The sequence below is a fragment of the Paenibacillus sp. NRS-1781 genome, assembly GCF_050467745.1.
Taxonomy (GTDB): domain Bacteria; phylum Bacillota; class Bacilli; order Paenibacillales; family Paenibacillaceae; genus Paenibacillus; species Paenibacillus terrae_A.
Genome location: NZ_JBITPI010000065.1, coordinates 1 through 54988, shown reverse-complemented (window position 1 = coordinate 54988; position 54988 = coordinate 1). Strand labels below are relative to the sequence as shown.

The following is a 54988-nucleotide window of genomic DNA, read 5'->3' as shown; positions in this document are numbered from 1 at the left end:
GGTAGCCTCCTACTCGATTACCTTTTAAACCAAAATTTGTTTAAACAAAGTATATGTCTAATTATAACGGAGGTCAATAACTTAAACGCGACTCAGGACATATAAAATTACGAATTTCGTACGATTTCAAATAATCCGTGTGCAAAAAGACCGCCCCCGAAAGGACAGTCCTTGCTCGACATTTGATGCCATAGGCTCATAAAGAATGGAAATGAGTCCTCTTTTCCCTCATTGGATATGTTGTCATGTATTTGTTCAAAAAAATTCAGGATTGCCCGAAATCCAGGGCAAATTTGGCGTATCCCTCTGCGGTTAATCCTTCATAAAGCAACTCTGAATGGGCTTTGGCGGCATCCGTTGCTTGCGGTGAGGTCAGGAATGTCACGTGCGGGCGGCCCGGCCATGGTGAGAGGGACCAGTGACCGTCTGCTTTGGGCGTCAACGTCTTCATATGCCGCATATATTCGGTCAGCACATGCCGATTTTCATCCGGTGAAGCGAGTACGATTCGTTCCCCACCCGGATTGACCAATGTAGAAGAAAACGCACGATAATTGTTCGTGACAACCAAATAGCTTCGCTGCATATCTATCGGCGCTCCATCCAAGGACATATGAATGATTCTGTGCGCATCCGGTTCCTTCAATATTCCAGCTGCATCATATCTGGCGGGCTGCGTCACATCAATCTGATAGCTGATCCCGTCAATGATATCGAAGTTAAAGCTCGGAAAATCCGAATCAATCAGCGCTTGCTCCTGTTCTGCATAAGGATCAATTTGTCGGAATTGTCCGGCAGACCATTCGAGCCATTCCTGAATTTCTCCCCCGGTCAGTCGGACGACATGCAGCGTGTTTGGAAAATTGTACAGATCGGCGATATGCTTGATCGCCAAAGTCCCCGCCGGAATATCGGTATAATACGAGGGACCATATCTGCCGCCTGTTTTAAAGGGAGCCGCTGCCGACAAAACGGGCAGACCTTCGTACTCACTCCCCTGCATCTGCTGCTTTACATACCAAATTTGCGCGTCGTTCACGAGTTGAACGGAAGCATCGTCCATCACCTGGGCAAAAAAGCTGTTTACTGCCACCATCGTCCGCCCAACAGGTGCGCGAATATAGTCCAGCGTTCCGGCATGCTCTTCCGCAACCACCTGCTGAATGGCAGTATCCGGCTGCACCAGTGCTTGCTTGCGTACGGGATCATACACCGGACGTACCTCCGCAGAAGAGGCAGCCACTTGCCACGCTCCGTCCATAAGGGTCAGGTCCAGATCTATGACACCCAGATGATCTCCCCAAAAGCCCGGCTCTACCGCCGGAATATCATGGATGGTGCCTCGCTCCGCGTCCACACCCGTTTGACCAACAAACGAGGGGCCGGGGAATACTTTATGCGCATGACCAAACAAAATAGCGTCGATCCCTTCTACATTGCTCAGATGCAGCACCGCATTTTCCATATATGGCGTTTCAGGAATATCTTCGAAGCCCGCGTGAGGCATGGCAATAATCAAATCGGCTCCCTCTGCCTTCATTTGCGGAATAAACTGTCTTGCGGTGTCTAGCATATCCTTGACGATGATTTTTCCTTCCAGCCACGCCTTGTCCCATTGCATAATTTGCGGAGGCACAAACCCGATAATCCCCACCTTCAACAAGTGCTTGTCGCCTGCCTCATCCTCCACTGTCTTGTCCAGTATCAGATAAGGTGTAAAGTAATTTCGTTCTTTTTCCACGACTGTATAAATGTTGGCATTGATATAAGGAAACTTGGCTCCTTGAAGGCAAGTCTGTAAATATTCCAATCCATAGTTAAATTCGTGATTTCCAATATTGCCCGCCTCGTACCCTAACAGGTTCATCGCTTTATAGGCAGGATGCACGGCGTTCGGGTTCTGTTGGAGAAGCTGTACAGCATAATCCCCCATCGGATTACCTTGAATAACATCCCCGTTATCCAGCAGCAGGTGGTTAGGTACCTCGGCCCGAGCTGCCTGGATTAGACTGGCTGTTTGCGCAAGACCGTACTGCAACGTTTCCCGATCCGTATAATAATCGTAATTCCACAAGCTGACATGCAGATCGGTCGTAACCATAATGCGAAATTTCACTCTCACAGGACATAGCGTCTGCTGTCGTACCTCTTTATTGATATCTGAAATATCCAATCCTGTTCTCTCCCTCAGCTTCGGTCTTAGAGCTTGAACAAGTCTAACAGGGCACTGTTAAGAGAATGTTAAATGAACAGAAATGAGAGAGCAAAAGATATATTTTACATACTTTTTACCAAAGTCAGGAATGGTTTTTACCCTAAGAGCCGGACTAGCTGTTAAGATTCTGTTTGTCACAGAATTTACAGACTTTTTCAATTTTATCTTCGTTATTACTATTTTAGGGGGAAATTATTTTGTTTAAAAAAGCACTGACCTTGTGCATGACCTTCACACTGGCGGCAGGTCTGGCCGCTTGCAGCTCCAATGCAAGCAATAACAACAGCGCATCCACTCCAGGCACAGATGGCACGAAAAGCGAAAGCACAGCCTATGTTCCTACAGAGTTAAAAGTACAGTTCGTTCCTTCACAAAATGCAGATACGCTCGAAGCCAAAGCCAAGCCGCTCGAAAAGCTGCTGGGCGACAAGCTAGGAATTCCGGTAAAAGTAACCGTGTCTCCTGACTACAACACGATTGTGGAAGCCATGTCCTCCAAACAGGTAGATGTAGGTTTCCTTCCACCGAATGCCTATGTTCTGGCACACGATAACCGTAAAGCGGCTGACTTGCTCCTGCAAGCCCAACGCTACGGTATTGAAGACGGTACAGGCAAGGATACAACTGAAAAAGTAAACTTTTATAAATCCATGATCGTGGTCAAAAAAGATTCTCCGATTCAAAGCCTGGCTGACCTGAAGGGTAAAAAAGTCGGCTGGCAAAATGTAACCTCCTCCGCAGGCTATGTGTATCCCGCAGCAGAGCTGAAGAAAGCTGGCGTGGACCCGGACACGGATGTGCAGGGCGTAACGATCAAAGGCCATGATGCCGCTATTCTGGCGCTACTGAACGGTCAGGTTGATGCTGTAGCTGTTTTCCAGGATGCACGCAACACGGTTAAGAAGGAAATTCCGGATGTATTTGAAAAAACACGTGTCATTCATTACACAGCTAAAATTCCGAATGATACGGTCAGCGTACGTTCCGATATGGATCAAGCGTGGAGAGACAAAATCAGCCAAGCCTTTATAGATATCGCCAAAGACCCTGCGGGCGGCGAAATCATTAAAGAAATTTATACGCATGTAGGCTATGAAAAGGGCGACGATAAAAACTTCGATTCTGTACGTGAATATGCCGAAGCCGTCGGCCAAGCAGTTAAGTAATAGGAGCAAACGCGTAATTGTAATGAAGCAACAGCTACGAAACAGGCATTACGAATGACAGGGCAGCACCGTCCATGTATTCATGGCGGTGTTGTTTTCATTCCACCCCATCGGGGGGAGAAAGTTGGGAGCATATGATCGAATTCCGCAATGTATCGAAAACATACCCGAACGGCACCAAAGGGTTGAACAATATTAATCTGACGATTAAAGAGGGCGAAATGGTCGTCATTGTTGGCTTGTCCGGTGCGGGCAAGTCTACTCTGCTGCGTTCCATTAATCGACTGCATGACATTACCTCCGGCGACATTGTCGTGGACGGCAGGTCTGTCACGTCTGCCGGAAGCAGCGAGCTGCGCCGCATTCGCCGTGATATCGGCATGATTTTTCAGAGCTTCAATCTGGTCAAGCGCTCAACCGTGCTCCGCAACGTACTTTCCGGCCGTGTCGGATATCATTCGACGCTCAGAACCATTCTTGGCCTCTTTCCGAAGGAGGATGTCGAGCTGGCCCTAACGGCACTGGAACGCGTGAACATCCGCGAAAAGGCCTACAGCCGGGCCGATGAGCTGTCCGGCGGTCAACAGCAGCGCGTATCCATCGCCCGCGCTCTGGCGCAGGAGGCCAAGATTATTCTGGCGGACGAGCCTGTCGCATCGCTTGATCCGCTGACCACCCGCCAGGTCATGGACGACCTCCAGCGGATCAATCGTGACATGCAGATTACGACCATCGTCAATCTGCATTTCATTGATCTGGCGCGCGAATACGCGACGCGGATCATTGGATTGCGTGCCGGAGAGGTCGTCTTTGACGGCACGCCGGAGGAAGCTACGGATGACGCTTTTGCGGAAATCTACGGCCGGGCCATCAAGCATGATGAGCTGCTGGGAGTGGGATCATGAAGCCCGACTCCACTGCCCAGCCGCTCTCTTCGCCGTCACCACAAGCCGGACCGCCGCAGCCGCAGCAATCCAAGCCGCCCGCGGGGCCGCCCCTGCCGGGGCGTTACAAGCGTTACGCCACCTGGATGATCTTTATCGTGGTGCTGGTGGCCTGCTCCATTCATACGGATGCTACGCCTTACCAGTTGATCGTCGGCTTGCCGGAGATGGGCAAATTACTTGGCGAAATGTTCCCGCCTGACTGGAGCTACCTGCCCACCATCTGGAAGCCGATGCTGGAAACCATCCAGATTGCCATTGTGGGCACGACGCTGGGTGCGCTGCTGGCTATTCCCGTCGCCCTGCTGTGCGCCTACAATGTCATGCCGCGCAAGCTGATCTCGCTGCCGATGCGCACGATCCTGAACCTCGTGCGGACCGTTCCCGATCTGCTGTTTGCCTCCATCTTTGTGGCGGTGTTCGGCATCGGGCCGTTCGCAGGGATGCTCGCCCTGCTCTTCTTCTCCTTCGGCATCATTGCGAAGCTGACGTTCGAGGCTATTGAAGCCATTGATCCCGGCCCGCTGGAAGCCATGACTGCCGTTGGCGCGAGCCGCATTCAGGTGATTGCCTTCGGTGTCGTACCGCAGGCATTGCCCTATTTTGTGTCCTACTTGCTGTACACCTTTGAGGTCAATGTACGTGCGGCTTCTGTTCTGGGGCTGGTCGGCGCGGGCGGTATCGGCCTGCTGCTCGACCGTTCGCTTGGCCTGTTCCGGTATGACCGGGCAAGTATCATTATTCTACTGACCCTCGTCATCGTTCTGGCGATTGATTACGGCAGTAACCTGCTACGGAGGAAATTATTATGAATGATCCTACGCTTCGCAGACCTGTTGGCTCCCGCCTGCGCCTATGGGCGATAGCTATTCTGCTAATCATTATTTATATTTGGGCTTTCCGTGGGATGCAGTTCGAAGGATTACAGGGGACCGCCAAAAACGTTTCTGTCGCTATATTGGACGGATTCCTTCATCCTGACTGGTCATTCGTTTACATTCCTGAAGGAGAGGACTTGCTACGTGGGCTGCTGGATACGCTGGTTATCTCCGTTCTCGGAACCTTTGTATCCGCATTTGTCTGTCTCCCGTTTGCCTTCTGGGCATCCAGCAACATGACTCGGTTACGCCCCTTGTCGGGCAGCGGTAAATTTGTACTCAGCGTCATTCGGGTATTTCCTGAAATGATCGTCGCGATCCTGTTCATCAAGGCCGTTGGACCCGGCTCATTCGCGGGTGTGCTTGCCCTCGGTATTCACTCCATCGGCATGCTGGCGAAGCTTTTTTCAGAAACGATCGAAAGCGTCGATCACGGGCCGCAGGAAGCCTTGATCGCCTGTGGTGCCAACCGTTTGCAGGTGATTTTCTTCGCCGTACTGCCGCAGGTGATTCCACAGTTCCTTTCCTATTCGCTCTACCGTTTTGAAATTAACATTCGTTCCGCAACCACGCTCGGTCTGGTCGGTGCAGGCGGTATCGGTACTCCTCTGCTGTTTGCGCTCCAAATGCGCAACTGGAACCGCGTAGGTGTCATTTTGCTGGGCATTGTGATCCTGATCATATTAACGGATTTAATTTCCGGCTGGCTGCGCAAGCGGATTGTATAATCGACAAGATTGAAAATGCCAAAAAAGCCTCTCCTGTGTAAAAGGGACAACATTACGCTCCCGTTACGCAGAAGAGGCTTTTTAGATTCAGCAAATGGTCGCCACCTCGTCCATCACCCGTCGGATTTCCTCTGCCGTATTGTAAAAATGCGGAGCCAAGCGAATCACATCCTTCCGTGCCGAAACGATAATATTTTGGCTTCTCAAACGGCTCTCAACCGCCGATGCATCGGCAACCTCAACAGCGATAAAACCAGGTAAAGCGCCCTCCCCGGAAGGCAAGCGTATGCTTAACCCTTTGCGGCGTCCATACTCCATAGAAAATTCCAACAATTCGCTCATATACGCCTGAATATCCGTGACTCCGATTTCCAGCAGCAGCTTTAAGGCTGCATTGGCGGCAAAGATACTAATGAATGAAGGCAATCCCGTCTCGAAGCGTCGGGCTCCTGCCGCCGGGACCGGGCGTGCAATATCAAACCGGGAAGCGGATTCCTGTCCAAGCCAGCCGGTAAGTTTGGGCTTGAAGCGATCTATCCAATCGTTGCTCACATAAAGAAAAGCAACTCCCGGAATCCCCAGCATATATTTGCGGGCACCCGCCACCAGAATATCCACGCCCATCGCTTTTACATCCATAGGTATGATTCCCGCAGACTGATAGGCATCCACGAACAGCACCGCCTGATTTCGGTGAGTCACATCCGCCATGGATTTTAGATCTTGCTGGAATCCGTTGGAATAGTTCACATGGGACACCATAATGAGCGCTGTATTTTCGGTAATTTGTTCTTCATACTGCTCTAAAGTAACCTCACCATGAATGGAGGGGATACAACGAATGTGATCACGAAACCTGTCCTGTGCTTGCCAGATGTGCCCAACCGTCGGAAAGTCAGTATCTGCGTACACAATGCCTTCTTTTCCCGATACAAAAGGAAGTGCAGTTGCCACCCCGGCAATCGCCTCAGAGGCTGAGGATATAACTGCAATCTCGCCTGGCTCTGCCCCGATCAGTTTGGCAAAATGTCCTCTGGCTTCCTCCAGCCGTGCCATAGACAAGTCGCCGTTATGCCCGTGTTGCAGCAAACTTCGATGGTATTCCTCAATTGCGGCAGATACCGGCCTTGATATGGCTCCTTGGGAGCAGCTCCCTAGATGAATATGAGAGGACAGCACCGGAAACAGCTGACGGTAGGACTGAAACGGATGTTTCATAATTCCCTTCGCTCCTCTTGGGCACAGCTACGTGCCTTGATATGATCATTTTATTATCCATATAAGTCATCTTAGAACAAGGGCCTCCCTTCCCATCTTATCGCCAAACATCGACGATAGACGCGAAGAGAAACCCTGTGAAATCAAGTACGTTCCTGCGTTTCATTAATGAACCCGTTTGCGCCCAAACCAGCTTTTAAGCACCAAGGTAGCGAGAGCCAGTAACAACAGCAGTGAAGCCACCGCAAAGGATGCCGAGAACTGATATTCGTTATACAAAATTTCCACATGCAGCGGCAATGTATTCGTCTCTCCACGGATATGTCCCGAGACGACGGACACCGCCCCGAATTCACCCATGGCTCTCGCATTACACAAAATAATCCCATACAGTAGGCCCCACTTGATGTTCGGCAGCGTCACCTTCCAGAAAATACGCCAGCCGCGTGCGCCCAGCATGACAGCGGCTTCTTCTTCCTGCTGTCCCTGATCCTCCATCATTGGAATAAGTTCTCGCGCCACAAAAGGAAAGGTGATGAACAGCGTCGCCAAAATAATGCCCGGCAAGGCAAAAATAATTTTGATATCATGCTCGTCCAGCCACGGCCCAAGCCAGCCCTGTGCGCCGAATACCAGCACATACATCAATCCACCGACGACAGGAGAGATGGCAAAGGGCAAATCAATCAGGGTGACCAGCAAGCCCTTACCACGAAATTGAAACTTTGTAATCAGCCAAGCGGCCGCTACGCCAAATACCGTATTCAGAGGTACCGTTATGGCTGCCACCAGCAGCGTCAGCCGCAGCGCCGACATGGCATCGGGGTCGCGTAACGCTTCAACGTATACGCCCCAGCCCTGCTTGAGCGCTTCGGTAAGTACGACGATCAGCGGCAGTACCAGCACCCACAGCAAAGCCAGAAAAGCGGCACCGATCAGCGTCCACTTCACCCAAGGGGCTTCGGTTGTAGCCCTGTTGGGCGGTGCAGATGAAGGCACAGGTGCATGGGTAAGCTCCTGTCCGGTTATCGCTTGTGACATGATGTTTCTTCCTCCTTAAATAGCGGATGTACCGCTATCGTATGAATCAAACACATACTGTCCTGCGTGATAACGTTAGATGGTACGGCGCCGCGACCAGCGCTGAATGCTGTTAATCACCAGTAGCAGCAGGAATGAAATGACCAACAGCATCAAGGCTACCGCCGTAGCTCCTGCATAGTCATTTTGCTCCAGCTTGGACATAATGAGCAGCGGAGCGATCTCGGTCTTCATCGGCATATTGCCGGAAATGAAGACGACTGAGCCGTACTCCCCGATGCCACGGGCAAAGGCAAGCGCAAAGCCCGTCAGCAGCGGCGGCACGAGCTCCGGCACAATAACGCTGCGGAAGGTGCGCCATCTGCTGGCTCCCAGCGTAGCAGCGACCTCCTCCTCGTCCTTGTCCAGTTCCTCCAGCACCGGCTGGACCGTCCGCACGACGAACGGGATGCCGATAAACATCAGCGCGAGCGTAATGCCCGTCTGCGAATATGCCATCTTCCAGCCAAGCGGTTCGAACAACGAACCGATCCAGCCATTTTGCGCATAGAGAGCTGTCAAGGCAACACCCGCAACCGCCGTGGGCAAAGCAAAGGGCAGATCAATCACCGCATCAAAAATCCGTTTTCCCGGAAACTCATAACGCACCAGCACCCAGGCGATCAGCAAGCCGAGGAATAGATCGATCAGCGCCGCAGCCGCAGCGCACAAAAAGCTTACCTTGTAAGAAGCCAGTACCCTGACGTCAGTCGCCACATCCCAAAACTTCTCCCACGTCAGTCCGGTTGAGTTCAGAAGCAGCGCCGATAAAGGCACCAGCACCACCAGACTGAGGTACAGCACACTATATCCCATCGTTAACCCGAACCCGGGAAGTACGCGTTTTCGGGTGACTTGCACTTGACTCATGTTCTGTCCATCCCTCTCTGAAATCCATTAACTTCCAGGTACATAAATTTGGTCAAAGATGCCCTTGTCGCTAAAATGCTTTTGCTGCGTCTCCTTCCACGTTCCGAATACATCCTTCAAGGTCACCAGCTCCAGCTTGGGAAATTGATCCTTGAACTTCGCCTTTACACTATCCAGCGTTGGACGATAATAGTTCTCGGCAGCAATGGTTTGCCCCTCTTCGCTGTACAAATATTTCAAGTACGCATCTGCTACCTCGCGTGTACCTTTTTTATCCACAACCTTATCGACCACTGCTACCGGAGGCTCGGCCAAAATGCTGATCGACGGATACACGATATCGAATTTATCCGTACCCAGCTCCTTCACGGAAAGCAGCGCTTCATTCTCCCAAGCGATCAGCACGTCACCAATCTCGCGCTCCACAAAGGTCGTTGTCGCTCCACGCGCTCCGCTGTCCAGTACCGGCACATGCTTGTATAGCTCCTGTACAAACTGCTGGGCTTTAGCTTCATCGTTATTATTTTTCTTGAGCGCATAGGCCCATGCCGCAAGGTAGTTCCAGCGGGCCCCACCTGACGTCTTGGGGTTCGGCGTAATGACCTGCACATCACCCCGGATCAGATCGTCCCAGTCCTTAATTCCTTTCGGATTGCCCTTACGCACCAGCAACACGATGGTTGAAGTGTATGGAGAACTGTTATGCTCATATTTATTTTGCCATCCTTCTTTAATCAGCCCTTTTTCCTGTAACGCATCAATATCGTAGCCCAGAGCCAGGGTAACTACGTCCGCATCCAGCCCATCCTGCACAGAACGGCTTTGCTTGCCAGACCCTCCATGAGATTGCTTAATCGTAACCTTCTGCCCTTTCTCCTTCTCCCAGTGGGCGGCAAACGCCTTGTTATACGCCTCATACAGCTCACGGGTCGGGTCATAAGAAACATTGAGCAGCTCCACATCCTTGGAACCCGCAGCAGAGCTGCCATTCGCCTGTGTTTCTCCTTTGCTTGCTCCGCAAGCACTTAACGTCAACGTCAAAACCACTGATAGCCCAAGAATAAGTCCACTTTTCCATTTCCCTTTCATCAAAACCCTCCTAATTCTATGTAATTAATAAAAACAAATTCATTTACGCCTGTTATTGACAGACGTATTCAAAAAAAAGAGCGGAGAATTCCCTGATGCAGCCCTGATAGGTCAAACCTGTCGCTTGGACAAGTGTCTGCCTGCTGTTCCTAGAGGTTCTCCGCCATAATGGCGAAATCATACTTTAATTCTTTAATTCCTACCTGTTTAATGAGTTATGTAGATATAATACGAGAGTTTATGAGCGTTGTCAAACCTTTTTTTGGCATGGATGATCTGTGCTTCGCTAGCTTGAGGGGATAAGAGGGGATAAAAAGTCAGGAACATTCGAATGTTCCCGACTGCTTACAAACTATTTTCATACACGAGGAACTGCTTAATTGGCGACCGTTTCAAGATTGACCGAAAAAACTCCAAAAAGCTTCGGATTGTCTGTAGCTCTTCTCAACCACAACTCGCCCGAGCCAACCATGACCCCCTGATAATTGACAAACAAGTCGTCTGTCTTTTGATTCACCAATGCTTGACGAATGGCGTCCGTAAAAATCTGATCGTACTTGGCAATGAACTCTTTCTTATTCGGAATGGTTAGTGCCTTTTCGCTGTCGTTGACGCGCAGAGGGTAGAAAATGTAATTGGCCACCTTTTCCTTGTCATTGTCGGCAACAGCCTTCTGCAACGCTTTGAACGTGTTCAAAAATGCCTTAGGGTCCTGAATACCTGCTGCCTCAAAAGGATTGTGGGATGGATTGGCGGATTTTGGGGAGGAAGAAACATCCGATGAAGTAGCCGGGGCCGATGGACTTGGCTTTTCCGCGTCATTTCCGTTGTTTTCCGCACTATCGCTCTCTTTCGCGACTTTTTCATTTGGGGCTGAGCCACTACGATCCGCATTAGCTCTATGCTCTATCGCACTTGTATTGCTTCCGGTCTCGACAGTTTCAGCATTCTTATCCTGGCCGCAGCCAGCGAGAGCTACAAATGTAAGTGCAAGTAAAATGGCTGTGAGTGACAGCCTCCGTGACATTTTCTGATTACCGTATTCTTGGTTTTTGGGCACAACGGGTCATCCTTTCTGCTTCTGCTTTCTGCTCTGACCTATTCTGTTCATTAAGTCTTCAACCGTTCTATTGTAACATAAGTAGGCTAATGACCGCATGTCGTGCCCATATGGAAGGGGCTTACAGCGTAATATACGCGAAGGTTTTCACTGATCCTTTGGAGCCATCATCCGTATTTACATCCAAAATCAGCTCAGTTGTGGAATCCTTCGTTGCTTCATTTTGTTCCTCCGGCTTTACCAACAACAGATCATGCCGTTCTCCCGGCTGCAACGTTCGGCTGGAAAATCCATCTGTCTGACCTGACAAGCCTGACGTACCCGCGCTTTTAAGCTTATATCGTATAGGTTGCTTCCCTGTATTCTTGATGCTGATATACAGCTTCCGTCCCTCTTCAAATGTAAAGTTCGTATGAGCAGGCCCCTCAAATTGCATCTCCTGATCATGTACAATGCGTTTCGCTGCGCTTCCTTGCTCATTCTGCGTACTAAGCGGAACCGTCGAATGACTCTGATTTACTTCTGTAATCGTTGATGTCGGGACGCTCATACTGGCAAAAGTGGCATACCCCACAATTGCCCCTGCGACCCCCATCCAAGCCCACTTATCTACCATTTCATTTCCTCCTTCATAGAACTATGCTGAATCCTAAACGATATAAGCCATTTTCCATACCATTTAGTCGTCGCCGTGATTACACAGATGGAACGGCTTATCCTCCACAAGAAAACGATCCAGCCAGGTCATTTTGAATATAAAATCGGGGGCAGATCCAATCAATCCGTTCACAACATTTAAGGAGCGCAGATTTTTCAGATTTTGTATTTCAGGGGGCAGTGTACGAATTCCGCTATATTGAATATCAAGATACTCCAACTGCTGTAGCTCTCCTATCTCTGGCGGCAAATGCCGGAATGACAACTCATCCTTGGGAATCACCTTGTAATCCGGTGCTGGACGGTCATAGCTCCCACAAGCGATACTCAAGCTTTTGAGTCGTGTTAGCTTGGCAATGTTGGCTGGTAGCTCTTCCAGATCCGCTACTTGTATCGTCAGTGACTCCAACGAATCTAACTCAAATAAAGCGGGCGAAAGTGTCCAGATGTCCTGCTCGAAAATAGTGAGATGCTTCAATAAACGTAATTCCCTGATCCGTTCCGGTATCTCCGTCAAAGCAAACCCCATCAACTCCAACCGATCTGGCTGATGCCGGATGGCATCGTTCAGAAAAGCATCTATATTCTGATGCTCAGGCTTGTGAATGAACACACCGGGGATAAGCTCCTCCAATGCAGCGGCCTCTTCTCTACCCATGTTCAGTCTGCCTATTCGCTCGTGAGCAATGTTAATGATCCAATCCTCTCCTTCGGCATTCTGGAAACACAAATCCTCAGGTACTTTCGGATGCATCCAGGAAAACAGGCTGGACGCTGCTCGCTTTAACAGCTCTCCCGCCTCCGGCGTACATTGGTATCGATAGAACGTTCCTTGTGTATAAGCTATAGCATGTTTTCTTCTCATTTCCTCATAGGAATGCGTCGACAGCAAAAATGGATTCAATTGCTGTAACAGTTCCTTGAACATGATAGTCGTATCGAAATCAATATCCATGTCCTCAGTCTCCCATTCATGTACGCCTAGCATAAAAGTGTCCGCTCGTTCTATAGCATAATCAATCAGCCGTTCATAGGCCGTTCCCCGGACATCGCTGTATAATTCGAACATATCTCTCCCCCTCTATGATGCCCTTCTGCCTTACTATACAAAAAACCGGACTCATATCTATTATGAGTCCGGCTGTCATATTTTTCAAACTTGTATTTTACTCTGTCACCGTTCCGTAGATCAGTACGGGAGCTTCGGCGTGATCCGCAATACGGATGTTCGCGTAGATTTTCTCCAGCACTTGGGCTACATCTTCACGGTTCGCATGGATGGTAACCAATGAATCGCCCACTTTTACAGCATCGCCGACCTTTTTATTCAGCATCAGGCCGACAGCCAGATCGATCTCGGATTCCTTGGTTGCGCGTCCTGCTCCAAGCAGCATCGCAGCGGTACCGATTTCGTCAGCCACGATTTCAGCCACCAAACCATCCTGCTTCGCAGGCACTTCGATGAGATACTGTGCTTGTGGCAAGCGTTCCGGATGATCCACAACCGAAGCGTCACCGCCCTGGTTTGCAATAAACTCTTTGAATTTCTCCAGTGCTTTGCCGTTGTGAATGACTTCTTTGAGCTTCTCTTCGGCGTCTTCAAGGGAATTGGCTTTGCCAGCCAAAAATACCATCTGACTGCCCAAGGCCATACACAGCTCTTCCAGATCCTTTGGTCCTTGACCGCGCAGTGTATCAATCGCTTCTTTGACTTCCAGCGAGTTACCAATGGCAAGACCCAGCGGCTGACTCATATCGGAAATGACAGCCATCGTTTTGCGGCCGACATTGTTACCGATGCTTACCATCGCATGTGCCAGTTCTTTGGCATCATCGACGGTTTTCATGAACGCACCTGCACCTGTCTTCACATCGAGTACGATGGCATCAGAACCGGCAGCGATTTTTTTACTCATAATCGAGCTGGCAATCAGCGGAATCGAGTTTACTGTAGCGGTAACATCACGCAGCGCATACAGCTTCTTGTCCGCAGGTGTTAGGTTGCCACTTTGTCCGATGACCGCAATTTTACTGCGATTGACCAGATCCACGAATTCGTCTTTACTGATTTCTACGTGGAAGCCTGCAATAGCCTCCAGCTTGTCAATCGTTCCTCCGGTATGTCCGAGGCCGCGACCTGACATTTTCGCTACCGGAATATCCAAAGCCGCTACGAGCGGAGCCAGCACCAGCGTTGTCGTATCACCCACGCCGCCAGTGGAGTGCTTATCGACCTTCACGCCTTCAATTGCAGACAAGTCAATCGTATCCCCTGAATGAACCATCGCCATCGTCAGATCGGCGCGTTCGCGTTCAGTCATATCCTTGAAGAAAATGGACATCGCTAACGCACTCACCTGATAGTCAGGAATTTCCCCCTGCGTGTAGCCTTGGATAATAAAATTAATTTCCTCAGTTGTCAGTTCTTTTCCATCACGCTTTTTCTCGATCAAGTCTACCATTCTCATATGTCATTTCTCCTCACTGTGCGTATGATCGTTTACAGGGATATTGCTGTATCCAGGGCAACTTCCATCATTTCTTTAAAGGTCGTTTGCCGTTCTTCCGCTGTCGTTTCCTCACCTGTCAGCAAATGATCGCTTACCGTCAGAATCGTCAACGCGTTTACGCCAAATTTGGCTGCCAGCGTGTATAATGCCGAAGTCTCCATCTCCACACCCAGTACGCCGTATTCCATCAGCTTTTGTGTAATTGATTTGTCATCACGATAAAAGCTGTCCGAGCTGAACACGTTACCGACATGCATCTTCAAGCCCTTGGCAACACCGCGATCATAAGCGCCCTTTAATAAAGGGAAGCTGGCAATCGGCGAATAGTCGTAGCCGCCAAAAATATGGCGGTTCATGCCGGAATCCGTGCAGGAAGCCTGTGCCAAAATAACGTCACGAACATGCACATGCTCCTTCATCCCGCCGCATGTACCTACGCGGAACAAGTTTTTCACACCGTACTCGCTAATCAGCTCGTTGACATAAATACTGATGGACGGCAGTCCCATTCCGGTTCCCTGTACAGACAGGCGTTTGCCCTGATACGTTCCCGTAAATCCGAGCATTCCGCGCACCTCGTTGTAGCATGTTACATCTTCCAGATACGTTTCAGCAATAAACTTCGCCCGCAGCGGGTCTCCTGGCAGCAAAATCGTTTCTGCAATCTCTCCAGGCTTGGCTCCAATGTGTACACTCATGTTTTTATTCCTCCGTCCCATTTGTCCATGCTTATATCGTTATTTATATCGTTACTTATTTATCTTCCTTGTAATCTTGCTTGCGTCCTGACTATTGAAGTTCTGCCAAAAAGCTCGTTCCGTGTTCAGGCAGCTTCACACCAAAGTTATCCGCTACCGTCGCTCCGATATCCGCAAACGTTTTACGTATCGCAAGCTCCTTGCCTCCAGCTGCAAAACGAGGGGAATATACCAAGAGAGGCACATATTCACGTGTATGATCCGTTCCCCGATACGTCGGGTCATTCCCATGGTCTGCGGTGATGATCAACAGATCCTCATCCGTCATTTTAGCGAATACCTCTGGTAGACGGGCATCATAATCGTCCAAAGCCTGACCGTATCCCTGCGGATCACGGCGGTGACCGTATACAGCATCAAAGTCGACCAGATTCAAGAAGCTTAATCCGGTAAAATCTTCATCCAGCGTAGCCACCAGCTTATCCATACCGTCCATATTAGACACGGTGCGCACTGCTTTTGTCACACCCTCGCCGTCATAAATGTCGGAGATTTTACCCAATGCGATCACATCCAGACCTGCATCCTTCAGCTCGTTCATCGTGGTACGACCAAACGGCTTGAGCGCATAATCATGGCGATTGGAGGTGCGGGAGAAGTTACCGGCCTCTCCTACGAACGGACGCGCAATAATCCGGCCCAGCATGTATGGATCTTCCAGCGTGATTTTACGACAAAACTCGCAAATCTCATAAAGCTCCTTTAAAGGTAAAACTTCCTCATGCGCCGCAATTTGCAGCACCGAATCCGCCGATGTATAGATGATGAGCGCTCCTGTCTTCACATGCTCCTCGCCCAGCTCATCCATGATTTCCGTTCCGCTGGCAGGCTTGTTGCCAATGACTTTGCGGCCCGAATGCTCCTCAATGCGCTGAATCAGCTCATCTGGAAAACCATCGGGGAATACGCGGAAAGGAACCGCAATATTCAAGCCCATAATTTCCCAATGTCCGGTCATTGTATCCTTTCCGTTGGACGCTTCCTGCATTTTAGTGTAATACGCGAGCGGCTTCTCAGCGGCTTGCACCCCTTCAATAGGACGAATGTTGGACAGACCAAGCTTACCCATATTGGGCATGTTCAGACCGCCACGTTCGCGGGCAATATGACCCAGTGTATCTACATCGTAATCATCAAACTGGGCAGCATCCGGCGCTTCGCCGATCCCCACAGAGTCCATGACAACCAAGTGAATCCGTTTGAATTTAGACATGATGAAATTCCTTTCCTAACTCGCTGTTTTTTTTACAAAAACAACCCTGCAATAATTGCCGACAGCACGCTAACCAGCGTCGCGCCGTACAACAGCTTCAGACCAAAGCGGGCCACCACATTCCCCTGCTTCTCATGCAGACCCTTCACAGCCCCGGAAATAATACCGATGGACGAGAAGTTTGCAAAAGATACGAGGAATACCGATACGATCCCGACCGTGCGCTCCGACAAGCCCGTTTGCTTGGTCAGATCCAGCATCGCCACAAATTCATTAGACACGAGCTTGGTGGCCATAATACTGCCTGCTTGAACCGCTTCGCTCCATGGAATACCCATGACAAAAGCGATAGGCGCAAACACATAGCCAAGCAATGATTGGAAGCTTATTCCAAGCGCCCAAGAGAAAATTCCGTTAACCATGGCAATCAGCGCCACAAAACCGATCAGCATCGCAGCTACCGTAATAGCGACTTTGAAACCGTCCATAATATACTCCCCGAGCATTTCGAAGAAGGACTGCTTCTCTTCATCCTGAACCTCCAGCAAATCATCTTCCTTCTCAATCTTGTACGGATTAATGATCGAAGAGATAATAAAGCCGCCGAACAGGTTCAATACCAAAGCGGTAACCACATATTTGGGGTTCAACATTTGCATGTACGCCCCCACAATCGACATAGACACCGTAGACATCGCAGACGCACACAGCGTATACAGTCGATGCTTTGGCAGGAAACCAATTTGCTTTTTAACGGAAATAAACACCTCGGATTGACCCAGAATAGCGGAAGCTACAGCGTTGTAAGATTCCAGTTTACCCATTCCGTTTACTTTGCTCAAGACAAGCCCGATATATTTAATAATAAAAGGTAACACTTTTACATATTGCAAAATCCCAATCAGCGCGGATATGAACACGATCGGTAGCAGTACACCGATAAAGAACGGCGCAGCTCCTTCATTCGCAATCCCGCCGAATACAAAGTTAATTCCTTCCATAGCATATCCAATCAGACCATTAAACCCTTTTGCAAAACCTTTGACCAGAATTTCACCAATCTCTGTATACAGCAATACAAAAGCCAGCACCGCCTGTAAAACAACCATAACGACCAGCGGACGATACCTGATTTTATGTTTGTCACTGCTGGCAACGTAAGTAAGTGCAAATACAACGATCAGCCCCAACAGAGCGATTACATATTTCATTTTAATTTCCCCCTTATTACATTAAGCGCTTACATTACCTATAAAAAGAATGCGCCCCGAAAGAGGCATTCTTTTTTTTATTTCCCCAGATCAGCAGGACGAAAAGCACCCGGCAGTAGTTGGTCCACCGTCCACTCTTCCGTGTTGCCATGAAGGTTGGTCAGATACACTTTGGTATCTGGTTGAGCAAATTCGGAAATCACCTGACGACAGGCTCCGCATGGAGACACAGGTCCTGCCGTATCTGCTACAATCGCAATGGCATCAATTTTACGACAGCCTTCAGATACCATTTTAAAAATCGCTGTCCGTTCCGCACAATTGCATAAGCCGTAGGAGGCATTTTCTACATTACATCCGCGATAAACCGTGCCATCGCTTCCGAGAACCGCAGCACCGACCTGAAAATTTGAATACGGAATATATGCCTGTTTACGCGCCTCAAGCGCTTCCTGAATCAATTGATCCTTCATCGCGAATCCCTCCATGACTTTAAGATGATCTTAGTAGGAAGATGTAGACTGCTGGCCCTCGATGATTGTCACACCGGAACTTGCACCGATACGGCTTGCGCCCGCTTCTACTAATTTCTGTACGTCCTCCAGACTGCGTACGCCGCCGGAAGCCTTAACACCAATCTCAGGTCCTACGGTTTTGCGCATCAAAGCCACATCTTCCGCAGTTGCTCCGCCAGTAGAGAAGCCTGTCGACGTTTTCACGAAATTCGCTCCCGCTTTCACGGACAACTCAGAAGCCAGTACCTTTTCTTCATCTGTCAGCAAGCATGCTTCAATAATTACTTTTACCAGTGTACCTGCGGCTGCTTCCACGACTGCACGGATGTCCTGCTCAACGAGCTGTAAATCACGTGCCTTCAAAGCGCCTATATTAATAACCATATCAACCTCAGTTGCACCGTTGGCAATAGCATCCTTCGTTTCGAACGCTTTCGTTGCCGTCGTATTGGCTCCCAGCGGGAAACCGATAACGGTACAAATGTTCACGCCTGTTCCTGTCAGTTGCTCTGCGGAGTAAGCTACCCAGGCCGGGTTCACACATACGGAAGCAAACTGATATTTCTTCGCCTCAGCGGTCAATTTTGTAATTTCATCCTTCGTCGCGTCTGCACGCAACAACGTATGGTCGATCAATCCTGCAATGTTCATTCTCTAAACGCTCCTTCATTAGAGAGATCGTATTAGGACCAATGTCCTTTACTTCTCTGTGATAAGACCATCATAGCACGACATTGAACATATGTAAAACACATTTTGAAATTATGTTCAAGCCTGCACATGAGACGGTACCTACAGTCCACTTAGCTTATACAGTCTCACGCCGAACCAAATGTCTACTGTAAAAGTGCCTGTGCCGTAAACTGATCCGTCACTAAAATATTGGCATACTTACCAAGCAGCGATGCCCGGATGGCCTCCACTTTGCGCTGTCCTCCGGCAACGAGAATCGCCTTCTCCTTCTTGCGCAAATCAGGCAAATCAATGCCGACGGTACGACTGTTAATTTCCTGACTACATATATTGCCCTCATCATCAAAAAAACGTGAGCAAATATCGCCCTTGCCGATTTTTTGCAGCAGCTTCTGCTCCTCATGGTTAAAATAGCCCAATCTGAACAACAGCGCATCCTCTTTGACCGTCCCCACCGTAAACACGGCAATGTTCGCCTGCTTGCCAAGCTCAATGATACGCTGGATGTGCCGATCCTCCTCGACCATTTTCTTGACGGCGTGGCTGTCAAAAATCACAGGCAGCGGCAAATACCGTGCAATCGTGTGAAAGGCTTCCGCGAACAAATTCACCGTCTCCACGGCATACGTGTTGACATGCGAATGGCTTACGCCTCCTTTGAGCTGGACGACCTCGACGCCCTTCACCTGCTTTTGCTGGAGATGAAGCGCCACCGCATGCATCGTCGTTCCCCACGTCACTCCAATAATATCTGCATCTTGTACCGTTTCATGCAAATAATCGGCAGCTTTTTTGCTAATATGCTTCTTGATCTCCTGATATTCATTTAACGGCGAATAGCAGACCAGAACGGTATCCAGCCCGTATTTCTTCTTGACCTGCTCTCCGAGCTCATCCATATCCTCCATCGGATCCACAATACTGATTCTCACATAACCCTGTTCCTTGGCAGCTTGAAGCAACCGCGATACCGTGGGACGCGAAACCCCGAGTCTGACTGCAATTTCTTGCTGGCTATAGTCGTTCAGATAGTATAATCTGGCTGCTTCGATACTTAGACGCTGCTTTTCATGATCCATTCTACCTCAACCCGCTTATCTTAAAATGTAGTGCCACCGGATACGATACCTTGGCCATTTGGAAGATTTAACTGCTATTTTGTGATATTCTGTGAATAGAACCTGGCTACATAGCACCTTCAACTTTATCTTTCCATTTGTTAAAACGCAATAGTTACCCCATTTTACCGTCACTTCACAGCCTGTGGTAGTCTTATCTGAAATGTAAGGAGAATTGGCCTATGTCCGAATTTATTGTGTGCAAACTGGCGAGCAAAACGTTCGCTTTAAACTTTGTAGAAGTGGAAGAAGTCATGAATGCCCGGAAAGGAACACCGCTTCCTTTTTCCGAGCCATGGCATGAAGGAATGGTCACCATTCGCGGCGATGTATTTACGATCCTGAATTTGCGCAAAAAACTGCTGCTCCCCGCTTCAAGCGAGTCCTCTGAGGATAAAATGATTTTGCTCAGCCGGGCAAAAATTGCTCTGCTCGTCGATCAGGTGGAAGATACCGCTTCCGACCTGGACAACCAGTTGAAAAGCAACGAGGAAGAGTGGCAACGCGAGCTATTTCCTACCGTACTGGAGCATCAGGGTGCTCTCGTTCCGGTTATCGATATGGACGCTTTTCTCGCTTCGACCAAGACGAATTAAGCGTATTGATGTAAAATACCACCCAAAGCTTGAGCCGTCTCGCGCTCATCTTTTGGGTGGTATTTTGCGTTAAGGGGCGTGAAACCTGCCGCTATCCCTCTATACGGTCCCTTGTCCTTCTTTCATGTGGACCAGCGAGTTCAACTGTTCCAGCAGCGTATTCCCGCCGGTCAGTGAAATGGTACCAATCTTCTCGCAGATTTTTTCCAAAAACTCCAGCTCTTTGAGACGGTAGAGGGTGGCATTTTCGTCCATTAGCTTGGCGGTATTCAGCAGACTACGAGTGGACGCTGTTTCTTCGCGCCGTGTGATGAGATTGGCTTGAGCCTTTTTCTCTGCCAGCAGCACCGTGTTCAAAATATCCTTGATATCCCCTGGTAAAATAATATCCTTCACCCCTGCCGACGTAAAAGCAACCCCATATTCGCCGCTTTGCTCATTCAATCGGGTCAAGACATATTCCGCAATTTCCTGCTTCATTTTCAGCAAATCATCCAGCTTCATCGTTCCGACATACTCACGCAGCACCAGCTGGAGCATAATGTACATTTGCTCCTCGAATGCCCGAAATTCCAGCGCCCGCAGCGGGTCAACCATGCGGTACTGACAGACGAAGTTCAGGCGCAGTGTGATTTTGTCCTCTGTCATGATTTCCTGCCCCATCAGGTCCATCTGCTGCTGACGCAAATCTATCGTTCTGATCTCCGTGTTCACCGCCGACATCCAGAAATAATATTTACCCGGCTTCAGCTCGCCTTGCAGCACGTTATCATAATACAGGAAGCCCAGCTCATAGCTTGCCACCTGAAGCGCCTTCCAGTAGCCCTGTGTCTTGGCCAAAAAGGCTTGACCCAACGCCTTGTCAATCGCCGGCTGCCGGGTATCCGCATGAACAAAACGATGCTCCTTGAGCACGTTCCAAAAAGCATATTTACCAGCGGGCAGCAGCTCCACGAACCTATTATCCTCATAATGCAGCACATATTCATAATCCTCTACATCGACGACACTCAATTGCTCCAGCAGAACGGAATCCTTCAAAAACAAACGAATATCATGATCCTGTACAAAAAATGGTTCGGCAACATTTAAAATTTCAACCGTTTCCTGCTGAAATGTCTTCATTACGTAAGTTCCCGGCAGCAGCAGCTTGTGATAGCTTCCCTTTGTAAACAACAGTCCGCGCTCATCCGATTTAATCGTAATTTTCTTAAACATCGTATCACTCCTAGTATTTAAAATCCTCAGCTTAAAAGTGTGCTTTTTTCTACGTGTGGCGGCTCCGCAGTCCATTTGATCTTCCGATCGCTGTTGCCCGCCTTAAAATCAACATACTTTTAAAATGAGGATTCTTCATTTTTATTCGTTGTAGTAGGGGTAGTGACCCTTGCAGAGCATCCCTTCGGGGTGGCGGGCGGGGCCAAGCTTAAGGTGAAAGGAAGGTGCCGCCTGTTCCCGTGTTGCGAGGATGGAATTCATCAGTCCAATATCAACTGTGAATTCGCACTCCCGAAGCCTCGGGGCCTGTCGGCGCTTGCTCTCTCCGGTATCCGCTGACCGCATAGCCACCTCCCCGTCTCTGTCATGTGGACCAGACATGGGATACTCATTAGGGTCTTTGTAGTGGTTTTTTTCGATTTTTTTGAATACTCTACCATGAGTCGCTTGGAAGGCGATTGGGATTCGAACCCATTTGGTGGATACATCAGATTTACAGGATACCTCACCCGATCAGGCAGGCACTGCGGGACCATTTGAAATCCTCACCTCGGTAATATCTTTCTGTATCAGCCTTTATCATTATCACGCACACCCGCACTCACGAACATGGCGAAAGTATTACGACTCCATAAAAAGTAAATAAGACACACTGTAAACCGAACTGATTTTTTACAATTAATTGGTTATAATCCATGCGGATAATGGAAAAATTGCATTGACACATGTTAATATTTGGACAATAATTTGAGGTGTAATTATAAAATTTGGATTTTTTGTACGAAGGGTGGTTATGACTTGGAACATACACCTACGATTTTAGCGGAGCTGGAAGATTATCTAAAGCAAAATGACTTGACTGTAGCAGAATTAGCAGATCGTTCAGGCGTACATCAAAGGACGCTTAATACTTGGATTACTAAGCATCGCCCTGTGGCAATACATCAAGTGGATCGAATCACGCTGGCTATGGGATTGCCAGAAGGTTATTTTCACGAACGATACATAGATCATTACATCATCGAACGTTCCCCGGATTGGCGGCGAATTGAACCGGTATTGTATCGCTGTGCTGAACTGGATAAGCTGGAAGCGATTCAGCGTATAGTTGGACACATCATGGACAACCTGCTCTATTCCCCGAAGCTGTTTGATGCAGCAGAAACATTATTCGCACAAGGTCGACGTGCTGCTGCGCTGTTCCTCTATAAAGGAGTTGCAGAGGCCGAGAAGTACCAGCACTCTGAACGCTTGGCCATCTGTCAGTATCGACTGTTTACGATTCAAGTTGGAGACGATAAGAATCAAAATCTCAAGGCAGCTACTCGATTTGAACCCTTTGTCGAACGTTTGGACGAGATAGAGCAACTGGACGCGCTAAAAGATTTGGCGAACGTGTATCGTTCTTTAGATGAATGGGACATGCTTTATGAAACGGCTCAGATCATGAGAGGAAAAGCGGAAATTCAATATACACTGAAACATCAGCAGAAAAATCGGAAGCGTGAAGATCGGGTTAAGCAGTTGAGTCGTCCCATGTTTGTGTACATTGCCTATGCCGACTTATTGTGTGCGAGTACTTGTGAAGCCAAAGGTGATTATGAGCAAGCCCTACAATTTACTTACGCCTATACCGATTTAGACTGGGTCATAGAGACGGAAGAAAATACCTTGCATTGGGTCAGCTTGTTCAAGCATTGGGCGCAAGCTAATACTGTCGTGAATAAGCTTTTATCTGGAGATATAAGTGTGCTACACGATTATGTTGAATATATTGCTGCATCTTCAGATACAGCTGAAGAAGATAGGATTATCCAACTTCTGAACATTATGATAGCTGCTAACCGATATACAATAGATGTCGATGATGTACTTTCACAATTTGAAGGAGACATTAATTCTTTTGCTCAATTACCAGCATCTGCTGATATGTACACTCAACAAGTTTCACCGAATTATCTGGCGTATTTTGGTTATGAGTTGGCCTATTACTATCTATACAAAGGGATGTATAGTGATGGCTTTAAACATTTAAAATCTGCGACACTAAAAGCAATTACACTAAAAAATGATACCTATTTTATAAACTGTATGGGTCTATTCGACCATTTTAAATCCTACGCAATGGATGAAATCAAGGTGGAGTTCTCAAAATTTATTGAAAAGGCGTGGTCAAATAATGTTAAAAAAAATGGTGCCGCTGATCGTCGCGGTTAGCTTTTTGTTTATTATAACAGTGCCTGTGCATTCGAATAATCATGATCAGGGTATCCAACCTCTTGTACAACATGGAGGAGCTTAAACGGCTAGGAATAAGCGAAGGCCCGCCGACCCGTTATGAACTGATCCCATAATTGTAGACATTTGGCTTAAGCTACTATAGAGGACTGTAGTCGGTATTCTACCGGGGACAGTCCTTTGTGCTTTTCTTGGTTCTACGATGATTACACTATCGAATACCATTCACCCCATAAGACATTCACCTTATGAGTTATTCATCCCATTAACCATTCACCCTAATAAACGTTAAGTATATAAAAAAAGAATCCTCCAGGCTTTTTAGCCCTTCAGATCCTCAATCTTTAAAAGTCTTTAAAGTCCTTAAATCTTTCGCCCTTCCCCCATGCCCTACCCCATTTCGAAAAAATGAGTTACTTTGTGGCGGGTAGTAGCGGAGCGGAGGGGTTGAATCTGGAGAAGCGTGAGCGTTCGCCTTTGCAGTGGGATTCTTACCTCTACATGTCTTATACAATCCGAAGAATCCCACTGCAACAGCGATCGGAAGATCAACCCCTTCGCGGAGCGCTTTCTCCCGCCCACAACCTCACTCATTTGTCCCGCCCAAAATACCCTTCTATTTTCCAATCCACGCCAACCTGCGTTACGCTCAAATCTTGTAGCTTAACCGCATCGCTCATGGCGGACACGCCTTCTCCCCCGAGAAAGCCCGGTGCTCCGCGCCCTCCAACCAGCTTCGGCGCAATGTACAGCACAAGCTTGTCTGCCAGTCCTTGCTGCACGAACGAAGCGTTCACCTCGGCCCCGCCCTCCACGAACACCGAAGATACCTCATTTGTGCCCAGAATATCCAGCATTTGCGGCAGGTTGACCCGATCACTGTTTTCATCCTGTGTCGAATATACCTTTACACCCAACTGTTCCAGTTGGCTCCGCTTGACTTCATCATAAGCACGGCCTGTAAATATCCAGGTAGGCGCCTCGCCATCTGTAATAACACGTGCATCCAAAGGAATGCGTAGCGTGCTGTCCAGAATAATACGAATCGGATTCCGACCTTCTGGCAGACGAGTGGTTAGCTGCGGATTATCGTGAATGACTGTCTGTACACCGACCAGTATCCCTACATGCTCGTGACGAAGGCGATGCACATCCTCTCGTGCCACCTCGGACGTAATCCATTTGCTTTCCGAGGTTCGAGTGGCCATTTTGCCATCCAGCGTCACCGCTGATTTGATCGTGATAAAAGGACGCTTGCTCACGATATATTGGTTAAACACTTCATTCATGCGGACAGATTCCTGCTCACATACCCCAACGATGACCTCAATGCCCGCATCCTTCAAAATTTGTACCCCTCTGCCCGAAACCAGCGGATTAGGGTCCAGCGCCGCAATAACGACCCGACGAATGCCCGCCTTCACAATCGCTTCCGCGCACGGGCCTGTCCGTCCATGGTGGGAACACGGCTCCAACGTCACATAAATCGTCGCTCCCTGAGCATGTTCACCCGCCATACGCAAAGCATGAATCTCCGCATGTGGCTCGCCGGGCTTCAGATGAGCGCCGATCCCGACGATGCGACCGTTGTTCACAATGACCGAACCGACGAGCGGATTCGGTTCCGTTTGTCCCTTTGCACTTTTAGCATTTTCCAGCGCCAGGCGCATATATTTCTCGTGAGTGGTCATAGTACCTCCCTGAAATCGAAATCCCGCAAATGGCCGGACCGTTCCACCTTCGTATTTAAATACCGTTCATTATATTGCGACACATCGCCCCACAACGGCATACGCCCTGCGACATTCATACCCGATTGCTTCAAGGCTTCCAGCTTTTTAGGGTTATTCGTAATCAAGGTTACCGGTTTTTGTCTCAGGTGACGGAGCACACTAATCGCATCCGCATAATTCCGAGTATCATCTTCAAATCCCAATTGGTGGTTGGCTTCAACGGTGTCCATGCCTTCCTCCTGCAAAATGTAAGCCATTGCTTTGCTAAACAAGCCAATTCCACGGCCCTCATGGTTCGCCAGATAGAACAACGCACCCGTTCCGTGCTCCACAATCATTTTCATGGACTGGTGGAGCTGAAATCCGCAATCACAACGCTTGCTGCCAAAAATATCTCCAGTATGGCAAATACTATGCATACGAACAAGCGCATTCTCCGACTGTTGAAGATCGCCGTACACCAGTACGCTCGATTGCTGCCCCTCTGCCAAATTCAGTGTGGACAAACGCTTCACAATCGTGTCAGCGGTGGCATTCAGCAAGTCCTGACGATCTTCCTCATCCCGTACAGGCAACCAGCAATACCATTGAAAAACAACCGTTTCCCCTTCCATATTGACTGGCAGCTTAATCGGCCCTACCAAAATCGTGGAGGATTGCTCTCCGCGAATCGTTTGAATTTTATCATTAAGTAGCGTAGCTACGTCTTTTTGGTTCATCTCTCTGCACCATCCTTTATAAGCCTACTTCTATATGATTTGATTTTCTGCTTGTAAAAAATGTTCATGAAACGTGGATTCCATCGTCAACTGTCGTTCCTGAAGCTCTGTGACAGCCTGCCGCCGCTCGTCTTCGAACGCCTTTAGGCCCGCTCCAGTATATCCACCCTCCTGACGCAAACGAAGAAGCTCACTCGCCAGTACATCGGCATCCTTCAAGGCTGCGTTCAAGCCAAAGGCTCCGGTAGGTGTCATGGTATGCGCCGCATCTCCAATGAGGACCAGTCCGTTCCGCGACCACGTATCGCTGCGGCTGCTGAAAATATCCAACGGTACGAAGTCCTTCCACGAACGAATCTGATCATGTACGCTATGCTTTAAATCCGGGAAAGTCTCAACTAACAAGTGTATGAACGGTTCGAAAGACTGCTTGAACAAGGTCTGGAAGCTGCCTTCATCTACGTTCCAGCCAATTTGAATATAGCCCTCAGCCTGTGAAAATAAAGACAACTGCCGACCGTTGACCAATGCCAGACGTGTGACAGGCTCCCATCCGGCAGGTGCCATAATTTTGGCCCACAGCAAATCATAGCCGTGTCTGAAATTCGTGACTGGCATCTGCGCCAGCTTGCGCACGGTCGAATAGCGACCATCTGCCCCGACAATAACAGAGCTGCGAATTATAACCTCATCGCTGTTCTTATCGCAAGCGGTCAAGCCCGTGTATCCCTGCTCGCTATCGCCTTCCAGCGCAGTCACTGTCGTGCCCGCCAAATAACGAAAGGACTCGTACGTTGAAGCCTGCTTGAGCAAAGCGTCCAAAAAATAAGGCTGTGGAATATGGACCCCTACATTACCGACCGCTGGCTCAATCGTCTTCACCTGCTGCTGATGCTCCCAATATTCGATTCTCGTCGAAGCGAGGACGTAGTCCTCATGAATTTGTTCGAGCAGCTTATGCTTTTGGATCACTTGCTGACCCTCATCATTTAAAATTTCGCCGCGAAAAGCCTTTCCCACCACGCTCTGCCGCTCAACCAATATCGTCGAAACACCTTGCTCCGCCAGCAAACAGGACAGCAAGGCCCCGGCTGGTCCTCCTCCAACTATGCATACTTCACATTCCAGCTTCATCTGACTTCCTCCTACACCTAAACCATGACCTCAACAATTAGTCCGTACCTGTCAATTAAATTGTACTGTTATAATATCAAATTTTAAGTATTCATATATGAGCATTTTGCATATATATAGTCCGTATCGAATCCAACAAGTTACTTTATGTAACAAAGTATATTTATATCATTCGATTTCGTCAAGTTATAAATTTATGTAAAGTAAATTCATTTACTTTTAACAGTGGATCGTTAATAATAGGAGCATGAGGTGATCACATGAACATTCCGCAAATGTGCCCACGGTTTGAAAAAGCCATGGAGCTACTGAGCAAACGTTGGACGGTATTAATCGTGTTTCAACTAACTAACGGTCCGCAAAGATTTGTCGCTATTGAGAATTCAATCCCCAATTTAAGCGGGAAGGTCCTTTCCGATCGCTTGAAGGAGCTTGAGGAAGAAGGAATCATACAACGTATGGTTTATCCAGAGAAGCCGGTTCGGATCGAATACTCCCTTACGGATAAGGGACGCGATTTAGCGCCATTGTTTGACCATATCGGGACTTGGGCTACCCGCTGGATTGAAGTTCTGCCAGCCATTGAGCAGCAATAACCTGGTTAAACCAGCACGGACACAGACTGCTAACATGCCAAAGAACGCCTTTGCCCAAAGTACAATTCGTACTCATGACGCAAAGCGTTCTATTTTTCATATGACTCGATCAAGCATTCTCAGTTCCTTTTTTTATTGGACCTGGAGATGCTTTCTTTCTAATACTATAACGTCTCATGGCTCCTGGAACCCCTTTGATTTCCAACATTCCATTATAGACCAAGGCTCGGAGTCGATATTCGAAAAATTCATCTCCCATCTGCTGATCCAGGTGTCCCATAGCTTCTCCGATCACTCTTGCTGATTTGATAAAATCAGGTTGTGCTTGCTGCTTGTGCAACTTATCCACCTTACTCAAAATATAGGCATCATAGTGGTTTTCTTCTACATTAACGATGCTTCCATCCTTCCATATACGTAACACCTCGTGCTGCATCGCCAGCTCACACCATTCTTCCGCCATTCGTTCTCTTTCTTCTGGTGTTAAAAAAATACCCTTGTCCTCTCGACTGAGAATGGCTTGTAGTTTGTCGGCAGATATCTCGCCTGATCGTAAGCCTGTAGCATCTGCCGCATTTTTAATCCGAATATCGTTAGACCTATTCCTCAGCAGGTACATGCTCAAACGAAGCCCCACCTGCTCAGGCACATTGTTTCCCGTCCAGATCGTAATGTCCGCCTGTGCTGGAATAGCAGCAAACTGCTCCAGCAACAGAAAATCATCCCTTTCAGCATCCTCTTCATACTCATCATAAATATGATCTCTGAACCATTCCCGCCGTTGCCTGCGCCCCATTTCCTGCTGAAGCTGCCACAATGGGCCGATGGCATAGTTATCCCGAAAAGAAATAACCCGATGTGTATCTTCCCATCCCAGTTGTTTGAGTGCTATTTTCATACTCCCTGCAAAAGAATCGCCAATCACGATATATACCTGCGTGCCACCCTCGTCAGGCTCCCACCATGAGCGTCTGTTTTGAGTCTCAAGCAAGTAGTCATATAACTCTGATACTTGCTTATACAAATCATCTTTAGAAGCTTCGTTCCGTTTCACAGCTTCTGTCACTTGTATGATGTCTATTAGCCATAATCTTTGTTCGCCCGCAGTCATGCTGCGAATTGCCTCCACAAATCCTTTATTCTCCATGACTTCTTCTCCTTTTACACCTATTTTTCGTGCCGAAGTGTCCAATGGAATTGTCGAATCAGAATAGTCGTGCTATGTTAGAGGAATCGACGTTGTAGCATAGGAGGCTTCTGCCGTGAATATGAAAGGCAAAATCCATTTACATCAAGTAACGTCCGAATCGTTACGACTGGGCGCCTTACTTTCTTTAGTAGGGGGGTTTCTGGACACATACACGTTTGTCGGAAGAGATGGCGTGTTCGCCAATGCACAGACAGGCAATATCGTACTGCTGGCTGTCAAAGCCATTCAGGGAAACTGGGGTCAGGCGTTAGCCCATATCCCGCCCCTGATCGCCTTTTCACTGGGTGTTTTTATAGCTGAGAGGATTAAGAGAAAATCCACCCACCGCCTGACACCGGACTGGGCCCGTGCCATTCTACTGCTGGAAATTTTCGTTTTTTTCATCGTGGGTCTGATTCCCCAGTCGGTTCCCAATACGGTGGTGACGGTGGTCGTCTCATTCGTCGCTTCCGTACAAATGACTTCCTTCCGCAAGCTCATTGATGCGCCGTACACCTCCACCGTCAGCACGGGGAACCTCCGATCTGCGACAGAGGCGATGTATATCGCCATTACGACCAAGGACACGAATGCTGCCATTCGTGCCATGCGTTACGGTGTCATCCTGATCACCTTTCTGGCCGGGGCTTTTCTGGGAGGATTTTTGACGTTGGCTATTGGAGATAAAGCCATCTGGGGCGCTGTGGTTGCACTCATTTTTTCTTTTATTTTATTTACGGAAAAAGAACATAAGTGGAAGCTGCCCCTGAGCCACTAATCCTGCATTAGCCCTGAATAAACTGCCGCTGGGCGGTTTCAAAAAAGTTCAAAAGGCCTTCACGGGACGAGAACGCTGCCTGAGCCGATTGGTTGCTGCCGCCACCCTTTCCCTGAAATGCGCCTAGATGCTCTTTAAAATACGCCCCGCAGGCAACATCCTGTGTGCCGCTATGCGTCAGAATGATTTTGTTTTCTGCTGTTGTGGCTAATATTACAAGTAAATCATGCTCAGATGTCAGCTTGACAGCCATTTGCTGTAATTCCTGAAGGGTTTTTTGTTCAAAAATATGAGCCAAAACGTTCCCCTGAACAGCAGAAAGCAGCTCTGCTGCCTGATACGAAGTATTTTCTTCTTGCAGAATGTCCACTTGCGCCTTGAGCTGCTTGTGCTCCTGATCCCACTTTTCAAAGCGGGTCAAAACCTCCTTGCGCCCGGTATTAAACCTCGCAGATAGCACGTCCAAAATCTGAAGACTTTCGTTAAAATCCTGAAGCGCGCGAACGCCGCATTTAAAATGGATTCTCGCCAGCCCCTTCTGCTTCTCCCATTTCAGACATTTGATCATTCCGATTTCCCCGGTTCGGCCGACATGTGTACCGCCGCAAGCATTGTATTCAATACCTTCAATCTCGACAATGCGGATATCCTCCGTTACTTTAGGCATTTTCACAAGTGGAATATCCTTCAATTGCTCCTTCGTTACAACATAACTTTGGATGCTGCGGTTACTATAGATTTGCCGATTCACTTCCTGCTCAATGGCGGATAACTGCGCAGGTGTCAGCTCGGAACAGTTTACATCAATCGTGGCGTACTCTTGTCCCAGATGAAAGCTTTCCGTCCGCGCTCCCAGCAGCTCCAGACAAATGGCCGACAGCAAATGCTGTCCACTATGCTGCTGCATATGATCAAATCTGCGCTCCCAATCCAACGTACAAGCTACCTTTTCATCCTCCGGCAAACATTCGACCCGATGCCAAATATCGCCCTCCTCCAAAAAAACATCCACCACCGGAACGCCCTGAATCGTTCCCGTATCACATGGCTGACCCCCTCCATGCGGGTAAAAGGCCGTTGCCTCCAGCATAACAACATATCCGCCGTCTCTTTCCATGCTGCGTGTAATATGAGTCTCCCACTCCGTAAGGGTCGGAGAAGAGTAGTATAGTTTTGTCGTCATTCAAGGTTCCTCACTTTGGATTTCAATTTGTAAAAAACGTCTCCATTTTTTGAATAAAGGCTTTTGCGGCTGGCCCTACATATTTATCTACACGATAAAACATTTCCAAATGTCGGGTAGGCGCATGCTTGATCGGAATCGCGCGAATCCCCAGTGATCCGAAGCTTTCAATTAATTGGCTCGGCTGAATCGTAGCTCCTATGCCTTCCTTCACCAGTTGAAACAGAGACGTTGCTGAGCCTGTTTCCATCAAAGGATGGATCAAAATACCTTGATCTTCACACCAACGATCCACCAGGTCACGCCCGACAAATCCTTTGGGATACATCACTAAAGACAGGTTTGCCAAGTCTTCCGGTACAATCATTTCTTGATCTGCTAAATCATGTTCTGTATTTACATACAAGCTGTGCGTTTCCGTATAAAAAGGGATGCGGTGCAAACGATGATCCGAATGAATGCCCAAGCCTACTCCAATATCCACTTTATTATCAAGCACTTCATTGTAAATATCAATCGAGGGAATGACCTGAACCTTCGTATGAGGAAACTCCTTGTGAAAGCTGATCAGTACAGGAGTCAGCCGATAATCCAGGTCAGAGGGCAGAACCGCAACACGCAAATGACCGGTATGGAGATGGGTCAGATCCGATATGGCGTTTTTTGCATTTTCCAATTGCTGAATGACCTGTGAAGCGTAGTGCTCCAAAAGCTCGCCTGCTTCCGTCTTTACGGTTTTCTTGCCGATACGGTCGAACAAAGGGACCCCCACCTCATCCTCTAATACCCGTATTTGCTGGCTCAGCGTGGGTTGCGAAATCCCCAGCTTGTAGGCGGCCTCAGAAAAATGCAGCTCTTTGCACAATCGAAGAAAATATTGCAATTGCCGAATTTCCATGGAATCTCCCTTCGTACCATAGTCTATAACTATTGTTTATATAGAATAAATAGTATTGATCTATTATAGAATGAAATCTACAATGAGTTCAATGTTGAAGAAAAGAGGTGTTTTGTATGCGTTTGGTGTATCTCATCCTGATTATATTTTTTATCTCCATAAATTTAAGACCCTCCATTACTTCCGTCGGGCCTTTATTAGATATCATCCAAGCTCATTTGGGATTAAGCGGGGTGACCGCCAGTTTAATCACGGCGCTGCCTATTTTCTGTATGGGCCTCTTCTCTCTGTCATCGATCTGGCTCCAGCATCGCTTGGGTGTTGAAAGGTCTTTGCTTGTAGCCATGCTGTTGATCCTCATCGCCACGTTCCTGCGCATGTTCGTTCAACATACTTCCTTCCTGCTCGCTACCGCTATATTTTCTGGAATAGGTATCGGAATCGCAGGCCCCTTGGTTGCGGGGTTTATCAAAAAATATTTCCCCGAGAAACCAGGGTTAACCGGGCTTTATTCCGTTTCCATGGTGATTGGAGCAGCCGTTGCATCCAGCTTTTCCGTCCCACTTTTCCAGCAAATGGACTCTTGGCAGCACGCTCTGAGCTTCTGGAGCATTTTAGCGGTTCCCGCCGTGCTACTCCTTCTCCCCCTGCTCCAAAAAAGAGAAGCTCCTGCAAAAAACCTGCGGAGTTCGTCTTTCTCGATCAGGAATAAACGGGTACATTTATTTACTTTATTTTTTGGCTGTATGGCGGGTGTTTTTTACGCTGTGACTGCTTGGTTGGCCCCCATCGTGCAAGCTGCCGGTTTAAATCATGCTCAAGCCGGAATGGTGCTTACCCTATTTACCTTGATTCAAATCCCGGTAAGCTTCTTCATCCCACTTCTTGCTGGTAAATCAGGAAACAGAACAACATGGCTGCTTCTATGTGGTCTATCTGAATGGATCGGCATTGTCTTGTTGATGTTACACTCTTCTCCTTGGGTGGCTGCTATTTTCCTGGGCATTGGCGCTGGTGGACTGTTTCCTTTAGCGCTACTTATTCCAATCGAAGAAGCAGGGCATACAGAGGAAGCCACCTCATGGTCTGCCATGATGCAATTTGGGGGATATTTGATAGGCTCTCTGGGACCTGCCTTGATCGGGCTGAGCCTCGACGTTTTTCAGACGTTTATGCCCACCTTATTCATACTGGCTATGATCATATGTACGATGATGGTGGTAGGCTTAAAAATAGGGAACAAAGCTAAACTCCCGCTTTCCGATAAAATTTTATAAACTCCGTATACTCTCCTTATAAGCTTCACCTTCTCTCATAACTAAAAAAAGGCATCGTTGATCGTAACGATGCCTTCTTTAGTTATAGTAATTTACGTACATATAGAGTTAGTAAAGCCTACTTCACTGCATATTCGGTAGCCGAATATTTAAACAGGATATATCCCAAAAAGGCATATACTGCCACAGGTATCAAACCACTCAGCGAAATGTTGGAGAACGGAAACATCATAATGAACGCTTTTATCCACAAAGCATACGGAAGATATTTCACCTCTTTTGAAGCCAGTGTTACCCATGCACTAAGCAAAAACACATGGTTTGCAATCGAGTAAAGCGGGATCGTGTAAAAGATCATGCTCAGCGCACTGTAGCTGCCGAAAGAAAGCATCCCGAATAAAATTTCATACAGGAACATAACACCCAGCCCACCGAACAGCAATCGCAGCGCAAAAGGCTGTAGCAGTTGATACCATCTAAAGGACTCAAACCATTTACGCAACTCCAGCAAAACGACAGAAAACTGATACATCAAGACTGATCCCCCTTTATCAGCTCTGCAATTTGCTGGAGGTTGGTATTCATTTCGGATTTCAGCTCAAGAATACGCGTGACATTTGCCTCAAACTGCTCTTTGGCTAGCGGCTCTGCTCCCTGAACAGTTGCTTCAAATAAAAGCTTGCCCATGACTTGGTATTGCTGGTCGATCTCATTCTGCTTCCCGTTGTTTTGCATTTTCAAACGGTTGATCTCTACTACTGTCTTTGCCTTGTTCCCGGCCTCAGCTACACCGGTCTTAAATTTGTTGAAAAAACTCACTCTCAATCCTCAATTCATTTTTTTGTCATATAACCTTGATAATTCGACACTCTTCCCCATATTCCTTCATCTACCAAATAATTTTTAGGCATTTGGTAATAGGACTTTTGTCAGGAACACAAAGAATCTCATTAAAATTTAGCTTGTTTATTAAATATTATTGTATTACAATTAGCTCGCTAACAAAATTTAAAATTGTAATAAATTCCAGCAGAAAGGAGAACCTTATGGATTTTGATTTACGGGATTTGCCCACTCGTGAGGCACTTCAAGAATTTTCCAAGCGCATTCCCGAGATTGATATCAAAGCCACAGAAGCCATGCTATTCTTTATGCGCGTATCCTCCAGTACTTTTAAAGTCAGCTTTGAGGGCTTTGAACAATTCGGTATATCTCATGGAAAATTTTCAATATTAATTCTCTTGTACCGAAACATGAACATAGGACTGATGGCTACAGAGCTTGCGGAGAAAGTGGGAATAAGCAAACCTACTGTTACCGGACTCATTGACCGCTTGGAGCGCGATGGTTTTGTCATTAGACAAAGTCACCCTTCTGACCGTCGTATGAGCATCGTTAAACTGACTGATCAAGGGACAGAATTGATGGAGCGGCTGCTGCCTATACATTTTACAAGCACCTCCAAACTGATGAGCCACCTATCCACCGATGAAAAAGAGTTATTGCTGACGTTACTGCAAAAAATAGAACTCGGCATTCCCCAAGCACAAGAAATATATAAAAAAGCGAAACCATAATAACTCTAAAATTTACGTTTTAGTTAGCCGGGTTACTTTTTAATTTTAAAATAAATAATATCTACATACCCTATTATTTATTCTATCACCATGCCTAAGCCAATTGATTAACTTAAAGGAGCGTATTTACTCAATGAATCGCACACAAATCACCAGTCTCATTATTCCCCTAATTTCTATTGCCTGTCTTATTGGCGGAGGTTTTCTCCTTCAAACCAACGGACAAGACCAAGTCAATGCTTCACGATCTGTTAAAGGTACAACCCTGAATTCCGACAGCATTCATGTATCCTTTGAACAAGTAGGCGGAAAAGTCCTCAGCATTCCAGTAAAAGAGGAAACTCCCGTAAAAAAAGGTACTATCCTTATGACGCTGGACTCCAAAGATGTTGATTTGCAAATGGAGCAACTACGAACGCAAATTGCCCAGTTCAATACACAGATCAGCCAACAGCAAAAATCAATTGACTTAGGTTATGCACGAGCTACAACTCAAGAAAAGCAGGCACAGCTCGATATTGCACAATCTCAAGTAACTCAAAGCAAGAGTCAGGCAGCATTGCAGCGGGCAGAAGCCGCTGAGCGTCAAGCCACAGCAGCGGAAAAGCACGTCAATGATGGTGCTCGACATGAGGACATCCAGCAACAGCGAATTGCAGTAGCCTCCGCAACCAAAAGCGTTCAGACGGCCCAAACTAACTTCAATCGTAACAAAGCACTATATGATGCAGGAAGTGTATCCAAAGCTGCATTGGATGATGCCGATTCAACATTGACTTTAGCTAAAAATCAGTTAAGTCAGCAACAAGAGTCTCTGCAAAAGCTGCTCAATGGCGCAACTACAGAAGAACGAATGCAAGCCAAGGAGCAAACGACACAAGCATCTGTTGCTGTAAAACAAGCAGCGGAAGAAATTCGTGGTGCCCAATTGTCCGTCGATCGTTCCAAAACACAACTGGAGACCATTCAGCAAAGTCGTCAACAGCTAGAAGATCAGAAGCTGGCCGTTGATCTTCTCAAGCAACAAAAGGTAACCCAGGAGGTTCAGCTTAAAACGCTATTGCTCAAAAAAGAACGTCTGGTGCTGAAAGCACCGCAAGATGGCAAGATCACTGCTATCAGTACCAAAGTGGGCGAAAACGTGGGACAAGGGTCTCCCGTTATTACTTTAGAAACCAACGAGTTATATTACGATCTCTACGTGAACGAGGAGCAAGTGGGGAAATTTAAAGCCAATAAAGAAGTTAAAACCCACATCTCGGCTCTAAATAAGGATTTGCAAGGTATTGTACGCTATGTTACATCTGCACCACAATTCGCTAATGTAAAAATGTCTCGTGAAAAAGGTGAGGCAGATACCGCTACATTCCAAGTACGTGTATATGTACCAAAAGAGTCTACTTTGCTACCGGGTATGACAGTTGAGGTGAATACTGATGAAATCTCTTCGTGATGAATGGACGCACCTGGTTCATTCCAAGTATCCGATCATAGCTATCATTTTTCCGCTGATTGCAGTGCTGGGATATTCACTTCTACTCCCAAGCAGCCAAATTAACGAAGCTAACGTAGTCGTGGTGGATCAGGATAACACAGCCTATAGCCGTGAGTTCATCCAGAAAATAGATGCCTCCCCTAATATGAATGTGGCTGAGGTTGTTTCATACACTGACAACCCTGAACAATATTTTTATCACGAGAAATTTTTGGCTGTTATTTCTCTGCCGAAGGGGTTAGAGGCCAATCACAATCGCTCCCTTTCCAGTCGTGTGGGGCTGATTCTGGATAATACCAATGCGCAATCTATTACTTTGATTCGCACGGCCATGCAGGAAATTAGCGTATCCGAGAATATGGGACTGTCCGTTCCAGCTATCATGAAAACCGGAATGAACGCGGAACAGGCTCAGGGAGCCCTTAATGGTATTGCTCTGGAGGTCCGTTCTCTCTTTAATCCAACCAATGATTATCAGAATACATCCGTGCTTGCATTTACCTGTATGTTCTCTTTTATGATGCTTAATATTAACAGCTTGCCTCTGATCGCCAGACTAAGGGTTTCCCGAAGACTGACCGCAGAACTTCAAAATCCGTTCAATATTTTGCTGCGTATTCTTCCTTACACGCTGTTTTCGACGGCAGGTTTAATCTTCTCTCTCGGAGTACTTAAAATGTTTGGGGGCAGCCGTTTCGAGGCCAATCCGTTTCTCTTTATCATTCCGGTTGTTCTGTACGTATTCGGTACAGTTTGTCTCAATATTCTGGTAGCGTGGGGAGCCGCACATCCGGGAGTAGCCATCGGCAGAATGGTTATGGTACTCATGCCTGCTTTTGTGCTCTCGGGAGCCGTTCTTTCAAGATCGTTATTTCCGCCTTTAGCGATCCAAATCGGCGATTTCTTTCCATTTGCATGGCTGTACAAATTCGTACGCTCGATGGGACTGCGTGGTGCGCCTTTTCAAGAAATGCTTCCCGAACTTGGATCCATGTTACTATATGTCGGTGTGCTCTCCATGCTGGTCATAGCCAGAGCGCTGTGGGAAAAGCAAAAGCTGGCCAAAAATGCTACAGGCGATGCTCCTGGAATGGGGGCAGCTCATTCCGCTGGTCCAACTAGCACGCCTGGCGGCGGGATCTCTGTTCAAGGAGGAGCTCCAGCGCCTATACACGAGCCAATAAAAGGATAGCTATCCCCAGTTCATACTTAAAATAAAAAGCACCTTTGAAATCACTATAAAAGTGGTTTTTCAGGTGCTTTGGGATAGCTACCTCAGATTTACTTATATGCCAGACCTAATTGATAAGCGTGCTCCAGCAAACCTTCAATGTATTCTTTCGATTCGGACAAGGTATCGTAGAAGAACTCAACCCTAGACTCTCTTACTCTCGCGTAGACAGCAATCACTTTGTTCAAATAATTAGTAACTATATCGTGGTATTCATACTTGATCAAATGTTCTTTCGTTCCTCCCGCCAAGCACAGCCACAAGACCTGTTTTGTCTTGAACTCCTCAAGTAAACCTATGTTCCACACTTTATCCAGGTACCCTTTTAGCATGGAAGGAACACTGTACCACCATAGAGGAAATACAAAGACTAGAGCATCCGCAGCAGCAATTCTGTCCATCTCTCTCCGTGTTTCAGGAGCATATTGTTTATGAGGCGTATTCCAATCCAGCTCATCTGCCGCGCTATATACCGGATTAAACCCATCCCGATACAAGTCCAAAATATCTACCTCGTGCTTATTCTCCTTCAACCCCTCTACAAAACGATTCATGGCTGCAAGGGTAAGTGAATCTTCTCTAGGATGCGTAACGACCAATAGAACTTTCATGTTATTCGTAACCTTCTTTCTCCTCGTGATTGGTGTACCCTGTCTACAGATGCTATTATGGTTGATATATATGAAAGTGTGAAGTACGCACTTCAATGTACCGTAGGTACTTTAAGGTTCCTTAGTGCTTTTTTTGCACTACAGATCCGAGAGGAGAAAAGCAAATGAAAGATAATACCAAAACATATATGCACGGTATTGAAGCGACCTTCGAGGTCATCGGCGGGAAATGGAAAGCCACCATCCTGTATCATTTAACCAACGGCAGAAAACGTACATATGAACTCCGTCAACTCATTCCAAAAATCACCCAGAAAGTGCTTACCCAACAGCTTAGAGAGCTGGAAAAGGACGAGATCATCCACCGAATTATCTATAACCAGGTTCCACCCAAAGTAGAGTATGAGCTTAGTGAATACGGAAGGAATTTTAAAGATCTGCTTGATCGTTTTTGCTTATGGGGAGAAGAACACTTAGACAGGGTTTATGGCGATAAAGCAACGGTGCTGGAGGACTATTCTGTGGAAGAGCCTTGTGTAGAAAAAAAGTAAAGTACACTGAACGGCCTTTCGCCATCGCTTCATCTGCTGTCCGAAAAAATACAAAACAGTCCTAATGAAGATTTTCCTTCAATGGGACTGTTTGCGTTACTTGCATGAAGTCAAATATCTACAAGAATCGAAACTGCACTATACACTAATAACAAAGCCATTATTATATTAAACTGACTTCTATACTTAGATAAGAACTTTTGAAAAACGGAGCCAAACACACTCCAACAGAATGTACTCATAAAACCAACAAAAGCTAGAAATAACGAAAACAATATTAAGCTGACATTTGAATGGTGATATGGAAGAATGAAGGTTGATATAGCAGTGATACCATATAAAATTCCTTTCGGATTGATAAATTGTAAAAGCATACCTGTTAGAAAACTGTTATTCTTACCTCCATCATTATCTTTACCACTATCTTTACTCATCATTATTTTCACAGCCAGATATAGCATATAGGCTGCACCCAGGATCGTCATCACAAATTGAATTTTGGGAATGAAATTTTCAAGCAACAAATTAAAATAACTACTCAATAACATGATTACAAAGAAACCTGCACCTACTCCTGAACAAAATCGAATTGTCTTTTTAAGCCCGAATTTATTAGCAAAGAGCATCGCCATAATGTTATTGGGGCCTGGCGTAAAGCTGGTAACAAAAACATATAACAAAAACGATAATAAAGGCACTTGGGAACCCCCTCTTCGATGTATGTTATAATTGTACAAAAAAACAATATAACGTTTTACGTTTTATTGTACAAAACAGACGTTATATTGTACACGGGTGCAGGAGGTATTTATGGAAACCATCAATCTGATCATTGCCAAAAACTTAAAAGCCTATAGAGAACATAAGAAATTAAGTCTTGAAAGGGTTGCAGAACTCACTGGAGTAAGTAAAACGATGATCGGTCAAATTGAAAGAGGCGAATCCAGCCCTACGATTACAACGATTTGGAAAATAGCCAATGGATTAAAGATTTCTTTTACTTCACTCATAAATAATCCGCAGCCAGATACAAAAGTGGTTTTAAGAAGTGAAATTCCAATATTAACAGAAGACAACGAAAAATATCGAGTCTATCCCCATTTCCCCTTCGAAGATAATAGACGCTTTGAGGTTTATTCAATTGAGATAGATCCAAACGGCTTCCTAAATTCCGATTCACACGGAGAGGGCACGGAGGAGTTCTTAACTGTCTTTGATGGAGAGTTAACTGTCTGTATAAATGACCTTGAATATACAATAAGAAGTGGTGATTCCATCCGATTCAAAGCGGACAGACCCCATACCTATCATAATTCAGGGAAAACTTTAACTCGGTTAAGTATGGTCATATACTATCCAATCTAAAAAAGCCTGTGCTAAAGGAGTGTAAAATGGGTATGATAATGCGTATTAAAAATCTTTTCGTTATCCATAACTACCCGCTATTCATGATCTGTATGTTATTGCAAGGTATGGCGATATCCATAAGTGCACCTTTTTTGGCTGTATATTTCACAACTACACTTGGCGTATCTGTTGGAACCTTTGGTGTTTTTACAGCTGTGACCTTGATTTGTGGTATATGGATAAGCTCTCTGATTGCCAAACGTTCTGATCGTGGATTGGATCGTAAACAAATTTTGGTTATTTGTATGTTATTTAATGCCGTAGCATTTGCAGGATATCTTGTCATTCAAAATTTTTATGTACTTATTGTATATATGACTATCTTCACAGCAGTGGGAGCACCTGGAATGCCGCAGTTATTTGCCAGTGCACGTGAAGCGGTAAATCGCAGTAAATCAGCTGATCATGCCTTTGCCAATTCAACACTTCGTTCTATGTTTTCTCTTGGGTTTATCACGGGACCGCTCTTTGGGTCTTTCCTGATTGCACATACCGGCTTTAAAGGTATTTTTGTAGGGACAACTTCTATTTTTGTATTTATCGCTGTTCTACTATTCTGTTTTATTAAGCAGCCCCCTGTTCAGCTCAAAAATAAGGATCAGACTTCACATCAGCACATTACATTACATAAAAATATTGAGATTCTGATACCGTTCTCAGTTCTCACTTTGCTCTATGTGGCACACTGGATGAACAGTTTAAATATTTCCTTATTTATCATTCATAATTTAAAAGGGGACACGAATGACGTTGCTCTAGTATCCAGTATTTGCGCGGTAATAGAAATACCTTTAATGATCATGTTAGGCGTACTTGCTGCTAAATACTCCAACCGGCTGCTTATTTTTTGGGGAGCTTTAACAGGGATTGTCTACTATCTCCTCGTCCTTATGTCTACGGAGATATGGCAGTTATTAGTGGGGCAGCTTCTTCTGGCCTTCTTTGTTGCAGTGATATCGGCCATTGGCATCAGCTACATGCAGGATTTGTTGCCTTCTCTTCCTGGTTATGCCTCGACGCTGTATTCCAATGCGACAACCATCGGAAGACTGGCAGGGAGCTTAATGGGCGGATTGACCGCTCAATGGATGGGCTATCGAAACTCTTATTGGGTATGTTTGGCCCTGATCCTCTGCTCCCTTGGTCTTCTGGCGATCTCCAAAAAATTAGAGTTTGAAAAATCGGCTGCTCTACAAGAAAGGAATCAAAGTCTGTAGTCTGACACCTTATTTTTCTATTGTGGAGAAATGATTCATAATGATATCTGCCGCATATCTGTACCCACCAGCCTGACGTAATGATTCGCCAATCACATGGGCCTGCTGCTTATACGTTGAATTACTCAAGACCTCTAGTAAGGCAGCTCTCAAAATAGCGGGTGTACGCTCATTTTTATCCACAACTATACCCGCTCCCAGCTCCTGCACCCGATTGGCCACCATAGGCTGGTCGGATGTTAAAGGGATCATGACCTGCGGCACATTGTAATACAAGGCTTCGCTTGTGCTGTTCATCCCCGCATGTGTAACAAAAGCGTCTACATGCTGCAGCATGTCCAATTGCGGAATATAAGGCTTGATAATAAAATTGTCAGGAATAGATTCCGACAATGGCTCCATATCTGTATAACTGCCTGAAGACAGTACAAACTGCACAGGTAAATCGTGAAATGCTGCAAAGCAAAGCTTATAAAACTCCAGGTCTTTATTCAAAATGGTTCCCATTGAGATGTAAACCGTCTGTGGATGCAGAGCACGAAGTTGTTCGAACGGGAAAGAGGGCGCATCTTTACGTGGTACAATAGAAGGACCTGTAAAAATATAACTGTTGTCCAGCTTTTCAGCTTGCGGTTGAAAATAACGGCTTGTATAAACAATTTTCAAGCGCCCGGCATGTGGAGCGATCTCATCCATAGCCGGAACGGCAACCTGAAGCTCACTAGCTAATTGATGCGTTACTTTCATCGTAGCCGTATACAGCTTTTTTACCTCTGGATCATTTTCATCCATGCCTTGGCCAGACCCCAAAGGTTCTACGAAAGCAAAAGAAGCGATAGAGCATATTGCAGGTATTCCCAGCTTCTCTGCTATAATCTTACCTCCCCAGCCCATCAAAGAGTCATAGATTAAATAATCATAGGTCCTGTTCTCTATAACTCTCAAAACCTCTGGAATAATCGGCTGAATCATACCTTTCACCATCATGTACACAAATTGGTAATGATGTTTGTACTCCGCTGGCTTTAAATCAGCGTCTTTGGAAAAAGCATCAGCAACAAAAGGATAGGTTACCAGTTTTGCTCCCGTTGGCTGAATTCTCGTACGAAATTCCTCCGTACATACATAATCCACTTCCTCACCTCTGTCGACCAGCTGCTTAACTAATCCTAATGACGGATTAACATGGCCTTCAGCAGGCGTGATCACTACCAACACACGTGCCATCCCTACACCTCCGACATAATAAATTTTTTAGAAATAAATGGGTGTATTTTCATGATGAACTACGAACAACATACAAGATGTAGCTTTTTTTCTAGAAAAAATACATCTCACACTTAATATATCGAATATTTTCCATAAAAACAAATGTATTCAATTTTTAAGTTATGTATTATAGGCGAGGTAAACGCTTGAAGCGCATACCCCTCTTTCTATTCTAGTGTTGTTTTTCCATTCTTATATCCACACAGCAAAAAACCATACTTCGCTGCAATACATGCAACGAGGTATGGCCTATTACATAGTCATTCTACATCTTTAAGAATCTATGAACTGATTTTCATATTAAATTTACTGCAATGCCTTGATGTCCTGAATCAGCAGTTCAACATTGTCTTTCTTCGTAGCCCAACTGGTACAAAATCGAACGGCACTATGTGTAGCATCAACTTTTTCCCAAAAGGAATAAGTATATTTTTCGCTCAGTGCTTTTAAGATACGATCTGGTAAAATCGGAAACTGCTGATTCGTTGTAGAATGATATAGAAATTGAACTCCTTGTTTCGTTAACGAAGTTTGAATCAACATGGCCATATCTACAGCGTGCTTGGAAATTTCAAAGTATAAACCATCTTCAAATAAAGTCTCAAACTGTATACCCAACATTCGTCCCTTCGCCAGCAGCCCTCCTTTTTGCTTGATCATGTATCGAAAATCTTTTTTCAAAGCATCATTGATAATGACTACTGCTTCTCCCATCAGCGCTCCGATTTTTGTACCACCGATATAAAATACATCACACAGCTTTGCTATATCTGCTAAAGATGCATCGTTGTCCACTGCAACCAGACCATACCCTAAGCGAGCGCCGTCGATAAACAAGGGTAAGCCACCTTCCCGGCAGACTTGACTTAATGCTTCCAGCTCAGATTTAGTATAAAGCGTACCATTCTCGGTAGGCTGAGAAATATAAACCATACCAGGCTGTACCATATGCTCAAAAGCGCCATCATTCCAGTGAGCATCATACAGCTCTTTTACCTGTTCGGCCCGGATTTTCCCATCCTCACTTGGCAAAGGAAGTACTTTATGTCCAGTAGCTTCAATCGCGCCGGTCTCATGTACAGCAATATGTCCAGAATTTGCAGCAATAACCCCTTGATGAGGACGCAAAATAAAAGAGATCACCGTTGTATTGGTCTGTGTACCTCCAACTAAAAAGTGTACGTCCGCATTTTCGGAGTCACATGCTTTTTTAATATAAGCTCTGGCTTTTTCACAGTACTCGTCCACACCATAGCCTGGGGTTTGTTCATCATTCGTCTCCAATAGTCGCTTTAATATACGCTCATGGGCACCTTCGGTATAGTCGCATTCAAATCTAATCATTTTGTATTCTCTCCAATTTCTCTAGTTTGTTCTGAATGAACACCATAGAAGTATGTAATTCTTTAATCTCTTCTTCTGATAGACCTTGAACTAATTTTATGACTTGTTCGTCAGATCTTTCATCCAGTTGGTGATAAAACGCTTTTCCTTTAGGCGTCAAACGAATCAGATTTGTTCTATTATCCACCGAAGAATTTTCCTTAACAAGGAAGCCCTCTTTGCAAAGTTTAGCAATGATTCTACTCATATAACTGCGGTCAATTTTAAGAGAATCGACTAACGTATTGGCTATACATGGCTCGATCATACCGATCTCTACAATGACCCGTGCCTCGGTAAAGGAATACCCGCTATCCAGCACATGTCTATCTAATAATCCAAGTATATTGGTATAAAATCGATTGAAACGCCTCATATCTGCGATGACCTTAGCATCTATATTGATTTATAACTCCCCCTATTTAGTGGACTTATGCAACAATTATATTAATGATTTTTGTGGACTCTGTCAACGAAATATGATGCAATTCAATGTATTAATTAGCCCATAAAATAAAAAAAGTCCCGATCAAAAATGCTCATCAGGACTGTTGGGCGTAGCTATGGTAACTGATCTTCCCTTTAAATTCAACATGATTCCATCCTGCTCATAATCCTGATCTATGGTTCGATCAGAAAGGCCACTGGCATCGACAATTGCACTTTACTCATCGGAGTCAGCTCCTTTACTCAAGTAGGAATTAAACCAGGACACCACTTGCTCAAAGTTATCTACACGAAGGGACGGTTTACCGCTCTTCAGCAAGGAATGATTGGACCCGGGATAGCGAATGAGGCGTGTTGTTTTGCCCAGTCGTTTCAGGGCTGTATATAACTCATCCCCTTGTCCAACCGGGCAGCGGAGATCTTCCTCGCCGTGTAAAATCAGCAGCGGAGTTTCGATGTTGTTTACATGTGCCAGTGGGGACTTGGACCAGAGCAGCTCAGGATTTTCCCACGGGTTAGTCCCAACGATACCCTCCGTGTACGAAATACCGATATCACTCAAGCCATAGAAGGACAGCCAGTTGGAGATGCAACGCTGCGTAACGGCGGCACGGAATCGGTTCGTGTGAGAAATGATCCAGTTGGTCATTAAGCCTCCATAGCTGCCGCCAGCCACGCCGAGACGGGTTTCATCTATATAATCAAACTGGTTCAGCGCAAAGTCCAAGGCGTTCAGTACATCCTGATAATCTCCTCCTCCAAAGTCTCCCCGACAGGCTCGTGCAAAATCCTGTCCATAACCAAAGCTACCGCGTGGATTGGCCATCAGCACGGCATACCCCTGTGCAAGGAGTGTCTGCATTTCATGACTATATGCGCCGGTATACATCGCATGGGGTCCCCCATGAATTTGTAAAATCAAAGGAACCTGGTCTTCGGAGCCCAGTCCAGTCGGTTTGAAGATCCACCCCTGTACCTTGAATCCATCCGCAGCCTCGAACCAAAACACTTCCGGTACACTCACCTGCAAGGAGGCCATGTAATCGTCGTTATGGTGCGTGAGCTGCTTCTCTTCCCCTGTCTCCAGATTCATGTGATACAGCTCTCCAGGCCGATTCACAGCAAGTGCTGCAAAAACCAGATAGCGACCATCAGCAGATAGCGTGTACTGATAGATGTCTCTATCGTTTCCCGTAGTCACCGCTTGAACACTGCCGTCCATGGTGAATCGGTATATATGGACAGCACCCTGCACCGTCCCGAGCACATACATTTCTGACTTCATCCTCGCAGGAGCATATACCGGAGATGGAGACGGGCCGAAGGATTTCATATCACTTAAGGCGAAGTTGCCGATTTGCATATCCAATTCAGGAAACAATAGCTGCGAGGCTCCCCCCGTAACAGGCACGGTATACAGTCGATTCTGGCTACCACTGCCATACATGCGATCGCTGGCGATCAGAGTCAATGTTTTGCCGTTCGGTGCATACGAAAATTGGCTGATCGCCAAGCTGGAATCCGTAACCTTCACCATATGACTGCCGTCGCAATCGACCGTATACACATCCGAAAACGAAAACAGGTCTGCATCCAGCTTGTCGTCTTCTACACGTTTGGACAAAAACGAAATCCGCTTGCTGTCCATGGACCATACGGGGTAAGAAGCATTCCAAGGTCCCGAGGTGATTGGGGTTACCCGGCCGTTTTCAAGCTCCAGGACAAATAAATGACTAAATAGACCGTTCCACCAGCCCGATCCCTCAGCTTTGGGAGTGATGCGATCCACGACGCGCCCCCGCTCACCAGACTGCTTGCTGTATTCCTCAAGCGCCATGGCTTCCCGCTCGGCGTTGATACTCACCATACTTGTAAATACAATATATTTCCCGTCCGGCGACCAGACGAATGCCCCCACTCCACGCTTCACCTCGGTCAGTCGCTGTCCCTCTCCACCATCAGCCGGAACCATCCATAGCTGCTTGCTTCCATTCACCATACGTAGAAAGACAAGCTGTGATCCATCAGGTGACCAGGCAGGAGCTGAATCCTTATTGCCATCGGTCAACGGCTTATCGTCAGCCCCAAGAAGCGATACGACACGGATGTGCGTATGGTAGTCATTCTTTGAACGATCAATGCTTTTGTGGACGTAGGCAATCGTTCCATCGGAACTTACTGCCGGATCACTGATCCACTGATATCCGTATAAATCCTCCGGTACAATCTGTCGTTTATTCATGAGTAGCCTCCTTTTTCGGTTAACTCCTACTTCCAAAGGTTATCTATTCGTGAGCCATCTGCTTATGCAGAGGAAAATGGCAGGCCACAATATGCCCCGGAGTATGCTCTTCGAGCAATGGTCCCTGTTGGCAGCATATTTCTTGTGCATATGGGCAACGCGTGTGAAAAGCACAGCCCGAGGGCGGATTGGCAGGATTGGGGATTTCACCCGTCAATGTTATCCGTTCTTTACGCAGCCTCGGATCTGGAACAGGCACTGCATCAAGCAATGCTTTGGTATACGGATGCTGTGGCTGTGCAAACAACTCATCCCGATCTGCAAGCTCCACGATTTTTCCCAAGTACATCACTGCGATGCGATCGCTAATATGCTTGACGGAGGGCAGACCGTGAGCGATGAAAATATAGGTAAGTTGGAACTGCTGCTGAAGCTCTTTTAACAAATTTAAAATCTGAGCCTGAATCGACACATCCAGCGCGGATACAGGTTCATCGCAAACAATGAGCTTCGGCTTCATGGCAAGCGCTCTCGCTATGCCGATCCGCTGCCGCTGTCCACCACTGAATTCATGGGGATGCCGATCTGCTAAATGAGCACCTAATCCTACCGTCTGCAACAGTCGAAACACTTCAGCTTTAAGCTCTTTCCCTTTAGCAATCCCGTGTATCTGAAGCGGTTCGGCGACGATATCAAAGACCTTCATCCTCGGATTTAAAGAAGAGTACGGATCTTGAAATACAAACTGTAAATCTCGTCTGACTTTGCGGACTTCTTCGTCGGTTAAATCAGACAGGCTTTGCCCTTGAAAACGAATTTCGCCTGCCGTGGGTTCCAGCAGTTGTGTAATCATTTGTCCCGTTGTTGATTTGCCGCAACCTGATTCACCTACAATACCTAAGGTTTCGCCAGGCATCACCTTAAAACTCAATCCATCAACCGCCCGTACATAACCGCTTTTTTGGGAAAACCAGCCCTTTTTCATAGGATAATATTTTTTAAGCCCATTCACTTCGAGAAGCGGTATTCCCTGTGCTGTCTCATTCATACTGACACCTCCTCCATCCGCAAACATCTGACATAGTGTCCTTGAGCCTTGGCTTGTATTTCAGGATGAATCTTGGTGCACTGTTCCTGGGCATAAGGACAGCGGGGATGAAATGGACAGCCGCTCGGCATCTGCATCATATTAGGAACGGTACCGGGAATGGAATCCAGCCATTCTCTCTGTTCAGTAAGCTTGGGGAGTGATCCTAGCAAACCAATCGTATAAGGATGACCCGGCTTTTCAAACAAATCAAATACGTCCGCTTCCTCTACTACTTCCCCGGCATACATCACGACCACCCGGTCCGCCATTTCCGCGACAACACCTAAATCGTGGGTAATGAGAATGATGCCTGTGTTCTCTTCCTTGCTTAGCTTGTGGATTAAATTCAAAATTTGAGCCTGAATCGTAACGTCCAGTGCCGTCGTCGGTTCATCAGCGATCAGCAGTTTAGGCTGACAGGCCAAGGCCATGGCGATCATCACCCGCTGACGCATTCCCCCAGACAGCTGATGCGGAAAGTAACTTACCACTTTCGACGCACCAGGTATGCCTACCCGTTCTAGCATCTCGATACTTTTCTGCCGTGCCTCCGATTTGCTCAGCTTCTGGTGCTGCCGGATGACCTCACTGATTTGGTTACCAATCGTAAATACCGGATTCAGCGAACTCATCGGCTCCTGAAAAATCATGGATACCTCATTCCCCCGATATTTTCGCATTTCCCCCTTGGACAGCTTGAGTAAGTCTCGGCCTTCAAGCAGAATCTCCCCGCCCACGACTTTACCCGGTGTAGCCACTAAACCCATAATAGACAAGGAGGTTACACTTTTACCCGAACCGGACTCTCCAACAATAGCTACCGTTTCGCCTGGATTCACAGTGAAGCTGACACCATTGACCGAAGGCACGATGCCATCCTCCGTTTTAAAGTAGGTTTTCAAATGGTTCACTTCAAGCAATTTCGTGGTCATCTTTTCCGATCCCCCGCTTTCTGTTATTCTTTCGCCTTCATGTGGGGATCTAACACGTCGCGAAGCCAGTCACCGAGGAAAATGACGCCCAGGACCGTGATGGTAATCGCCAGGCCGGGAAACGTTGCCACCCACCAGCTCGTGGCTACATACTGTCTCCCATCGCTCAGCATGCCACCCCAGGACACTGCTGGCGGTGTGATCCCTAATCCGAGAAAACTAAGAGAAGCTTCCATAATAATCGTTGTCGCCACGCTCATACCGGAAATTACAATGAACGAAGACAAGACGTTGGGTAAAATGTGCTTCAACAGAATCCTGCTATTTTTTGAGCCAATCGCCTTGGCTGCTTTGACGAAGTCCCGTTCCTTGATACTCAATACCTCGCCCCGGACTACCCTTGTATAAGAAACCCAATTCGTAACGCCAATAACAAAAATAAGTGTAGTCATGCCAGGCCCTACCACGGCCAGGACGACCAGCATCAGCAGAATAGCCGGAATGGCCAAAAAGGCATCGGCAACTCTCATAATGATGGCATCCACCCATTTACCATAAAACCCGGCGAGGAGTCCGAGAATCGCGCCAATCGTGCCTGAGACCAGAACTGCACCGACACCGACGATAAGCGAAACTCTCGCCCCGTATACGATACGGCTCCACATATCCCGTCCCAGGTTATCTGTACCCAGCCAATGCTCCGGCAATCCACCAGCCAGCCACATGGGCGGCTTCAGACGATTAAGCGGGTCAATATCCGCAGGATTGTGACTGGCCAGCAGAGGGGCACATAGTGCCGTTAAGCACACGAGCAGTATGATTATTGCACCGACCGTTCCGGTTTTACTTCGTAACAGCTGCTTCCATATACGCCTGATACTAGACGGTTGTGCTTGCTTTTTGCCATCCAGGTCTGGGTCTGGACCAAGGGCTTGTACATCATGAATACCTGCCACACCTCCTCCTCCCCTCTCTAGTTGTATTTAATTCTTGGATCAAGCAGTCGGTAAACGACATCGGTTAAAATATTGCTGATAACCACAATAAAGGCAATCACAAATACAGCGGCCTGAACGATAGCCATGTCATGGGTATTCACAGCAACGACAAGTAACTGCCCCAAACCCGGCCATGCAAATACCGTCTCGGTAATCAGTGTACCGCCGATCAAGCTCGTAAATTGCAAGCTCATAATCGTGACGACCGGAATCAATCCATTGCGAAAAGCGTGTTTTCCGATCACTACGATTTCGAGAATCCCTTTACTTCGGGCTGTTCGTATATAGTCCTGATTCAAAATGTCCAGCATACTGGAGCGAATGAGTCGAGTCATCTGTGCAGAAAGACCGACACCCAGTGTAAAGGCCGGAAGTATTAAATGCTCCATCCCGCCCCGACCGGACACCGGAAGCATCCCCAGCATGACGGAGAATAACAATATGAGCATAATCCCCATCCAAAAGTTAGGCATGGCCTTTCCGACTACGGATAAGCTGGAAATGATTAAATCGGTAAAGGTATTACGTTTGACTGCTGAGATGACGCCCAGTGGCACTGCGATGATGACCGCAAAAATCATGGCGGCTACTGCTAATTCAAAGCTGGCTGGCAGCCGTTCCAGCACTAACGGCAAAGCCGATTCACCATAGCGAAACGAGGTGCCAAAATCGCCCTGTAAGGCACTGCCAATAAATCGAATGTATTGCGTATATAAGGGCTGATCCAGCCCAAGCGCTTGTGTCAGTACTGCACGATCCTCGGCTGTAGCGGTCTCCGGCAGCATCAGGGCTACAGGGTCCCCGGTTACCCTCACCAGGATGAATACAATCAGAGAGACAATCAGCAGTACAGGGATAACCTGTAGCAGTGATTTGGCGATATAAGTTTTCAATCCGTCACCTCCATAACCAGCAGGCTTTTTTTAAAAGGACGGGCAGGAACCTGCATCGAGGTCCCCGCCCGTTCACTTCTCTGATTTATTTTGCAGGTGCAATATCCTCTGCGTAGAACATCTCATCGCTTCTCGGTTGGAAATTCACGCCGTTACCAGTGCCATAAATCCCTTCCATTTGGAACAGATATACAGCCGGACGATCTTCCGCCAATATCTGTTGCACTTGCAGATACTCTTTTTCACGCGAGGCTGTATCCAGATTCGTCAGAGCATGCTGCAACAGCTTCTCTACCTTCGGATTGTTATAATCCGTTTCGCCTTTAGCCTCTTCTAGCAGGTAGCGATTATAGTTATTGGAAGCATCAAACAGGGAATTACCAATGCCGATCATAAACATTTCTTTAAAGGATTTGGAGCTGTAACGCTCACTGAAAGCACTTGGCTCCAGTACGTCCAATTTAATGTTGAAGCCTTCTTTATTTAACATGGCGGCTACGACCTCAGCATACTCTTTATATATTGAGGATACTGAAAGAGTTAATGCTGGACCTTCACCAGAGTAACCGGCCTGCTTCAGCAGTTCTTTGGCCTTAGTCGGATCATATAATGTTTTCTCATACAAGGAAGGATCGGCACCAAAATTACCTGGTGTAACGGAAGTACGAGTTACAATCCCCGCACCGCCTGCGATGCTGTCCACGATTCCCTTTTTATCAATCGCGAGGTCTATCGCCTCTCTCACTTTCGGGTTAGCCGTAACATTGCCCTGACTTTGACGTAAAATCAATTGCAGAACACGCTGAATCGGTGCCTTGACGATTTTCTTGCCGTCTTCGCCTTGAATACGTTCTATATCGGTGGAAGGGATTCCGGAAGCAATGTCAATCGAGCCTGCGAGCAGTTCAGATACACGCGTTGAGGCCTCTGGTATGGAGCGAAAAACAACCTGATCCCATTTCGGCTGACCTTCATAGTACTTATCGTTTTTAACCAGTACTACACGATCATCCTTAATCCATTGACTAAACTTATAAGGGCCTGTACCGATTGGATTTTTAAGGAATTCCTCTATGCCATTTTTCTCAATATATTTGGAAGGTAAGATCCCAGCTCCCATTTTGGATAAACGATTGAGCAGCAGCGGATCTGGCCCGTCGGTTATGATATCTGCTGTATGTTCATCCACCACTTTCACTTCTTTAATATTTTTAAAGTAGGAATTTTGTTTGAGCGTGTTATCCTTTGCAACTCTTTCTATCGTATACTTCACATCTTCCGCCGTGAATGGATCACCGTTATGGAAGGTAACCCCTTCGCGCAAGTGAAAACGCCAAGTCGTATCATTTACCTTCTCCCAAGAAGTTGCGAGTCCAGGTACTTTCTTCTGCTGACTATCATTTTTCAACAAGTAGTCAAATACGTTAACCAGAACGGCTTCACTCGCCGTATTGTTATTGTTATGCGGATCAAAGCTTTCAATATCCGTAGCATTCGCTATCGTCAGTACTTTACCGTCAGTCGATGCTGCACTGTCTTTACTACCGCCTGTGGATGGGGCACCGCAGCCTGCCAGGATCATCACAGCAATCAGTAACGTAATCCCGCTTGTAAACCACTTATGTCTATTCATCTTGTCCACTCCAGTCCATTGAGGTTGTATATTGCCACACAGCTGCTTCTGAACGTCTCAAACCCAATTTTTATTTTGTCTTCAAAAAATTCAGCGCTATCGCCGACATCATGGCTACTCCATAAGGCAGTACCGATTCATCCAAATCAAACTTGGGATGATGCAATGGGTAGCTTGTAGCTTCATCTCCTCTCCCCGAGCCCAACCGGAAGAAAACACCGGGTACCTGCTCACAATAAAAAGCGAAATCTTCCCCGCCTGTTGACGGTTTGATGTAGTTCCACTCCGTGGAGCCAAACAGTTGCTCACTGGTTTCGGTCATTAAATCGACCATATCCGGGTCGTTCTGAACAACTGGGTAGCCAAGCTGATAATTCAACTCATATCCGGCTCCGAACGATTCACACGCTCCACGGACTACCTGTTCGATCAGTTCAGGTATCCGGCTGCGCAACTCTGCCGACAAAGTTCGCACGGTGCCGATCATCTCGACTTCCGGTGCAATGGCTGCCCCCATGTAGCCACCACTAATTTTTCCGATCGTAATGACAATGGTCTCAAGCGGATCAACCAGACGGCTTGGAATATTTTGCAGAGCAGAAATAACCTGCGCGGACACGGCAATCGCGTCTATCCCCTCATGCGGACGGGCAGCATGACCGCCTTTGCCTATAATCTTAATCGTTAAGCTATCTGCGGAGGCAAAGGCTACCCCTTTGCTGACCCCAAGTGTTCCTGTCTTTAGACCCGGGAACATATGTAGTCCTGCCATCGCATCTACTTTTGGATTTTCCAACACACCATCATCAATCATAGCCTTGGCCCCGGCTAAACCTTCTTCTGCTGGTTGAAAGACAAATTTGATATTTCCTCTTTCAGGCCGTTCCAGCTTCGTAAGTAACTGCGCGGCTCCCATCAGTATTGCGGTATGGGCATCATGCCCACATAAATGTGCCTTTCCCGGAATCTGTGACCGATAGGGGACCGTTTTTTCATCCTGAATCGGTAAAGCATCCATATCTGCCCTTAGTCCAATTGTAGGACCCGGGCTTTTTCCTCGTAACAGACCTACAACCCCGGTTTTACCTACATTTGTTATCACTTCCAGCCCAAGTTCACGTAAGTGTTCAGCCACAATTCCCGATGTACGAACCTCTTCATAACCCGTTTCAGGATGGCGATGAAAGTCTCTGCGCCAAGCCATCAGCTGATCTTGAAGCGGTCTGGATAATGCTAAAAGTTCATTTATATTCATTATTATCATCCCCGCTCGAATCATCTTATTTTTTCTGTATAGTACCGACTAGTACAGCATCAGATTTAAAATAGTTAAATAAAGGAAAGTATGATATAGTCGAAGAAAAAGAGGTATCGACTATGACAAAACGAGCTTATGTGGTCAACCTATCTGGAGAAGAACAAAAAAAACTACAAAAGATCTGTTCGACAGGGAAAACTGCGGCCCGTTCCATACGGCGTGCACAAATCTTACTCTGGGCAGACGAGAATCGGAATGAGGGCAAGTTAAAAGATACGGAAATTGCAGAACGTCTCCACATCCACACCAACACGGTACATCTTGTACGTAAAGTCTTTGCGGAGCAAGGTCTGCAAGCTGCTCTTGAACGAAAGAAGCGGTTGACTCCACCGAATCCGCCCAAGGTCACCGGAGAGTTGGAAGCCAAGATCATTGCGCTGAGTTGCAGTGAACCTCCAACGGGAAAAAGTCGTTGGACGCTGCGCCTGTTGGCAGACAAAGCGGTTGAACTTCAATATATCGACAGCCTTTCCTACGACACCGTGGATCGTATTTTAAAAAAAGCGAACTTAAGCCTCATCTCCGGAAATGCTGGTGCATCCCTCCCCAGCAAAACGCGGCGTTCGTAGCGGCGATGGAAGACGTACTGGAAGTGTATCATGAACCCTACGACGTGAACTGCCCGGTCATTTGCATGGACGAAAAACCGTTTCAGCTTCTGAACGAAGTCCGGCAGCCCATTCCCATGAAACCCGCCAAACCTCTACGAGAAGATAGCGAGTACGAGCGAAATGGGACTTGCAGTATTTTCATCTTTACAGAGCCTTTGGTGGGTTGGCGGCATGTCGAGGTGCGGAACCAACGAACCCGAATAGAATGGGCCGAGCAGGTCAGGGCATTGCTGGACGTACATTATCCCCAAGCCCCTAAAATTAAACTCGTCATGGATAACTTGAACACCCATTCCGTTGCGTCACTTTATCACGCATTTGATCCGGAAACAGCTCTTCGTTTAGCCAAAAGGCTGGAGATCCATTACACACCCAAACATGGAAGCTGGCTCAATATTGCAGAGATTGAACTCAGTGTCATGACTCGTCAATGTTTAGCCCGTCGTATTCCTTCCATTACCGAATTGTCGGATGAATTGAGCGCCTGGGAGCAATCCCGTAACCAAAGCCAAAAGGGTGTGGATTGGCAATTTACGACCAAGGATGCTCGCATCAAGTTAAAACGTCTTTATCCACAATTTAAAGACTGATGCTGTACTAG

52 protein-coding genes are annotated in these 54988 nt (G+C 46.9%); 16 read left to right on the top strand and 36 right to left on the bottom strand.

The features are described 5' to 3' along the window. Positions 1–265 precede the first annotated feature (265 nt). The gene (locus tag ACIFO6_RS22090) at positions 266–2173 is read right to left on the bottom strand and encodes a bifunctional 2',3'-cyclic-nucleotide 2'-phosphodiesterase/3'-nucleotidase (RefSeq protein WP_430043923.1); all 1908 of its coding nucleotides are present in this window, start codon (positions 2171–2173) and stop codon (positions 266–268) included. 239 nt (positions 2174–2412) lie between these two features. Here ACIFO6_RS22090 and ACIFO6_RS22085 point away from each other — a divergent pair, with 239 nt between their 5' ends. From ACIFO6_RS22085 to phnE (ACIFO6_RS22070), 4 genes are all read left to right on the top strand, one after another. Next, positions 2413–3381 (top strand): phosphate/phosphite/phosphonate ABC transporter substrate-binding protein, encoded by a 969-nt coding sequence (locus ACIFO6_RS22085; protein ID WP_430043921.1) that lies wholly within the window; start codon positions 2413–2415, stop codon positions 3379–3381. 134 nt (positions 3382–3515) lie between these two features. Continuing rightward, positions 3516–4286: a phosphonate ABC transporter ATP-binding protein gene (phnC, locus tag ACIFO6_RS22080; protein ID WP_430043919.1), complete on the top strand. Its 771-nt coding sequence runs from the start codon at positions 3516–3518 to the stop codon at positions 4284–4286. After that, complete coding sequence (gene phnE, locus ACIFO6_RS22075) at positions 4283–5137, top strand: phosphonate ABC transporter, permease protein PhnE (RefSeq protein WP_430043916.1); 855 nt, start codon at positions 4283–4285, stop codon at positions 5135–5137. Before phnC ends, phnE (ACIFO6_RS22075) begins: the two co-directional genes overlap by 4 nt. After that, positions 5134–5931 carry a phosphonate ABC transporter, permease protein PhnE gene (gene phnE, locus ACIFO6_RS22070; protein ID WP_430043913.1) on the top strand — a complete coding sequence of 266 codons (798 nt, stop codon included), beginning with the start codon at positions 5134–5136 and terminating at the stop codon, positions 5929–5931. Before phnE (ACIFO6_RS22075) ends, phnE (ACIFO6_RS22070) begins: the two co-directional genes overlap by 4 nt. Positions 5932–6018: 87 nt before the next feature. Here phnE (ACIFO6_RS22070) and ACIFO6_RS22065 read toward each other — a convergent pair whose 3' ends face one another. From ACIFO6_RS22065 to ACIFO6_RS22000, 14 genes are all read right to left on the bottom strand, one after another. Next, complete coding sequence (locus ACIFO6_RS22065; protein WP_430043912.1) at positions 6019–7149, bottom strand: aminotransferase class V-fold PLP-dependent enzyme; 1131 nt, start codon at positions 7147–7149, stop codon at positions 6019–6021. A gap of 165 nt (positions 7150–7314) precedes the next feature. Beyond that, positions 7315–8190 carry a sulfate ABC transporter permease subunit CysW gene (gene cysW, locus ACIFO6_RS22060; RefSeq protein WP_430043910.1) on the bottom strand — a complete coding sequence of 292 codons (876 nt, stop codon included), beginning with the start codon at positions 8188–8190 and terminating at the stop codon, positions 7315–7317. Between the two features lie 75 nt (positions 8191–8265). Then, entirely contained in the window at positions 8266–9099 is an 834-nt protein-coding gene (gene cysT / locus ACIFO6_RS22055) for a sulfate ABC transporter permease subunit CysT (RefSeq protein ID WP_430043909.1), read from the bottom strand. 27 nt (positions 9100–9126) lie between these two features. Further along, positions 9127–10188, bottom strand: a complete 1062-nt coding sequence (locus ACIFO6_RS22050) for a sulfate ABC transporter substrate-binding protein (protein ID WP_430043908.1) — start codon at positions 10186–10188, stop codon at positions 9127–9129. A gap of 376 nt (positions 10189–10564) precedes the next feature. Next, the gene (locus tag ACIFO6_RS22045; protein ID WP_430043907.1) at positions 10565–11248 is read right to left on the bottom strand and encodes a hypothetical protein; all 684 of its coding nucleotides are present in this window, start codon (positions 11246–11248) and stop codon (positions 10565–10567) included. A gap of 121 nt (positions 11249–11369) precedes the next feature. After that, positions 11370–11864, bottom strand: a complete 495-nt coding sequence (locus tag ACIFO6_RS22040; protein WP_430043905.1) for a hypothetical protein — start codon at positions 11862–11864, stop codon at positions 11370–11372. Between the two features lie 63 nt (positions 11865–11927). Beyond that, positions 11928–12974 (bottom strand): leucine-rich repeat domain-containing protein, encoded by a 1047-nt coding sequence (locus tag ACIFO6_RS22035; RefSeq protein WP_430043903.1) that lies wholly within the window; start codon positions 12972–12974, stop codon positions 11928–11930. Positions 12975–13071: 97 nt separating this feature from the next. Beyond that, positions 13072–14373, bottom strand: a complete 1302-nt coding sequence (locus ACIFO6_RS22030; protein WP_430043901.1) for a pyrimidine-nucleoside phosphorylase — start codon at positions 14371–14373, stop codon at positions 13072–13074. 32 nt (positions 14374–14405) lie between these two features. Beyond that, positions 14406–15113: a purine-nucleoside phosphorylase gene (deoD, locus tag ACIFO6_RS22025; protein WP_025686143.1), complete on the bottom strand. Its 708-nt coding sequence runs from the start codon at positions 15111–15113 to the stop codon at positions 14406–14408. Between the two features lie 91 nt (positions 15114–15204). Then, the gene (deoB, locus tag ACIFO6_RS22020; RefSeq protein WP_430043899.1) at positions 15205–16386 is read right to left on the bottom strand and encodes a phosphopentomutase; all 1182 of its coding nucleotides are present in this window, start codon (positions 16384–16386) and stop codon (positions 15205–15207) included. Between the two features lie 32 nt (positions 16387–16418). Next, positions 16419–17597: a NupC/NupG family nucleoside CNT transporter gene (locus ACIFO6_RS22015; RefSeq protein ID WP_430043897.1), complete on the bottom strand. Its 1179-nt coding sequence runs from the start codon at positions 17595–17597 to the stop codon at positions 16419–16421. Positions 17598–17674: 77 nt separating this feature from the next. Then, on the bottom strand, positions 17675–18070 hold the full coding sequence (locus ACIFO6_RS22010) for a cytidine deaminase (RefSeq protein ID WP_404520749.1): 396 nt from the start codon (positions 18068–18070) through the stop codon (positions 17675–17677). Between the two features lie 30 nt (positions 18071–18100). Further along, positions 18101–18763, bottom strand: coding sequence for a deoxyribose-phosphate aldolase (deoC, locus tag ACIFO6_RS22005; protein ID WP_430043893.1), 663 nt, complete (start codon positions 18761–18763; stop codon positions 18101–18103). A gap of 185 nt (positions 18764–18948) precedes the next feature. Further along, on the bottom strand, positions 18949–19884 hold the full coding sequence (locus ACIFO6_RS22000; protein WP_430043892.1) for a sugar-binding transcriptional regulator: 936 nt from the start codon (positions 19882–19884) through the stop codon (positions 18949–18951). 221 nt (positions 19885–20105) lie between these two features. Between ACIFO6_RS22000 and ACIFO6_RS21995 the strand changes: the two genes are divergently transcribed. Beyond that, positions 20106–20519 carry a chemotaxis protein CheW gene (locus ACIFO6_RS21995; protein ID WP_430043890.1) on the top strand — a complete coding sequence of 138 codons (414 nt, stop codon included), beginning with the start codon at positions 20106–20108 and terminating at the stop codon, positions 20517–20519. A 99-nt stretch (positions 20520–20618) separates the two neighbouring features. On the opposite strand, the gene ACIFO6_RS21990 is transcribed toward ACIFO6_RS21995, so the two are convergent. Beyond that, the gene (locus ACIFO6_RS21990; RefSeq protein ID WP_430043888.1) at positions 20619–21737 is read right to left on the bottom strand and encodes a slipin family protein; all 1119 of its coding nucleotides are present in this window, start codon (positions 21735–21737) and stop codon (positions 20619–20621) included. A gap of 798 nt (positions 21738–22535) precedes the next feature. Between ACIFO6_RS21990 and ACIFO6_RS21985 the strand changes: the two genes are divergently transcribed. Beyond that, positions 22536–23954 (top strand): helix-turn-helix domain-containing protein, encoded by a 1419-nt coding sequence (locus ACIFO6_RS21985; RefSeq protein ID WP_430043886.1) that lies wholly within the window; start codon positions 22536–22538, stop codon positions 23952–23954. Positions 23955–24565: 611 nt separating this feature from the next. Here the strand turns inward: ACIFO6_RS21985 and ribD are convergent. Genes ribD through ACIFO6_RS21970 form a run of 3 tightly spaced genes read right to left on the bottom strand, consistent with a single transcriptional unit; the run spans position 24566 to position 27561 of the window. Continuing rightward, complete coding sequence (gene ribD, locus ACIFO6_RS21980; RefSeq protein WP_430043884.1) at positions 24566–25666, bottom strand: bifunctional diaminohydroxyphosphoribosylaminopyrimidine deaminase/5-amino-6-(5-phosphoribosylamino)uracil reductase RibD; 1101 nt, start codon at positions 25664–25666, stop codon at positions 24566–24568. Then, a complete protein-coding gene (locus tag ACIFO6_RS21975) occupies positions 25663–26427 on the bottom strand; it encodes a GTP cyclohydrolase II (RefSeq protein WP_430043882.1) in 765 nt (254 codons plus the stop codon). The genes ribD and ACIFO6_RS21975 overlap by 4 nt, the downstream gene beginning before the upstream one ends. Positions 26428–26457: 30 nt before the next feature. After that, complete coding sequence (locus tag ACIFO6_RS21970; protein ID WP_430043880.1) at positions 26458–27561, bottom strand: FAD-dependent monooxygenase; 1104 nt, start codon at positions 27559–27561, stop codon at positions 26458–26460. A gap of 260 nt (positions 27562–27821) precedes the next feature. Here ACIFO6_RS21970 and ACIFO6_RS21965 point away from each other — a divergent pair, with 260 nt between their 5' ends. Beyond that, entirely contained in the window at positions 27822–28157 is a 336-nt protein-coding gene (locus ACIFO6_RS21965) for a winged helix-turn-helix transcriptional regulator (RefSeq protein ID WP_069290443.1), read from the top strand. Positions 28158–28266: 109 nt separating this feature from the next. On the opposite strand, the gene ACIFO6_RS21960 is transcribed toward ACIFO6_RS21965, so the two are convergent. Next, on the bottom strand, positions 28267–29304 hold the full coding sequence (locus ACIFO6_RS21960; RefSeq protein WP_430043878.1) for a DUF1835 domain-containing protein: 1038 nt from the start codon (positions 29302–29304) through the stop codon (positions 28267–28269). Positions 29305–29419: 115 nt separating this feature from the next. On the opposite strand from ACIFO6_RS21960, the gene ACIFO6_RS21955 reads away from it, so the two are divergent. Beyond that, entirely contained in the window at positions 29420–30124 is a 705-nt protein-coding gene (locus ACIFO6_RS21955) for a YoaK family protein (RefSeq protein WP_430043876.1), read from the top strand. A gap of 7 nt (positions 30125–30131) precedes the next feature. Here the strand turns inward: ACIFO6_RS21955 and ACIFO6_RS21950 are convergent, their stop codons facing one another. Together ACIFO6_RS21950 and ACIFO6_RS21945 are read right to left on the bottom strand one after the other, a co-directional pair. Next, complete coding sequence (locus ACIFO6_RS21950; protein WP_430043874.1) at positions 30132–31307, bottom strand: alanyl-tRNA editing protein; 1176 nt, start codon at positions 31305–31307, stop codon at positions 30132–30134. Positions 31308–31329: 22 nt separating this feature from the next. Next, entirely contained in the window at positions 31330–32205 is an 876-nt protein-coding gene (locus ACIFO6_RS21945; RefSeq protein ID WP_430043872.1) for a LysR substrate-binding domain-containing protein, read from the bottom strand. 116 nt (positions 32206–32321) lie between these two features. Here ACIFO6_RS21945 and ACIFO6_RS21940 point away from each other — a divergent pair, with 116 nt between their 5' ends. Next, positions 32322–33482 carry a CynX/NimT family MFS transporter gene (locus ACIFO6_RS21940; protein ID WP_430043870.1) on the top strand — a complete coding sequence of 387 codons (1161 nt, stop codon included), beginning with the start codon at positions 32322–32324 and terminating at the stop codon, positions 33480–33482. A gap of 118 nt (positions 33483–33600) precedes the next feature. On the opposite strand, the gene ACIFO6_RS21935 is transcribed toward ACIFO6_RS21940, so the two are convergent. Further along, on the bottom strand, positions 33601–34014 hold the full coding sequence (locus tag ACIFO6_RS21935) for a hypothetical protein (protein WP_430043927.1): 414 nt from the start codon (positions 34012–34014) through the stop codon (positions 33601–33603). After that, complete coding sequence (locus ACIFO6_RS21930; protein ID WP_430043868.1) at positions 34014–34301, bottom strand: hypothetical protein; 288 nt, start codon at positions 34299–34301, stop codon at positions 34014–34016. The genes ACIFO6_RS21935 and ACIFO6_RS21930 overlap by 1 nt, the downstream gene beginning before the upstream one ends. A 227-nt stretch (positions 34302–34528) precedes the next feature. Between ACIFO6_RS21930 and ACIFO6_RS21925 the strand changes: the two genes are divergently transcribed. From ACIFO6_RS21925 to ACIFO6_RS21915, 3 genes are all read left to right on the top strand, one after another. Beyond that, positions 34529–35059 carry a MarR family winged helix-turn-helix transcriptional regulator gene (locus ACIFO6_RS21925; RefSeq protein WP_430043866.1) on the top strand — a complete coding sequence of 177 codons (531 nt, stop codon included), beginning with the start codon at positions 34529–34531 and terminating at the stop codon, positions 35057–35059. 133 nt (positions 35060–35192) lie between these two features. Beyond that, positions 35193–36512, top strand: coding sequence for an HlyD family secretion protein (locus ACIFO6_RS21920; protein WP_430043864.1), 1320 nt, complete (start codon positions 35193–35195; stop codon positions 36510–36512). Beyond that, positions 36496–37746 (top strand): ABC transporter permease, encoded by a 1251-nt coding sequence (locus tag ACIFO6_RS21915; RefSeq protein WP_430043862.1) that lies wholly within the window; start codon positions 36496–36498, stop codon positions 37744–37746. Before ACIFO6_RS21920 ends, ACIFO6_RS21915 begins: the two co-directional genes overlap by 17 nt. An 89-nt stretch (positions 37747–37835) precedes the next feature. Here ACIFO6_RS21915 and ACIFO6_RS21910 read toward each other — a convergent pair whose 3' ends face one another. Next, positions 37836–38396 carry an NAD(P)H oxidoreductase gene (locus tag ACIFO6_RS21910; protein ID WP_430043860.1) on the bottom strand — a complete coding sequence of 187 codons (561 nt, stop codon included), beginning with the start codon at positions 38394–38396 and terminating at the stop codon, positions 37836–37838. Between the two features lie 164 nt (positions 38397–38560). Here ACIFO6_RS21910 and ACIFO6_RS21905 point away from each other — a divergent pair, with 164 nt between their 5' ends. Further along, positions 38561–38947: a winged helix-turn-helix transcriptional regulator gene (locus ACIFO6_RS21905; protein ID WP_430043857.1), complete on the top strand. Its 387-nt coding sequence runs from the start codon at positions 38561–38563 to the stop codon at positions 38945–38947. A 110-nt stretch (positions 38948–39057) separates the two neighbouring features. Here ACIFO6_RS21905 and ACIFO6_RS21900 read toward each other — a convergent pair whose 3' ends face one another. Continuing rightward, entirely contained in the window at positions 39058–39645 is a 588-nt protein-coding gene (locus ACIFO6_RS21900; RefSeq protein WP_430043855.1) for a LysE family transporter, read from the bottom strand. A gap of 112 nt (positions 39646–39757) precedes the next feature. Here ACIFO6_RS21900 and ACIFO6_RS21895 point away from each other — a divergent pair, with 112 nt between their 5' ends. Continuing rightward, the gene (locus ACIFO6_RS21895; protein ID WP_430043853.1) at positions 39758–40312 is read left to right on the top strand and encodes a helix-turn-helix domain-containing protein; all 555 of its coding nucleotides are present in this window, start codon (positions 39758–39760) and stop codon (positions 40310–40312) included. Between the two features lie 32 nt (positions 40313–40344). Next, entirely contained in the window at positions 40345–41571 is a 1227-nt protein-coding gene (locus ACIFO6_RS21890; RefSeq protein WP_430043925.1) for a sugar efflux transporter, read from the top strand. A gap of 9 nt (positions 41572–41580) precedes the next feature. Here the strand turns inward: ACIFO6_RS21890 and ACIFO6_RS21885 are convergent, their stop codons facing one another. The 10 genes from ACIFO6_RS21885 to ACIFO6_RS21840 form a co-directional block, all read right to left on the bottom strand. After that, a complete protein-coding gene (locus tag ACIFO6_RS21885; protein ID WP_430043852.1) occupies positions 41581–42798 on the bottom strand; it encodes a macrolide family glycosyltransferase in 1218 nt (405 codons plus the stop codon). Between the two features lie 348 nt (positions 42799–43146). Beyond that, a complete protein-coding gene (locus tag ACIFO6_RS21880) occupies positions 43147–44184 on the bottom strand; it encodes a threonine aldolase family protein (RefSeq protein WP_430043851.1) in 1038 nt (345 codons plus the stop codon). Then, entirely contained in the window at positions 44177–44599 is a 423-nt protein-coding gene (locus ACIFO6_RS21875; protein ID WP_430043849.1) for a MarR family winged helix-turn-helix transcriptional regulator, read from the bottom strand. The genes ACIFO6_RS21880 and ACIFO6_RS21875 overlap by 8 nt, the downstream gene beginning before the upstream one ends. Before the next feature lie 288 nt (positions 44600–44887). After that, the gene (locus ACIFO6_RS21870) at positions 44888–46912 is read right to left on the bottom strand and encodes a S9 family peptidase (RefSeq protein WP_430043847.1); all 2025 of its coding nucleotides are present in this window, start codon (positions 46910–46912) and stop codon (positions 44888–44890) included. 43 nt (positions 46913–46955) lie between these two features. Beyond that, complete coding sequence (locus ACIFO6_RS21865) at positions 46956–47960, bottom strand: ABC transporter ATP-binding protein (protein WP_430043845.1); 1005 nt, start codon at positions 47958–47960, stop codon at positions 46956–46958. Further along, positions 47957–48934, bottom strand: a complete 978-nt coding sequence (locus tag ACIFO6_RS21860) for an ABC transporter ATP-binding protein (protein WP_430043843.1) — start codon at positions 48932–48934, stop codon at positions 47957–47959. The genes ACIFO6_RS21865 and ACIFO6_RS21860 overlap by 4 nt, the downstream gene beginning before the upstream one ends. 23 nt (positions 48935–48957) lie before the next feature. Then, on the bottom strand, positions 48958–49890 hold the full coding sequence (locus tag ACIFO6_RS21855) for an ABC transporter permease (protein WP_044644591.1): 933 nt from the start codon (positions 49888–49890) through the stop codon (positions 48958–48960). A gap of 17 nt (positions 49891–49907) precedes the next feature. After that, positions 49908–50825 carry an ABC transporter permease gene (locus tag ACIFO6_RS21850; RefSeq protein WP_430043841.1) on the bottom strand — a complete coding sequence of 306 codons (918 nt, stop codon included), beginning with the start codon at positions 50823–50825 and terminating at the stop codon, positions 49908–49910. Between the two features lie 85 nt (positions 50826–50910). Further along, a complete protein-coding gene (locus ACIFO6_RS21845) occupies positions 50911–52458 on the bottom strand; it encodes an ABC transporter substrate-binding protein (RefSeq protein ID WP_430043839.1) in 1548 nt (515 codons plus the stop codon). Positions 52459–52528: 70 nt separating this feature from the next. Beyond that, the gene (locus ACIFO6_RS21840) at positions 52529–53713 is read right to left on the bottom strand and encodes a M20 metallopeptidase family protein (RefSeq protein WP_430043837.1); all 1185 of its coding nucleotides are present in this window, start codon (positions 53711–53713) and stop codon (positions 52529–52531) included. A 122-nt stretch (positions 53714–53835) separates the two neighbouring features. Between ACIFO6_RS21840 and ACIFO6_RS21835 the strand changes: the two genes are divergently transcribed. After that, positions 53836–54977, top strand: a protein-coding gene (locus tag ACIFO6_RS21835) for an IS630 family transposase (RefSeq protein WP_430043835.1) whose coding sequence is annotated in 2 segments (ribosomal slippage) — positions 53836–54280 and positions 54280–54977 — 1143 coding nt in all. Because the reading frame shifts where the segments join, the coding sequence is not laid out codon by codon here. Positions 54978–54988: the final 11 nt, after the last annotated feature.

Coding starts and splice junctions, on each gene's coding strand:
- phnC (WP_430043919.1), top strand. CDS start 3,516: ATGATCGAATTCCGCAATGTATCGAAAACATACCCGAACGGCACCAAA.
- phnE (WP_430043916.1), top strand. CDS start 4,283: ATGAAGCCCGACTCCACTGCCCAGCCGCTCTCTTCGCCGTCACCACAA.
- phnE (WP_430043913.1), top strand. CDS start 5,134: ATGAATGATCCTACGCTTCGCAGACCTGTTGGCTCCCGCCTGCGCCTA.
- ACIFO6_RS22065 (WP_430043912.1), bottom strand. CDS start 7,149: ATGAAACATCCGTTTCAGTCCTACCGTCAGCTGTTTCCGGTGCTGTCC.
- cysW (WP_430043910.1), bottom strand. CDS start 8,190: ATGTCACAAGCGATAACCGGACAGGAGCTTACCCATGCACCTGTGCCT.
- cysT (WP_430043909.1), bottom strand. CDS start 9,099: ATGAGTCAAGTGCAAGTCACCCGAAAACGCGTACTTCCCGGGTTCGGG.
- ACIFO6_RS22050 (WP_430043908.1), bottom strand. CDS start 10,188: ATGAAAGGGAAATGGAAAAGTGGACTTATTCTTGGGCTATCAGTGGTT.
- ACIFO6_RS22040 (WP_430043905.1), bottom strand. CDS start 11,864: ATGGTAGATAAGTGGGCTTGGATGGGGGTCGCAGGGGCAATTGTGGGG.
- ACIFO6_RS22035 (WP_430043903.1), bottom strand. CDS start 12,974: ATGTTCGAATTATACAGCGATGTCCGGGGAACGGCCTATGAACGGCTG.
- ACIFO6_RS22030 (WP_430043901.1), bottom strand. CDS start 14,373: ATGAGAATGGTAGACTTGATCGAGAAAAAGCGTGATGGAAAAGAACTG.
- deoD (WP_025686143.1), bottom strand. CDS start 15,113: ATGAGTGTACACATTGGAGCCAAGCCTGGAGAGATTGCAGAAACGATT.
- deoB (WP_430043899.1), bottom strand. CDS start 16,386: ATGTCTAAATTCAAACGGATTCACTTGGTTGTCATGGACTCTGTGGGG.
- ACIFO6_RS22015 (WP_430043897.1), bottom strand. CDS start 17,597: ATGAAATATGTAATCGCTCTGTTGGGGCTGATCGTTGTATTTGCACTT.
- ACIFO6_RS22010 (WP_404520749.1), bottom strand. CDS start 18,070: ATGAAGGATCAATTGATTCAGGAAGCGCTTGAGGCGCGTAAACAGGCA.
- deoC (WP_430043893.1), bottom strand. CDS start 18,763: ATGAACATTGCAGGATTGATCGACCATACGTTGTTGCGTGCAGACGCG.
- ACIFO6_RS22000 (WP_430043892.1), bottom strand. CDS start 19,884: ATGGATCATGAAAAGCAGCGTCTAAGTATCGAAGCAGCCAGATTATAC.
- ACIFO6_RS21995 (WP_430043890.1), top strand. CDS start 20,106: ATGTCCGAATTTATTGTGTGCAAACTGGCGAGCAAAACGTTCGCTTTA.
- ACIFO6_RS21990 (WP_430043888.1), bottom strand. CDS start 21,737: ATGTTTAAGAAAATTACGATTAAATCGGATGAGCGCGGACTGTTGTTT.
- ribD (WP_430043884.1), bottom strand. CDS start 25,666: ATGACCACTCACGAGAAATATATGCGCCTGGCGCTGGAAAATGCTAAA.
- ACIFO6_RS21975 (WP_430043882.1), bottom strand. CDS start 26,427: ATGAACCAAAAAGACGTAGCTACGCTACTTAATGATAAAATTCAAACG.
- ACIFO6_RS21970 (WP_430043880.1), bottom strand. CDS start 27,561: ATGAAGCTGGAATGTGAAGTATGCATAGTTGGAGGAGGACCAGCCGGG.
- ACIFO6_RS21965 (WP_069290443.1), top strand. CDS start 27,822: ATGAACATTCCGCAAATGTGCCCACGGTTTGAAAAAGCCATGGAGCTA.
- ACIFO6_RS21960 (WP_430043878.1), bottom strand. CDS start 29,304: ATGGAGAATAAAGGATTTGTGGAGGCAATTCGCAGCATGACTGCGGGC.
- ACIFO6_RS21950 (WP_430043874.1), bottom strand. CDS start 31,307: ATGACGACAAAACTATACTACTCTTCTCCGACCCTTACGGAGTGGGAG.
- ACIFO6_RS21945 (WP_430043872.1), bottom strand. CDS start 32,205: ATGGAAATTCGGCAATTGCAATATTTTCTTCGATTGTGCAAAGAGCTG.
- ACIFO6_RS21940 (WP_430043870.1), top strand. CDS start 32,322: ATGCGTTTGGTGTATCTCATCCTGATTATATTTTTTATCTCCATAAAT.
- ACIFO6_RS21935 (WP_430043927.1), bottom strand. CDS start 34,014: ATGTATCAGTTTTCTGTCGTTTTGCTGGAGTTGCGTAAATGGTTTGAG.
- ACIFO6_RS21925 (WP_430043866.1), top strand. CDS start 34,529: ATGGATTTTGATTTACGGGATTTGCCCACTCGTGAGGCACTTCAAGAA.
- ACIFO6_RS21920 (WP_430043864.1), top strand. CDS start 35,193: ATGAATCGCACACAAATCACCAGTCTCATTATTCCCCTAATTTCTATT.
- ACIFO6_RS21915 (WP_430043862.1), top strand. CDS start 36,496: ATGAAATCTCTTCGTGATGAATGGACGCACCTGGTTCATTCCAAGTAT.
- ACIFO6_RS21910 (WP_430043860.1), bottom strand. CDS start 38,396: ATGAAAGTTCTATTGGTCGTTACGCATCCTAGAGAAGATTCACTTACC.
- ACIFO6_RS21905 (WP_430043857.1), top strand. CDS start 38,561: ATGAAAGATAATACCAAAACATATATGCACGGTATTGAAGCGACCTTC.
- ACIFO6_RS21895 (WP_430043853.1), top strand. CDS start 39,758: ATGGAAACCATCAATCTGATCATTGCCAAAAACTTAAAAGCCTATAGA.
- ACIFO6_RS21890 (WP_430043925.1), top strand. CDS start 40,345: ATGATAATGCGTATTAAAAATCTTTTCGTTATCCATAACTACCCGCTA.
- ACIFO6_RS21885 (WP_430043852.1), bottom strand. CDS start 42,798: ATGGCACGTGTGTTGGTAGTGATCACGCCTGCTGAAGGCCATGTTAAT.
- ACIFO6_RS21880 (WP_430043851.1), bottom strand. CDS start 44,184: ATGATTAGATTTGAATGCGACTATACCGAAGGTGCCCATGAGCGTATA.
- ACIFO6_RS21875 (WP_430043849.1), bottom strand. CDS start 44,599: ATGAGGCGTTTCAATCGATTTTATACCAATATACTTGGATTATTAGAT.
- ACIFO6_RS21870 (WP_430043847.1), bottom strand. CDS start 46,912: ATGAATAAACGACAGATTGTACCGGAGGATTTATACGGATATCAGTGG.
- ACIFO6_RS21865 (WP_430043845.1), bottom strand. CDS start 47,960: ATGAATGAGACAGCACAGGGAATACCGCTTCTCGAAGTGAATGGGCTT.
- ACIFO6_RS21860 (WP_430043843.1), bottom strand. CDS start 48,934: ATGACCACGAAATTGCTTGAAGTGAACCATTTGAAAACCTACTTTAAA.
- ACIFO6_RS21845 (WP_430043839.1), bottom strand. CDS start 52,458: ATGAATAGACATAAGTGGTTTACAAGCGGGATTACGTTACTGATTGCT.
- ACIFO6_RS21840 (WP_430043837.1), bottom strand. CDS start 53,713: ATGAATATAAATGAACTTTTAGCATTATCCAGACCGCTTCAAGATCAG.